Origin of the sequence: Bradyrhizobium sp. CCBAU 53351 (assembly GCF_015291745.1) — a bacterium.
Classification (GTDB): Bacteria; Pseudomonadota; Alphaproteobacteria; order Rhizobiales; family Xanthobacteraceae; genus Bradyrhizobium.
The window spans coordinates 5319748-5377075 of the sequence record NZ_CP030059.1 but is presented as its reverse complement, the minus strand read 5'-3'; the positions used below and the strand labels follow the sequence as shown (position 1 = coordinate 5377075).

Sequence of the window (57328 nt, the reverse complement as noted above, 5' to 3'; positions counted from 1 at the left end):
ATCCAGCGGGCCGGCCGTCGCCAGATGATCCAGCGTCCGGTTCTCGTCGAAGCGCGACATCTCCACCGCATACTCGATCGGCCGGCCGGGGCCGCCGACCTGCACCGATCCGCCCGGCTCCTCCGTGATCGCCACGACGCGATGATAGATCTGCGGCGCCAGTGGCCGGTTTATCCTGATCTCCTCCTCGCATGCCGCCTTGCGCTTCTCGAGCGTCGAGTAATCGAGGAAGGAAAACCGGACGGCGCGCTTGATCTTCAACGCGCGCGTCCCGTCGAGGAACACCGAGGCTGCGTGCGTGTCGATCCGCGTCACGCCGGGATGGCCGGTCAGCGTCCGGAAGATCCGCTCCTGGGCCGCCATTTCGTCTGTCATGGAGTCAGGCATCCGAAAGCACCGTCAGGGCGTCAGCACGGCCGCGCCGAGAATCTGACCGGCTCTCAGCATGGTCAGAACCTCATTGGCCTGATGAAGCGGAAATTCCGTCGTCTCGGTGCGCACGCCGGCTTGCGGAGCGATCTTGAGAAAATCGAGGCCGTCCTGCCGGGTGAGATTGGCGACCGAGACCAGTTGCCGCTCCTGCCAGAGCAGATGGTACGGAAAGCTTGGAATGTCGGTCATGTGGATACCGGCGCATACGACGCGACCGCCTTTGCGCACGGCGCGCAGCGCAGCCGGAACGAGCTCGCCTGATGGTGCGAAGATGATGGCGGCGTCCAGCGGCTCGTCAGGCACTTCGTCTGATGCTCCTGCCCAAACGGCGCCGAGACGGCGCGCAAGATCTTGCGGAGCGACGTCACCGCGTCGCGTGAACGCATGGACGGATCGTCCCTGCCAGCGCGCGACTTGCGCAATGATGTGGCCGGCCGCGCCGAAACCATAGAGGCCGAGCCGTTCGGCTGAGCCGGCCAGCACCAGTGAGCGCCAGCCGATCAGCCCCGCGCATAGCAGAGGCGCAATCTCCACGTCGTTGCCGTCTTCACCGAGCGGGAAGGCGTAGCGTGCCTCGGCAATGGCGTGGGTCGCGTAGCCGCCGTCGCGCGTGTAGCCGGTGAACTCTGGTGCGTCACACAAGTTTTCCTTGCCCTCCCTGCAGAAGCGACAATGTCCGCAGGTGAAGCCGAGCCAGGGGATGCCGACGCGGTCACCGGGCGTATGCGTTGTGACATTCGGGCCCACGAGATCGACCCGACCGACAATCTCGTGACCGGGCACGATCGGATAGCGAATGTCGGGCAGCTCGGCGTCGATGAGGTGAAGATCGGTGCGGCATACCCCGCAGGCGCTGATCTTCACGCGGAGCTGCCCTTCGCCGGGGATCGGGTCAGGCCGCTCCTCCATCTGGAGGCGCGTTTGTGGGGCCGGCAACACCATCGCACGCATCGGTCTCTCCAGGGTGAACCGCGCTCCCATCGAACTATCCATAGAATAGCCGAGTGGCCAGTCCTTGACGTCGGTCAACGCCTGTTCCCGACCGACCGAACCGGGTTCCTTTGGCTTGACCAGGATCAAGCGTCTCGACCAAAGCCGGCCTATTGTGGCGGCCAAGGAGAATCCCGATGCCCATCAAGGACGTCTTTCTGCCGCTTATCGGTCAGCCGCGTGGGCCGGCCCTGGTTGCGATCGAGAAATGCGTGACTGTTGCCGCCGATCTCGGCGCCAGGATCACCGCGCTCGCGCTCGAGGAAGAGGTGTACGAGCGGCCGAAGGTGATGCTGCTCAGCGATCACGAGGCCGCGGAGGCCGCCAGCTCGCGCGAGCCGAGCGACATGCAGCAGCTCCTCAACGCATTCACCAATGCGACATCCAGCGCCAACATTCGCGCCCAGAGCCGAGCGGGCAAGGTGCCGGCGGACCAGATCGCGGCGGTCCTCGCCGAGTATGCCCGTTTCAACGATCTTACGCTGCTTCCCGTGAAGCCGCACGATAGTCGAACGGAGAGCATTGTCGAAGCCTTCCTGTTCGGATCCGGCCGGCCGCTTCTGCTCTGTCCGGAACATCTCGCAGGCAACCTTCGGTCCAAATTCGAGAACGTCATGATCGCCTGGGATCACTCCGCGCGTGCAGCGCGAGCGGTCGGCGACGCGCTGCCGGTTCTGCAGGCGGCGGCCTCTGTCCGCGTGGTGACCGTGGCGGATGACAAGACCGACGCGATCGTGCAATCCGGAACCGCCTTGGTCGATCATCTGAGGGAACACGGCGTTCACGCCTCGTTCGAAACGGCGAAAGGCCGCGGCAGCTCGATCGGCAAGGTCCTGGGGAACTGGGTGAATTCCCACGGGATGGATGCGATCGTGATGGGCGCCTATCATCATTCGCGCCTGAACGAGGTCGTCTGGGGCGGTGTGACAAAGACCGTCATTGGCGAGCCACCGTGCTGGGTTATGATCTCGCACTAGGCTCACTATTTTTCCGGCCTGATCGTCAACCATCGAAACCGTCGCTGACCGGGCGCATTTGCTTTCATGTCAACCTATCGTCTGAGCAATCTGCTGGCGCCGCGTTCAGTCGCACTCGTCGGCGCGAGCGCCCGTCCGGTCTCCGTGGGACGCGCCGTTCTGGAGAATATCCACAAGGCCCAATTCAAGGGGCGGTTCGGCCTCGTCAATCCGCGTCATGCCGAAATCGGCGGCATCGCGGCCGTGAAAAGTCTGGACGGGTTGGACTTCGTGCCCGAGCTCGTGGTCGTCACCGCGCCTGCGCGTGAGATTCCCGGCATCATCGACCAGGCCGGGCGTCGCGGCTCGGCGGGCGCCTTGATCGTTTCGGCCGGGCTCGGCCACGGACCGGGATCTCTGCACGAGGCTGCCGTCACGGCGGCCCACAAATGCGGCATGCGGCTGATTGGACCGAATTGTCTTGGCATCATGATGCCCGGCGTCAGCCTGAATGCCAGCTTTGCAGCGCATATGCCGGGGGCGGGTAGCCTCGCGCTGATCTCGCAGTCGGGCGCGATCGCTGCCGGCATGGTCGACTGGGCGGCGCAGCGTGGCGTCGGCTTCTCCGGCATCGTCTCGATCGGCGATCAGATGGACGTCGATATTGCCGATCTGCTCGACTATTTCGCGATGGATCACAAGACACGCGCGATCCTGCTCTACATCGAGTCCATCAAGGACGCGCGCAAGTTCATGTCGGCGGCACGCGCCGCCGCGCGCGTAAAGCCCGTCGTCGTGGTGAAGTCCGGCCGCATGGCGCAGGGTGCGAAGGCGGCTGCCACGCATACCGGCGCGCTTGCCGGCGCCGACGCCGTCTATGACGCGGCGTTCCGCCGCGCCGGCGTGCTGCGGGTCTCCGATCTGCGGGAGCTGTTCGATTGCGCCGAGACACTCGGCCGCGTCGAATCGCCGACCGGAAAGCGCCTCGCCATCCTGACCAATGGTGGCGGCATCGGCGTGCTCGCCGTCGACCGACTGGTCGAGCTCGGCGGGATTCCGGCGACCATCTCGGCGGAGGCGCGCAAGAAGCTCGATGCGGCTCTGCCGCCGACCTGGTCCCGTGCGAATCCCGTCGACATCGTCGGCGACGCCGACGCCTCGCGCTACGCGGCGGCGCTGGAGGTGCTGCTGGCTGATCGCGACAATGACGCGGTCCTGGTCCTCAACGTGCAAACGGCGATCGCCTCGGCAGCCGAGATCGCCACCACCGTGACGGAGCTCGTCGCCAAGTATCGCGAACAGCACCGCCGATGGGCGAAGCCGGTGCTGGCGTCCTGGGTCGGGGCCGATCAGGGCATCATTCAGGCGCTGTCCGGTGCCGGAATGCCGAATTATCCGACCGAGGACGACGCGGTGCGCGGCTTCATGCATCTGGTCCGGCACCGCGAGGTGGTCGAGGAGCTGAGTCAGGTCCCCCCCGCGATGCCCGACACATTCGTTCCGGACGCGCGAGGGGCGAGGCAGATCGTCACTGCCGCGATCGCGGATGGCCGCCAATGGCTCGAGCCGGTCGAGATCAAGCATCTGCTCGAAGCCTATGACATCGCGATGGTGCCGACCTATGCGGCAGCCGATGTCGAGCAGGCGGTGACCTATGCGAAGGACATCTTCGGACAGGGCGGGACCGTCGTCTTGAAGATCATGTCGCGCGACATCGTCCACAAATCCGATGTCGGCGGCGTCGTGCTCAATCTGACGACGCCGGAGGCCGTGCGTGCGGCCACCTCCGATATTCTCGCCCGGGCAAGAAAGCTGCGGCCTGAGGCCCGCATCGGCGGCGTCATCGTCCAGGCCATGGTCGTCAAGGCGAAGGCGCGCGAGCTGATCCTGGGTCTCGCCGACGATCCCACTTTCGGCACCGTCGTGGTGTTCGGCCGTGGCGGCACGGCGGTAGAGATCATCAACGACAAGGCGCTTGCGCTGCCGCCGCTGGATTTGCAGCTCGCCCGCGATTTGATCGACCGTACGCGCGTGTCGCGGTTGCTGAAGGCCTATCGTGACGTGCCGGCGGTCAAGGAGGACGCTGTGGGCCTGGTGCTGGTCAAGCTGGCGCAGATGGCCGCCGACATTCCCGAAATCCACGAGTTCGACATCAACCCGCTGCTGGCGGACGAGACCGGCGTGACCGCGGTCGATGCCCGCGTCGCGGTCGGCCCGCCGCAACGGAAGTTTGTCGGCTCCGGCCCGGCCAATTTCGCGGTTCGTGCCTATCCCTCGCAATGGGAGCGCCGCCTCAAGCTCAAGGACGACTGGCGCATCTTCGTGCGGCCCATGCGTCCCGAGGACGAGCCGACCATCCATGAATTCCTGCGTCACGTCACGCCACACGACCTTCGCCTGCGGTTCTTCGCGCCGATGAAGGAGTTCACCCACGAGTTCATCGCGCGCCTGACCCAGCTCGACTATGCGCGCGCGATGGCCTTCATTGCATTCGACGAGGCCACCGGCGAGATGGTCGGCGTGGTCCGGCTGCACTCGGATTCGATCTACGAGAGCGGGGAGTACGCGATCCTGCTGCGGTCCGATCTCAAGGGCAGGGGGCTCGGTTGGGCGCTGATGCAGCTCATCATCACCTACGCCAAGTCGGAAGGGTTGAAGGTTATTTCGGGCGACGTGCTCCAGGAGAACACCGTGATGCTCGAAATGTGCCGAAATCTCGGCTTCGAGGTCAAGCCGGATCCGGCTGAGCCTGACATCTGCGACGTCAAGCTGAAGCTCTGAGCGCGCCCCTTCAGGAGCGGGCTTCGCCCGGACTCGCCGCGGCGGAGGACTTGGCCGAAGACTTGGCCGTTGACCGCAAATTCTTCACGATGATCGCGATCAGTGGCACCAGCACCGGCACGATCGTGCTGAGCGGATGATGCACCGCGCCGGACACCTGGGCCTGGAGCGCGCGCGCCTCAAGCTGAAGGGCTTCGATGGAGGCGTCGTGGATCTCGCTGGCGAGCTCGATGTCACGGCCTGACGGAGCGCGGCCGGCGATCAGGAAGAGAGCGGCCGCGATGGCAAAATTGACGGCGCCGAGGATGGCCGCCGCGGCAATCGCACTCCAGATCTGGACCAGCGCGAAATAGGCCGACAGCTCCAGCATCAGGAGCCCGAATGCCGCGATCAGGGCCGCAAAGGCGCGCAGGCCGAGGCCGACCAGCAGATGGCAAAGCCTGATGTCCGCGATGATCCTGTCCGTGCGCCACAGCGCGCGCAAATGTTTGACCACATTCTCGGTATTCACCTAGTGTCTCCTCAGCATGAAGCCGACGACCACGCCGAGCGCGAAGGCCGAGGCGAGCGACGTGATCGGACGGTCCGCAATGAGGCTCTGAAGCTGCTCCTGCTCTTCGTCGACGGTCTCTCCAAGCTCGGTCAGCGCGGCCCTGATCTGATCGGCGAGTGCCTCGGCGCGATCTTTCGAGCTCTCGAACATCTCTTCGCCGGCGGTGCTCAGCAAGCGCGTGACGTCGACCTTCAATGCGTGCAGTTCTTCACTCATCCTGTCACTGTCGAACATGGACCTGATATCCCCATTGAACGAAAGCGAGCCTAGGGCCCGCCCGCGCCTTCGCGCTTGATTTGCGTCAATCGGCTGTGCTGCTCTGCTCTTGAGACAGGTCAAGCCGGCCGCCATATGCTGGCCTAGAAATGCGGTCTGAATTGCGGACCAATTGTCCCGATGAGGTGGAAGTGTGAACCACGAACCGCTGTTGCTCGCGACGCCGTCCGGCGACGTTCTGAACTTGCGCCCCGAAGGGCCCTGGACCGCCGCGAATGTGGTGACGCTCGAGACCTTGTCCCACTCGGTCGGAGTGGACGTCGATCGATCGCGCGTCGTCACCCTGGACATGTCGGGCGTCAGTGCGCTCGATACGCTCGGCGCCTGGGTCTTGGAGAAATTGTCGCGCAGGGCCGCATCGTCAGGGCGATCGGCCGAATTCGTGGGCGTCGCCGATCAGTTCAGCGGGCTGATGGACGAGGTGCGGCAGGTCAACCGCCAGACGCCGGCCCCGACGGCTGCGCCCAATCCGGTCGTGGCGAGGCTCGGGGATCTCGGCAAGTCCACGCTCAGTGCGCGTGAAGACGTCACGATCTTCCTCCAGATGCTCGGCGCGTTGTTCATGGCCGTCATCGGCGTGCTGCGTCGGCCGGGTTCGTTGCGGCTGACGTCGCTGGTCTATCAGCTCTACCGCATCGGATGGCAGGCGATCCCCATCGTGGCGTTGATCACCTTCCTGATCGGCGCCATCATCGCGCAGCAGGGCTTCTTCCATTTCCGCAGATTCGGCGCCGAGTCCTACACCGTCGACATGGTCGGCATCCTGGTGCTCCGTGAGCTCGGCGTGCTGATCGTCGCCATCATGGTCGCCGGCCGGTCGGGAAGCGCGTACACCGCCGAGCTCGGCTCGATGAAGATGCGCGAGGAGATCGATGCGCTCTCGACCATGGGGCTCGATCCCGTCGAGGTCCTGATCCTGCCGCGCGTTGCGGCCCTGGTCATCGCGCTGCCCATCCTCACCTTCATCGGATCGATCGCCGCGCTCTATGGCGGCGGCCTCGTCGCGCAGTTCTATGGCGACATGGGCCCGGCGATCTACATCGCGCGGCTGCACGAGGCCATCTCCGTCACTCATTTCGAGGTGGGCATCCTGAAGGCGCCGTTCATGGCGCTGGTGATCGGGATCGTGGCCTGCAGCGAGGGATTGCGCGTCAAGGGCAGCGCGGAGTCGCTCGGGCGGCAGACCACGACGTCGGTGGTGAAGTCGATCTTCCTGGTGATCGTGCTCGACGGACTGTTCGCGATCTTCTTCGCTTCGATCGGAATGTGATGATGGACGCATCGCAAGACCAGTTCGCGATCCGCGTCCGCGACCTCGTGGTCGGCTTCGGCCGCCAGACCGTGCTCGACCATCTGTCGCTCGACGTCCGCCGCGGCGAGATCCTCGGGCTGGTGGGGGCGTCCGGTGGCGGCAAGTCGGTCCTGATGCGGACCATCATCGGCCTGATTCCGCGCCGGGGCGGGACCATCGAAGTCATGGGACAACCCACCGGCGGTCACGGTCGAGGCGCAGCCACGATTTGGGGCATCCTGTTCCAGCAGGGTGCGCTGTTCTCCTCGCTGACGGTTCGCCAGAACGTCCAGTTTCCCTTGCGCGAAAACCTCGTCCTGTCGCAGGAGCTGATGGACGAGATCGCGATCGCCAAGCTCGAAATGGTCGGCTTGCGCGCCCAGGACGCGGACAAATATCCGGCGGAACTGTCCGGCGGCATGACCAAGCGCGTGGCGCTGGCGCGTGCGCTCGCGCTCGATCCGCCGATCCTGTTCCTGGACGAGCCGACCTCCGGCCTCGATCCGATCGCCGCAGGCGATTTCGATGCTCTGATCAAGACGCTGCAAAAGACCCTGGGGCTGACCGTGTTCATGGTGACGCACGATCTGGCGAGCCTGACCACGGTCTGCGACCGCGTCGCCGCGCTGGCCGACGGCAAGATCGTGGCGATCGGCCCGATGCGCGAATTGCTGCAATCCGAGCATCCCTGGGTGCGCGCTTATTTCCACGGCAAGCGCTCGCAGATGCTGCAACACGAGATGAGATGAGACATGGAAACCCGCGCTCCCTACGTGCTGATCGGCGGCTTCGTGCTGGCCGCGATCCTTGCGGTGTTTGGCTTCGTCTACTGGCTGAACAACACCGGCGGCATCGGCCCGCGCACGAACTACCATGTGCAATTCCAGGGGCCGGTCCCAGGCCTCCTGGTCGGCGCCGGCGTGCTGTTCAACGGCATCCGCGTCGGTGAGGTGACCCAGCTCGGGCTCGCGGCCGATAACCCGCGCTTCGTCAATGCGACGATCTCGGTTGCGACCACCACGCCGGTCCGTTCCGACACCAAGGTCGGCCTCGAATTCCAGGGCCTCACCGGCGTGCCGGTGGTGACGTTGGAGGGCGGCGTGATCGTCGCCAAATCCGGCGAGCCGCTGACCCTGATCGCGGAGGCCGGCGCCGGCCAGAGCATGACTCAGGCGGCGCGGGATGCGCTGCGGCGGGTCGATACGGTGCTCGAGGATAATTCCGGCCCGCTGAAGGACACCATCGCCAATCTCAAGACGTTCTCCGACGGGCTCGCGCGCAACACCGGCAAGATCGACGGCATTCTGGCGGGCCTCGAGAAGATGACCGGGGGCGGCGCTCCCGCGCAGAAAGTCACCTACGACCTCCACACGCCGCCAAGCCTTGGGCCGGCCGGCAAGACGCTCTCCGCGTCGCTGGCCATCCCCGAGCCGAGCGCGGTCGCAATGCTGCAGACCCAGCGCATGCTGTTCGCGCCCGTCGGGGACAGGCCGGGCTTTGCGGACTTCCTCTGGGCCGACAGCATTCCGAAATTGGTGCAGGCGCGGCTGATCGACAGTTTTGAGAATTACGACATCGCCCACGCCCCGCTACGCACGACCGACTTCGGTCAGGCGGATTATCAGCTTCTGATCGACATCCGGCGCTTTCGCATCGTCACGGAGGGCGAGGCGAAGGTCGAGATCGGACTGTCGGCGCGGATCGTCGACAAGAACGGCAAGGTGGTTGCCTCGCGCCTGGTCGAGACCAGCGAGAAGCTCGACAAGGTCGAGCCGGCCGCTGCGGTCGCCGCCTTCGATGCGGCCTTTGCCCGCATCGCCAAGGAGCTGATCGGCTGGACCGTGCAGGCGGTGTGACGCCGTCTATTCCAGCGTCTTCAGGTAGGACAGAAGGTCGTGGATCTGGTCCGGGCTGAGCTCGAAGGCCGGCATGTCGGCGTGACCGGTGTAGATCCCTTCGGCCAGCGCCTCACCGAGGCTCTCGATCGGGTAACGCCGATGCAGGGTGCGCAACGGGGGCGCGCCCTCGAGCGGGCTGCGCGAGGCGCGGTCGATGGCGTGGCAGCGCGCGCAATTGGCCCTTGCAAAGGCCTTGCCGCGCTGTTCGGCGGTCGGGGCCGCCAGCGCAGGTGTCATCAGAAGCAGCCCAATCAGGCCGTGACGCAAAGCGCCTTGCAGCATGGAAGAAATCCCGTCGAACTCTGGAAGCAGAATAAGACGGGGATGCCACCCAAATTTGATCTGAGTCAATTGGCTTTGGCGCAGTGCAGTAAAATGCCGCCGCGTGGTGGACTCTGCCGGGGGGGCGGAGCTGGACCGACGCTGGGAGCGGTGGATGAAGCCTTCCGTGGTCACGATTGAGCCGAACGGGCATTTCTGCGCCGATTGCGCCGTGCGCGGAGCGGCGGTTTGTTCGTCGCTGGATGCAGCCGAGCTCAGGGAGTTCGAGCATCTCGGACGCCGCGTTCATTTTGACGCGGGCGAGACCGTGTTTTCCGAGGAGGACATCACGACCTCGTTCTACAACGTCCTCGAGGGCGTCATGCGGCTGTACAAGCTGCTGCCCGACGGCCGGCGGCAGATCGTCGGCTTCGCCTTGCCCGGCGATTTCCTGGGGATGAACATATCCGGCCGGCACAATTTTTCCGCCGATGCGATCGGCGTGGTGACCGTGTGCCAGTTCGCCAAAGCGCCTTTCGGCCGTTTCATCGAAGACCGGCCGCTCCTGCTGAGGCGAATCAACGAGCTGGCCATTCGCGAGCTGAGCCAGGCACGCGATCATATGGTGTTGCTCGGCCGCCGCTCGGCCGACGAGAAGGTCGCAACCTTCCTGCTCGGCTGGCGCGACCGGCTGGTCGCGCGCAGGGGCCTGTCCGACACGGTTCCGCTTCCGATGAGCCGTCAGGACATCGCCGACTATCTCGGCCTGACCATCGAAACCGTCAGTCGCACCTTCACGAAGCTGGAGCGCCACGGCGTGATCGAGATCATTCATGGCGGCATCAGCCTGCTCGATCCCGCGCGCGCCGAGGCGCTGGCCGCAGCTTGACGGTCCGTCCGGGATGTCCCGCCATTTTTGATCTCGATCAATGACGTCGGCCGGCTGCAGCAAATAATGCCCCGAACACTCTGGGAGGAGCAAGATGCCCGCTGATGCGTTGCTGGTGACCATTGTCGTCGTCGCGATCTTCGTCGCATTCGCCGCAGCTCTGGCTTGGGCAGACCAACAAACCAGCTCCGGCCGGCTCGACCCGGATTCCAAGCACTGAAGCTCCCGAACTCGTAGTCCGCTCAGACCTGCCAACAGGCCGAGGCGCGTCCGGCCGGCCCGGCTGCTCGCCAGCGTGTTAACGCAAGCGCGGCTGCGCTGCCTGCAACTCTGCAGCGATCAAAACGCATCGGCGCATCCTTCGGATGCGGGCCCCAGCTCGACCGCGGCTTTTTCGCGGCATTTGCCTTAAATCGCGCGCGTGCTTTCCGGTTGAAAAGCCTGATAACGTTGACTACGCAGGAACCTCAGTGCCTCGCAGTCTTAGGAGCCCAGTGGCGTGCCTCAGGACAAGACCGGCGACCCCCGACAGTCGGCGGGCAACAAACTATCGGTCCTGCGCAAGCACCCGATCTTCGCGGATCTGGAGCCGGAGGCGCTCGATCAGCTCTGCCGCTACGCCAAGCACGCCAGCGTGAGGCGCGGTGCGACGATCGCCGCCAAGGGCGATCCCGGCAACAATCTGTTCGCAGTGATCTCGGGGACCGTGAAGATCTCCTCCTCGTCGCCGGATGGCCGGAACGCCATTCTCAATCTGATCGGTCCCGGAGAGATCTTTGGCGAGATCGCGGTACTCGACGGCGCTCCCAGGTCGGCCGACGCCACCGCCAACACCAATTGCGAGCTCTACATCATCGATCGCCGGGACTTCCTGCCGTTCGTGAAGAGCCAGCCGGCGCTGGCGATGAAGTTCATCGAACTGCTCTGCGCGCGTCTGCGCTGGACCAGCCAGCAGGTCGAGCAGGTGATCCTCCAGAATCTGCCGGGCCGGCTGGCGAGCGCGCTGCTCGGTCTCACCGAGGAGCGCAAGTTCGATTCCGGCAGCGGCACGCTCGCCATCACGCAGCAGGAGATCAGCGAGATGGTGGGGATGACGCGGGAGAGCATCAACAAGCAATTGCGCGCCTGGGCCGGCCGCAACTGGGTTCGTCTCGAGCACGGCGCCATCGTCGTGCTGGACACCGATGCGCTGCGTGAACTCGCCGAGAGCGGCCTCGTCGGCGAGTGATGCCTCAGAGCTGATCGTCGACGATGGCGACCGCGCGGGTCCAGCCCGCCGAGGCGCGTTCGATCTTCACCGGAAAGCATGAGACCGTGAATCCGGTCGAGGGCAGTTGGTCGAGATTGTGCAGCTTCTCGAGATGGCAATAGCCGATGTGCCGTCCCGCCTTGTGGCCTTCCCAGATCAGGCCGGCATCCTTCGTCTCGGCATATCTCTTCGCGGTGTACACGAACGGCGCGTCCCAGCTCCAGCCGTCGGTGCCGGTCAGCCGCACGCCGCGTTCGAGCAGGTACATGGTGGCTTCATAGCCCATGCCGCAGCCGGAATTGACGTATTCTGCCTTGCCGAATTTCGCGCCGGCGCTGGTGTTGACGACGACGATCTCGAGCGGCGACAGCTTGTGCCCGATCCGCTTCAGCTCCTTCTCGACGTCGTCGGCGCTCGCCACATAGCCGTCGGGCAGATGCCGGAAGTCGAGCTTCACGCCCGGCTGAAAGCACCATTCCAGCGGGACCTCGTCGATCGTCCATGACCGTTCGCCGCGGTTCATGGTCGGGTGGAAGTGCCAGGGCGCATCGAGATGCGTGCCGTTGTGGGTCGACAGCGAGACCTGCTCGACGGCCCAGCCCTGGCCGTCCGGCAGATCCTGGGCTTTCAGTCCGTCGAAGAACTGCAGCATGCGGGGCAGGCCCTGCTGGTGATCGATATACTGGATGGTCGGATGGTTGCCTGGCGGATCGGCCGTCACGTCGTTTCTGAGCGGCACCGAGATATCGATCAGCTTCCGCGGCATGGGCATTCCTTCGCGATGATCCGCTGTTTCGGCCATCTTGCGGGGCCTCGATTGCACCCGTCAAGTCACGTGCCGGCGACGCCGGCCGGCCAGCCATCCCGCCATAATGCGAATTGCGTCGGAAATTGATCGATGCAAGTGTTGCATCGATCGATGCCGGATTTGGCTTGGACAGAGAATGCCGCCCGCCCTAGGGACGACATTGGCGCTTGACTTCACGTCTGAGGTGGAGCGACCCAAGGCGGCTCGCAGCACTTGCCGACAACGACATAATCAACCCCGGAGGAAGCCCAGATGAAGACACTCACCGGTATCATCACAGCCGTCGCACTGGCGGTCTCAGCGCCCCTGGCGACCGCGCGCGATTTCCGCTCCGCCGACATCCACCCCGCCGATTATCCGACGGTCGAAGCCGTCAAGTTCATGGGCAAGCAGCTCGCGACGGCGAGCGGCGGCAAGCTCGGCGTGAAGGTGTTTCCCAACGGCGCCCTCGGCTCCGAGAAGGACACGATCGAGCAGCTCAAGATCGGTGCGCTCGACATGATGCGGATCAACGCATCGCCGCTCAACAATTTCGTGCCCGAGACCATCGCCCTGTGCCTGCCCTTCGTGTTCCGCGACACCCAGCACATGCGCACCGTGCTCGATGGGCCGATCGGCGATGAGATCCTGGCCGCCATGGAGCCCGCGGGCCTGGTCGGGCTCGCCTATTACGACAGCGGCGCCCGGTCCATCTACACCGTCAAGGCACCCGTCAAATCGCTCGCCGACCTCAAGGGCCTGAAGATTCGCGTCCAGCAATCCGATTTGTGGGTCGGCATGATCCAGAGCCTGGGGGCCAACCCGACGCCGATGCCGTATGGCGAGGTCTATACCGCGCTGAAGACCGGCCTCGTCGATGCGGCCGAGAACAACTGGCCGTCCTACGAGTCCTCCCGCCATTTCGAGGCGGCCAAGTTCTACAACATCACGGAGCACTCCCTCGCGCCCGAGGTTCTCGTGATGTCGAAGAAGGTCTGGGACACTCTGAGCAAGGAGGACCAGGCCATGGTCCGCAAGGCGGCCAAGGAATCCGTGCCCGTCATGCGCAAGCTCTGGGACGAGCGTGAGCAGGCCTCCCGCAAGACCGTCGAAGCGGCCGGCGTTCAGGTCGTGACGATCGCCAACAAGCAGGAGTTCGTCGATGCGATGAAGCCGGTGTACCAGAAGTTCGCCGGCGACGAGAAGCTGCAGGGCCTCGTCAAGCGTATCCAGGACACCAAGTAAGAACATCGGGGCGGGTCCGGCGTCGCCGTGAGGGTGACGCCGGACCCTCGCAAGGGGAGACGCGGGATGACGGACCCACACGTCGCAGATCACGAGCATGACGCGGTCACCGCACGCCCGTCGACCGGCTTGCTGTCACGGATCAATGCACCTGTCGCGCGCCTCGGCATGTATCTGTCCGTGACGGGACTGCTCGTCATCGTCACCATCGTTTTCTATCAGGTGTTCGGGCGTTATGTGCTCAATTCCAGCCCGACCTGGACCGAGAACCTTGCGCTGGTGCTGATCCTCTATGTCACGTTGATCGGCGCCGCCGTCGGCGTGCGCGATGCCGGACACATCGGCATGGACAGTCTGCTGGTGATGCTCCCGGATCATGCGCGCGAGAAGATCGAGATCGTGATCCACGTGCTGGTCGCCATGTTCGGCATTGCGATGGCCTATAATGGCTGGATCCTCGGCGCGTCGGTCGGCACCGTAAAAATCCCCAATCTTGGACTGCCTGAGGTGATCCGCTACGTGCCGCTGATCGCCTCCGGCGTCCTGATCGTCTCCTTCTCCATCGAACACATCATTGCTCTCCTGCGCGGCGAAGAGGTCGTCCCCTCATGGAACTGATCATCCTCGGCGCCACCTTCTTCGGCTTCCTGATCCTCGGCGTCCCCGTCGCCTTCGCGATCGGCCTCTCGGCGATCTGCACCATCCTCTACGAGGGCCTGCCGGTCGCCGTCATCTTCCAGCAGATGATGTCGGGGATGAACATCTTCTCGTTCCTGGCCATCCCGTTCTTCGTCTTCAGCGGTGAGCTGATGCTGCATGGCGGCGTCGCCGACAAGATCGTGCAGCTCGCCAAGAATCTCGTCGGGCACATCCGCGGCGGGCTCGGCATGTCGAACGTCGTCGCCTGCACGCTGTTCGGCGGCGTCTCCGGCTCGCCCGTGGCGGACGTGTCGGCGATGGGCGCGGTGATGATCCCCATGATGAAAAAGGAAGGGTTCGACACCGACTACGCCGTCAACGTCACCACCCATGCCTCGCTGGTCGGGGCCTTGATGCCGACCAGTCACAACATGATCATTTATGCCCTGGCCGCCGGCGGCAAGGTCTCGATCGGCGCGCTGATCGCCGCAGGCCTCTTGCCGGCGCTCGTGCTGATGGTTTGCATGCTGGCCGCCGCCTATGCGGTCGCGGTGAAGCGCGGTTATCCCGCCGGCAAATTCCCCGGCTGGGCCGAAGTGTTCCGCTCCTTCGCGGCCGCGCTGCCGGGCCTGCTGATCGTCGGCATCATCCTGGCGGGCATCCTGTCGGGCGTCTTCACGGCGACGGAATCCGCAGCCGTGGCGGTGACCTACACCATCCTGCTGACGTTCTTCATCTATCGCACCATGACGCTGCCGAACTTCCTGCGCGCCGCCGCCAAAGCTGTGAAGACGACGGGCGTGGTGCTGTTGCTGATCGGCGTCTCCACCATGTTCCAGTATCTGATGGGGCTCTATGAAGTTGCCGACTTTGCCGGCGACCTGATGAGCAAGGTGTCCTCGCAGCCCTGGATCATCTTCCTGCTGATCAACGTCATCCTGTTCGTGCTCGGCACCTTCATGGACATGGCCGCGACCATCCTGATCTGCACGCCGATCTTCCTGCCGATCGCGATGAAGGCGGGCATGGATCCGGTGCAGTTCGGCATGCTGATGCTGATCAACTGCGCCCTCGGGCTGAACACGCCCCCGGTCGGAACCACGCAGTTCGTGGGCTGCGCCATCGGCGGCATCTCGGTGGGCGCGGTGATGCGCACCATCCTGCCGTTCTACGCTGCGCTGATCGCAGCTCTGATGTTTGTGACCTATGTCCCCGCATTCTCGCTGTGGCTGCCGCGCCTGCTGATGGGCTACAAGGGCTAGCAGCTACAGGGAGAAGCTATCAGTGACGGACTATCGCAAGCTCTTCGATCTCACCGGCAAGACGGCCGTGGTGCTCGGCGCCGCATCAGGCATCGGCAAATCGTCGGCTGAGGCGCTGGCCGGGCTCGGGGCCCGTGTCGTCTGCGCCGATCGCGCGCTTGACGCCGCAGAGGCAACCGCCGCCGGCATTCGCGACAAGGGCGGCTGGGCCGAAGCCGCGAGCTGCGACGCCGCGAGCGTCGCGGACGTCAACGCGCTCGCCAAGACGGTGATGCAGAAGTTTTCACGGCTCGACATCGCCGTGACGACGCCCGGCCTCAACATCCGCAAGACCATCCTCGACTACACCGAGGAGGATCTCGATCGCGTCCTGAGCCTCAACGTCAAGGGCACCGTCTTCTTCTTCCAGGCCTTCGGCCGCATCATGGTGGCGCAGAAGGGCGGCAGCATCATTGCCTGCTCCTCGGTGCGCGCCGTGACCATCGAGCCGGGCCTCGGCGTCTACGGCTCGACCAAGGCGGCGATCGGCCTCCTGGTGAAGGGCTTCGCCTCCGAGGTCGGCCATGCCGGCGTCCGCGTCAACGCCATCGCGCCGAGCATCGCCGAGACCGCGCTGACCGGTCCGTTCAAGCAGCGGCCCGACATCTACAATCTCTATGCCGGCCACACCGTGTTCAACCGCTGGAGCAGCGCCGACGAGGTCGCGACCGCGGTCGCCTATCTCGCTTCGGACGCCGCGAGCTATGTCAGCGGCAGCACGCTGTTCGTGGACGGCGGCTGGACCGCCGTCGACGGTCCGCCGACCGGTCTCACCCAGTTGCACAAATAGGCGGCCGTCTAGCCGACGAAGCCCGCACTCTGGCGCAGCTCTCTGTGATCTGCGCCAGTCAGCAGCGCGATCAGCGCGGCGGCCTCCGTCGGATGTGCGGCCCGCGTGGCCACGCCGGCGGTGTACATCGTCACGAGCTCGGATCCCGGCGGCAGCGATCCCGAGAGCACGAGGCCGTCGGTCGCGATGATCTCGGTCGCCTGTGTGCAGCCAATCGGCCGCGACGCAGTCGAATTCGCTAGTTCCCGCATCGCCGTCGCGCCGTTCGGAAAGATCTTGAGGCGCGAGGCGACCTCATAGGCGATGCCCAAACGGTCCAGCACTTTTGCAACGTGCTGCCCTGCGGTCGAGGCCTTGGTGTCTGGGACGTAGATCGCGTCGGCACTGCGCAACACGTCTCGCAAATCGGCTTCGGTCCTTACCGTCACCTTGGGATCGCGGCTGCGGACTGCCAGGGCGGTCTCGACCCGGCCGACATCCGTGATCGAGGAGGGGACAACGAGCTTCTCCTCGGCAAGTTTCGCAAGGAGAGCCTGTGTCAGGATTACGAGATCGGCAGCCGTTCCCGCGCGCAGCTTGTCGGCCATGATGCCGACCGCACCGAACTCGCCGTCGATGCCGAACCCGGTCTGCGCCTTGAAGGCCTCGGCGAGGCCGCGCACCAGGCCTTGCGCCGCGCCGCCGCTCAGGATGGTCAGTGTCGTCAAGATGCACGCTCCATGGCTGCAATGATCCTGTCGCGCGTGATCGGCAGGTCGCGCACGCGCACGCCGAGACAATCGTAAACTGCATTGGCGATTGCCGCCGTCACCGGGCCGTGCGCGGCTTCGCCGGCGCCGACCGGCTCGATCTCCGGCCGCTGAATCACCTCGACGTCCACCGCCGGGACTTCGCTGAAGGTCAGGATCGGATAGTCCGTCCAGGAGGTCGAGGTGATGCGGGTCCGGTCGAACCGGACGCGCTCCTTCAAAACCCAGCTGGTGGCCTGGATTGCGCCCCCCTCGATCTGGTTGATGACGCCGTCTGGATTGACGGCCTCGCCGACATCGACGGCAAGCGTCAGCCGCTTCACGCGGATGTTGTCGGCGCCCTCGATCTCGGCAATCGCCGCGCAATAGGCACCTATGTTCTTGTAGCGGGCAAAGCCGACGCCGTGACCAATGCCGGGTCGTTTTTGCGGCTTCCAACCGGCACGGCGCGCCGCGGCGCTGATGACATCGCGCGCCCGTTCGTCGCGCAGATGCCGCAAGCGAAAAGCGATCGGATCTTCGCTGCGCAAGGCGGCGATCTCGTCGAGCAGGGACTCGATGGCGAAGACGTTGCCTTGTCCGCCCAGCGTCCGCAGCGCCGAGGTCCGCACCGGCATGGTCAGCAGCCGGTGGCTGGTGATCGTCCAGCCGGGAAAATCATAGAGCGGAACGGAGTTGCGGTCGGCGCCGCCGCCATTGGCCGCCGGCGGGTTGGTCGAGATCATGCGCGGGTAGGGATTTGTGATCTCGCTCGCCGCAAGCAGTGCCGGCTGCGCCGCGCGTCCTGGCCGCGCCGCATGGCCGTTGCTCCAGATCGTATGGCGCCAGCCAGAGATCTCGCTGTCGGCGTCGAGATCGGCCTCGACCTCGATGGCCATCGCCGCACCAAACGGCGCGTGGGACATCTCGTCGTGGCGCGACCACTGCACCCGCACCGGGCGGCCATCGGCCGCTTTCGCCAGCAACACGGCATCGAGCGCGACGTCATCGGCGGCGTTGTGTCCGTAACAGCCGGCGCCCTCCATGTGTTCGACGATGATGCTCTCGGCCGGCAGCTTGAGCACGATCGCGAGGTCGGCGCGGAGCAGATAGACACCCTGGCTGTGCGTCCAGACATGGACGCGGTCACCGTCCCATTGCGCCACGGCACAGGAGGGCGCGATCGAAGCATGTGCGATGTAAGGGCGGGTATATTGCCGGCGGAGCATCTGGGCGGGCTTGCGGGCCGATTCCACCCCCCTGCTGTCGATGACGGTGGTCTCGACCGGCTGGCTCCTCAGGAAGCCCGCGAGATCGTCTTCATCGGGCAGCGGCTCGCCCGCGGACCATTTCGCGCCCTTGCGCAAGGCCTTGAGCGCCGTTTCCGCCGCCGCCTCGGTGTCGGCGACCACGCCGGCAAAGCCGCCGTCACGGACGATCGCAACGCGGCCGGGGATCGCGCGCACAGCGGTCTCGTCGAGTGCGGCCAATTTGACGCCCGACATCTCCGGCCGCAGCACGCGACCGTGCGCCAGTCCCGGCAGTGCGAGGTCGTGGATGAAGCGCGGCCGCGCGAACACCTTGTCGGGAATGTCGATGCGCTGGACCGAATGCCCGGCGACAACGCGCTTGGCAATGCTCTTCGCTGTCGAGTCGGCGGTGGCGTTGTGGTCGAGCGAGACATCGCCAGCCAGTTCCCAATAGCTTGTTCTGACGTTGCCCGGTCCCGAGATGGTGCCGTCATCGACATCGAGCTGCGACGCCTCCACGCCGAGACGTTCGGATGCCGCGCGAAGGAAGCGCTGGCGCACCTCGGCGCAGATATGGCGGAGCGCGCGGCCGGATTGCTGGATTGATAGACTGCCCGAGGTGACGCCTTCATTCGGGCTGCTTGTCGTCGAGGCGCGGATCATCTCGATCCTGCCGATATCGACGTCGAGCTCGTCCGCCGCGATCTGCGCCAGCGCCGTGACGATGCCTTGACCGATCTCGACCTTGCCGGGCGAGATCGCCACACGGCCGTCATCGGTGAATCGCACCCATGACGATAATTTTGGATTGGCCGCGAGGCTGACCGGCAGTTTCGGGGCAGGAGATGGCATGCTCATGACGCCGCCATCTCCGCCGCCGCACGCAGCACGGCGCGGACCATGCGGTTGTGCGATCCGCACCGGCACAGATTGCGATCTAGTGCGGCTCTGACCTCGGCCTCCGTCGGGGACGGATTGCGTTTCAGGAGCGCAGCCGCGCTGATCAGAATTCCGGATACGCAATAGCCGCACTGCATTGCCTGTTCGGAGATGAAGGCGCGCTGCAGCGGCTGTGGTTGCTCTGCCGTGCCGAGGCCCTCTACCGTGACGACATCCTTGTCCGCGACCGACCACAACGGCATGTCGCAGGAGGCCATCGCGCGATCGCCGACCATCACGTAACAGGCGCCACACTCGCCAGCGCCGCAGCCGAAATGCGCACTGGTGAGGCCGAGCCGGCTGCGCAGCACATCGAGCAGAGTCTGGTCGGGGTCGGCATCGACGGCCGTCGCCGCACCGTTGAGGCGGAATTGAATGGTCGGCATGATCGCTCTGAGGCCTCAGGACTTGTCGAATTTCTTGACCACGTCGGCCCATTTCTCGATGTCGCCGCGCAGGAATTTGTCGAACTGCTCGGGTGTCATCGACATGGGCACGGCGCCTTGTTCCGTCCAGAGCTTTACGATGTCCGGCCGCTTCACCATCGCGGCAACGGCTGCATTGACCTTGTCGATGATGGGCTTCGGCGTGCCCGCCGGTGCCATCAGGCCGAGCCAGATCGTCGCCTCATAGCCGGGAACGCCCGCTTCGATCGCGGTCGGCACATTCGGCAGCACGGCCGAGCGTTGCTTGCCCGTGGTGGCGAGCGCGCGCACCTGGTTCTCGGCGACGTTCGGCGCCATCGCCGGCACCGCGTCGATCATCATCTGAACCTGTCCGCCGATCACGCCGCTGCGGGCCTCACCGCTGTTGCGATAGGGCACATGGACGACGTCGATGCCGGCCATGGCTTTGAACAGCTCGCCGGCCATATGGTAGGGCGTGCCCTGCCCGGAGGAGGCGTAGTTCAGCTTGCCCGGTTGCGCCTTGGCGAGTGCGATGAACTCGGCCAGCGTCTTTGCCGGAACTTGCGGGTTCACCACGATGACGAGATCGGAATAGTTCACCGGCGCGATCGGCGCGAGGTCGCGCATCAATTCGTATTTGCGCTTGTCCGGCGTCAGCAGCGATTCATTGGCGGTCTGGGTGTTGGACATCATCAGCAGCGTGTAGCCGTCGGCCGGCGACTTCGCCGCCTCGATCGTGCCGATGACGCCGCCGGCGCCCGTGCGGTTCTCGACCACGAAGGGCTGGCCGAAGCTCTCCTGCAGCACATTGCCGATCAGCCGAGCCGCGACGTCAGCCGGCCCGCCGGCACCGAATGGCACGACGATCCGGACCGCGCGGGTGGGATAATCCTGGGCGAATGAGGGGGCAGTCGGGACGACGGCGAGCAGGCCGGCAGCCAACGCCAGCATGAAGCTTCGGGCAACCATGCCCACCTCCCTGATGTCGTTCTTGTTGCCCGGCACTCTAGCGGCGGGGAATGCGAACTGTCGACGCCTTACAGGGCCAATCGGGAGGGGAATATCCGGCGGCTTTCGGTGTGGCTGCGCCGCTTTTCGCGGTCGCAGCAGGAACTGCCGGCCCGTGCGGCTTGAGCAAATCGCATGGGCGCTGCCGGATAAATGCCCTCGGCTGGCCGGTATTTTGGTGTTACGAATTGGGTCATGAACCAGCACGCCAAAATCGAAATCCGCCATTCGACCTGTCCGCACGATTGCCCGTCGGCCTGTGCCCTCGATGTCGAGGTGGTCGAGAGCCGCAGCATCGGCCGTGTCCGCGGTTCGAAAAAGCAGACCTACACGGCCGGCGTCGTTTGCGCCAAGGTCGCGCGCTATGCCGAGCGCATCCATCACCCCGAGCGGGTGACGTACCCGATGCGCCGCACGGGTCCGAAGGGCTCCGGGCAGTTCGCGCGGATTTCCTGGGACGAGGCGCTGGACGAGATCGGGCATCGCTTCAACGCGGCCGAGCGCGAGTTCGGCGCGGAATCGATCTGGCCCTATTACTACGCCGGCACGATGGGTCTTGTGATGCGCGACGGGCTCAACCGCCTCACGCACGTAAAGAGATATTCGCGCTTCTATCAGACCATCTGTGCCAACGTTGCGCGCATCGGCTTCGCCATTGGCACCGGCAAGATCGCCGGCGCCGATCCGCGCGAGATGGCGCAGTCCGATCTCGTCGTGATCTGGGGCACCAATCCCGTCAACACCCAGGTCAACGTGATGACGCACGCCTCCCGTGCGCGCAAGGAGCGCGGCGCCAGAATCGCGGCGGTCGACATCTACGACAACGACACCATGAAGCAGGCTGACATCAAGATCATCCTGCGGCCCGGCACCGACGGCGCGTTTGCCTGCGGCGTCATGCATGTCCTGTTCCGCGACGGCCATGCCGACCGCGCCTATATGGACAAATACACCGACTGCCCTGCCGAGCTCGAGGCGCATCTGAAGACGCGCACACCGGAATGGGCGTCCGCGATTTGCGGCGTGCCGGTGGCGGAGATCGAAGCCTTCGCGAAAGCGGTGGGCGAGACCAAGCGCACCTTCTTCCGCTTTGGCTACGGTTTTACGCGCAGCCGCAATGGTGCCACCCAGATGCACGCGGCCAATTGCATTCCCGCGGTGACGGGCGCCTGGCAATATGAAGGCGGCGGCGCCTTCTTCAACAATTACGCGCTGTGGCATTTCAACGAATCCATCATCGAGGGCCACGACGCCATCGACCCGGGCATTCGCGCGCTCGACCAGTCGAAGATCGGCCGTATCCTCACCGGCGATGCCGAGGCCTTGCACGGCAAGGGGCCGGTCAAGGCGATGCTGATCCAGAACACTAATCCGATGACGGTGGCGCCGGAGCAGGCGCTGGTGCGGCAGGGCTTTGCGCGCGAGGATCTGTTCGTCGCCGTGCACGAGCAGTTCATGACCGAGACGGCCGAGATGGCCGACATCGTGCTGCCCGCGACCATGTTCATGGAACATGACGACCTCTATTACGGCGGTGGCCACCAGCACATCTCGGTCGGGCCGAAGCTGATCGATGCGCCCGGCGAATGCCGTTCCAACCACGAGGTCCTGCAGGGGCTCGCGCCGCGGCTTGGCGCAAAGCACCCGGGTTTCGAGATGACGCCGCGCGAATTGATCGATGCGACGTTGAAGCTGAGCAATCACGGCGACATCGGCGGCCTCGAAGCCGACATCTGGCGCGACCTGCAACCGGACTTCCGCACATCCCACTATCTCGACGGCTTCGCCCATGTCGACGGGAAATTCCATTTCAGGGCCGATTGGGCGCATCCGCCGTTCGGCGTGACGATGGGCGATGTCGACAAGATGCCGTCCTTGCCGGATCATTGGGCGGTGATCGAGCAAATTGATCAGGCTCACCCGTTCCGGCTCGCGACCAGCCCCTCGCGCAGCTTCCTCAACACCACCTTCAACGAGACGCCGTCCTCGCAGGAACGCGAAGGCAAGGCGAGCGTGATGATCCATCCCCTGGATGCCGCCGCGCTCGACATTGCCGATGGCGATGCGGTGACGCTGGGCAACACCCGCGGCGAAACCACGCTGATCGCGACGCTGTTCGACGGCGTGCGGCGCGGCGTGCTGATCGCGGAGTCCGTTCACCCCAACAAGAACCATATCGGCGGCCGCGGCATCAACATGCTGACGGGAGCCGAAACCGTCGCGCCGATCGGCGGGGCCGCATTCCATGACAACAAGGTCTGGATCAGGAAGGCCAGGACGGTTTAGGGCACGCACTCCGTGACGCCGTAGCCTGCGAACTCCTTCGCAATGTTCGGGTTCATGGACTTCGCTTGGGCGAGATCGGTGGCGCCGTCACCGCCGCTCTTGCGGGCGGCGATGCCCCGGCCGAACAGCGACGATGACGAGCGCGGGTTGCGCTGGATCGCGTCGGTGTAGTCCTTGATCGCCTCGTTGGTCCGGCCGAGCTTGAGGTTGACGAGCCCGCGGCTGTCGAGCGCATCGCTCAATCCGGGATTGATCTGCAGCGCCAGATTGCAGTCGCCGAGCGCGCCCTGCAGGTCGCCGGTTGCAGCGCGCGTCCAGCAGCGATTGTTGAGCGCCTCGGCATCTCCGGGATTCCTGCGGATCACAAGGTCGAAATCCTGCGTGGCGAGCGCATAGGCGCGCTTGATCGCATAGACCTGGCCGCGCTTGTAGCGCGAGACGATGTCATTTGCGTTCGCCGCGATCTTGCGACTGAGATCGGCGATGACCGGATCCCTGGCGAGATCGTCGGCGCTCGAGGGACGCTCTGCCTGGGGCGCTTCGCAGACCGGCTTCTGCGGCTCAGGTTTCTGAGGCTCGGGCTTCGTCGCGGCCGGATCGGCCTTGTTGTCGGACGGCCGGGGCACCGAGCCTGCGAACGAGAATTCCGTGGTCAGCGAGGACGACAGCCAGGGCACCTGTTCCCGCTTGGTCGCGGCGACCACGCCGTTCTTGGTGTTGGTCAGGGCCTGCTCGGCGCTGATGTTCGGCGCGCGCATCTCGCGAAGCAGCTCGGCGACGAACAGGCCGTGATCGGTCTTGCCGCCGGCCGCGACCGCGCCGAGCGCGGCGGAGTAGAGCACGAGCGAATTGCTCGGAGCGATGGCCGGCGCAAGGCCCGCCGAATAACGGCGGAAGCGCCGCTCGAACGGGTTGCGGCGCGAGGCGTCGATCAGCGCGATCTTGATCGCGGCGCCGCGCGTGTTCATCTCGGCGAGCATGGCATCGAGGCTGAAGCCGTCGCGCGCCACGTCAGGCTCGGTCCAGATCTGCGCGTCGACGGGAAGCAAATAGGTCTGCCGGTTGGATTGGATAGCAAAGCCGTCGAAGAAGACCAGCGCCACCGCGCCGCGTTCGATGCGCGCGTAGAAGCGATCCAGCACCTGCCGCATGGTGTCGCCGGTGAGATTGCTCTGCCGGTCGACGACGAAGCCCTCGCGCTTCAATTCTTCAGCGACGTCCTGGGCGTCGTTGGCGACGTCGTTCAGCACGAACTCGTTGTCGGGATATTTCGCATTGCCGATCACCAGCGCGAGTTTCGCGGCATCAGCGGCGCGGCTTGCGGAGCCTGCGCCCGATGCGAGCAGTCCTGCCAGCAACAACATCATCGCGGCGCGCATGAAATGGCTCATTGGTGATCAAAATCTCCAGTCAGGATAGCGGCCGTCACCCGTAATTCAATCGCCAAGCGAATTTGCGCCCACACGCTATGGTGACACAGCGTTGCAGATTGCCCTTGCGCGCGCCGCCCGTCCTGCCGCAAATGGCTGCAAAACGGAAGGCAAGGAAGCGAGCGGACCATGACCGACACCACGGCAATCGTCACCGAGAAGCGCGGGCCGGCGTTCTGGATCACCATCAACCGGCCGGAAAAACGCAACGCATTGAACGGCGAGGTCATCGCCGGCATCACCAAGGGCTATCGCGACGCGCATGACGACAAGGACGTCCGCGTCATCGTGCTGACGGGCGCGGGCGACAAGGCGTTCTGCGCGGGCGCCGATCTGCAGAATTCCGGCGCCGCTTTCGCGATGGACCATTCCAAACCAAATGTCGACTATGCCGATCTGTTACGTTTGTCACAGAACGCCACCAAGCCCGCGATCGCGCGGGTCGGCGGGGTCTGCATGGCCGGCGGCATGGGCCTGCTCTGCATGACCGACATGGCGGTTGCGGCCGATCACGTCGTGTTCGGCCTGCCGGAGGTCAAGGTCGGTGTGTTCCCGATGCAGGTGCTGAGCCTGCTGCAGTCGATCGCACCGCCGCGCCTCGTCAACGAATGGGCGCTCACCGGCGAGCCGTTCGACGCCAAGGCGGCGCAGGCTGCCGGTCTCCTCAATTACGTCGTGCCCACGGCCGAGCTCAATGCCAAGGTCGACTGGCTGATCGGCCGTATCGTCGACAAATCGCCGACCGCGATCCGCCGCGGCAAATACGCCATGCGCGCCATCGCCTCGATGTCGTTCGACGAGAGCATCGCCTACACCGAAAGCCAGATCGCGCTGCTCGCGATGACCGAGGACGCCAAGGAAGGCCTGAAGGCGTTCAGCGAGAAGCGGAAGCCGGTCTGGACGGGACGGTGAGGGCCGGGGACCGCTCTCGTGTCCCGGACGAAGCGCAGCGCCTCTTCGGCGATGCGCTGCAGAGCCGGGACAGCAGCTCAGCCCGCGTTCGCCTTCAGCCCCGCCGCCTGGATACCCGCCACCGCGCAGGCCTCGTCATTGTCGGAGGTGTCGCCGGAGACGCCGACGGCGCCAAGGAGCGTCGCGCCGTCCATGATCAGCACGCCGCCGGGCACCGGCACCAAAGCGCCTTTGGCAATCGTGTTCACGGCGTCGATGAAATAGGCCTGCTCCTGCGCGCGTTGGAACAGCGCGCGTGAGCCCATGCCCATGGCGAGCGCGCCGTAGGCCTTGCCGTGCGCGATCTCGGCCCGCATCAGGCTGGTGCCGTCCTGCGCCGCGGCGATCTTGAGCACGCCGCGCGCGTCCAGGATGGTGACGACCAGCGGCTTCAGCTTCAGCTCGGTGGACTTTGCGAAGGCGGCGTCGAGGATCTTGCGGGCGGTGTCGAGGGTAAGGTCAGCCATGGCTGGGCTCCTTTGCAGCGGTTGAGGTGGAATTGGGTTCGGCGCGATCGAGGCTCATCGCCAGCACGCGCGCGACGTGAAGCGCCTCGCGCCCCGTGCCGTCGTGGATCTGGTGGCGGCAGGAGGTGCCGTCGGCGACGACCAGCGTATTCTCGCCTGCGCGCCGCACGGCGGGCAGCAGCGACAGTTCGGCCATCTCGATCGAGGCATCATAGGTGTCGGCGCCATAACCGAAGGCGCCGGCCATGCCGCAGCAGCTCGACTCGATGGTCTCGACCTCGAGGCCGGGGACGAGGCGCAGCACCTGTTCGACCGGCTTGAAGGCGCCGAAGGATTTTTGATGGCAATGGCCGTGCACCACGGCCTTGTCGGCGACGCTGCCGAGCGGCAGTTGCAGCCGGCCGGCTTCGGCCTCGCGCACCAGAAATTCCTCGAAGGTCAGCGCATGGGCGCCGACCGCCTTGGCGTCATCATCCCTACGCAGCGAGGCGAGCTCGTCACGCAGCGTCAAGAGGCAGCTCGGCTCGAGACCGACGATCGCGACGCCGCGGGCGGCAAAGGGCGCGAAAGAGGCGACGAGCCGGTCGAGCTCGGACCTGGCTTCATCGACGAGCCCTGCGGACAGGAAGGTGCGGCCGCAGCACAGCGGGCGGCTGCCCTTGGCCGACTTCGGCATGTGAACGCGATAGCCGCCGGCCGCGAGCACGCGCAGCGCCGCGTCGAGGTTCTCGCGCTCGTAGATGCGATTGAACGTGTCGGCGAACAGCACGACCTCGCGTCCGTTCTCCGGCCCGACCGCGTCCGCCGGCGGCACGAACACGTCGCTGCGGAAGGCGGGGAGTGCCCGGCGCGCGCTGATGCCGGCAAAGCGTTCGAACAGCTTTCGCAGCAGCGGGCTGCGGTTGCGCAAATTCGCCAGCGGCGCGAAGCGCGCGGCGAGGCCGGCATAGCGCGGGATATAGCCCACCAGGCGGTCGCGCAGCGTCAGTCCGTGAGAGGCCGCGCGCGCGGCGAGCACTTCGATCTTCATCTTTGCCATGTCGACGCCGGTCGGGCATTCATGGCGGCAGGCCTTGCAGGAGACGCAGAGCTTCAGCGTCTCCATCATCTCGTCGGAAGACAGCGCATCGGGCCCGAGCTGGCCGGAGATCGCAAGGCGCAGCGTGTTGGCGCGCCCGCGGGTGACGTCCTTCTCGTTGCGCGTGGCGCGATAGGACGGGCACATCACGCCGCCCTCGAGCTTGCGGCAGGCGCCGTTGTTGTTGCACATCTCGACCGCGCCCTGGAAACCGCCGCCGGCGCCGGGATAGGCAGACCAGTCGAGTTTTGTCTTCAACTCACCGACGCGATAGTCCGGCTTGAAGCGAAACAGCGAGCGGTCGTCCATCCTGGGCGCATCGACGATCTTGCCGGGATTGAGCACGCCCTCGGGATCGAAGCGCTGCTTCACTTCCTTGAAGTCCGCGACGAGGCGCTCGCCGAACATCGTCTCATGGAATTCGGAGCGCACCAGGCCGTCGCCATGCTCGCCGGAATGCGAGCCCTTGTATTCGCGCACCAGCGCGAAAGCCTCCTCGGCGATGGCGCGCATCGCCTTGACGTCCTTCTCCAGCTTCAAATTCAGCACGGGCCGTACATGCAGGCAACCCTCGGAGGCGTGCGCATACATGGTGCCGCTGGTGCCGTGTTTGGCAAACACCTCGTTCAGGCGCTGCGTGTAGTCGGCCAAATGCGGCAGCGGCACCGCGCAGTCCTCGACGAAGGAGACCGGCTTGCCCTCCTGCTTCATCGACATCATGACGTTGAGGCCGGCAGCGCGGAAATCGGCGATGCCGCTCTGCAGCGCGGGCTCGGTGATCTCGACCACGCCGCCCCATTTGCGCGTGTCGTTGGTCCAGCCGAAGCCGAGATCGCCCATCAATTCGCCGAGCTGCTTCAGGCGCGCCAGATTGTCGGCCTGGTTCTCCTCGGCGAATTCCACGACGAGCACGGCGTCCGGATCGCCCTTGATCGCGGCGTTGATGATCGGCTTGAACATCGCGATGTCGCGGCCGAGCGCGATCATGGTGCGGTCGACCAGCTCGACCGCGATCGGCTTCAGCTTGACCAGATGCTGGGCCGCGTCCATCGCCTCGTAGAAACTGCCGAAATGGCAGACGCCGAGCGCCTTGTTGCGGATCACAGGCCACAGCTTCAGCTCGACCTTGGTGGTGAAGGCGAGGGTGCCCTCGGAGCCGACCAGAAGATGCGCCATGTTGTTGCGCGCGTTGCGCGGCGTGAGCGCATCGAGATTGTAGCCGCCGACCCGGCGCTGCACCTTCGGAAAGCGCGTCGCGATCTCTTCGGCCTCGCGGGACCCGAGATCGAGCATGTCGCGGAACAGGGCGCGTGCGCTGTCGCTCGCATCGAGATCGGAGAGGTCGCGCGAGACCTCGCCAAAACGGCTCAGCGTGCCGTCGGCGAGCGAAGCTTCCATCGACAGCGTGTTGTCGCGCATGGTGCCGTGGCGAAGCGAGCGGCCGCCGCAGGAATTGTTGCCGGCCATGCCGCCGATGGTGGCGCGGGAAGCCGTGGAGACGTCGACCGGAAACCACAGGCCGTGCTTTTTCAGTTGCCGGTTGAGATCGTCGAGCACGATGCCGGGCTCCACCACGCAGGTGCGGCCCTCGACGTCGAGCGACAGGATGCGGTTGAGGTGTTTTGAGAGATCGACCACGAGCCCGTCATTGACGGTCTGGCCGCATTGCGAGGTGCCGCCGCCGCGCGGGGTGACCTTCAGCCCCGCGTCGCGGGCAATCGCCAGCGCCCGCAGGGCCTCCTCCATGGTCCTGGGCACGACCACGCCCGACGGCACGATCTGGTAGAACGAGGCGTCGGTGGCGTAGCGGCCGCGGCTGAAGGGGTCGAACAGGACGTCGCCGGTCAATTCCGACCGCAGGCGCCGTTCGAGTGAGGAGGCGTTTGTCATCCCTGATCCCGGACTAATCCAGTAAGGCTCAGCTTTGCTGAGTTATTCATTATCGTCCCTGATCGAACATATTATGAATTCAAAATGAGCAAGCCGGCCGCCCTTAAGACGCCGCCGGCGCATCCTCTTGAGGCTCGGTCAGATGCTCGATCGCGGCCGTCCGCTTGTTGCGCAGGTGCTGGAACAGGATGTCGCTGAGCTCGCTGGCGGCGCGGCGACGCAGCGCATCGAGGATGGCCTCGTGCTCGCGCATCGCCTCCGCCCAGCGTTGCCGCTTGCGGGCAAAATTGGCGGAGTAGCGGACGCGGCGAATTCTCCCCGCGAAATTGGCGTAGGCGGTCTTCAGCGTCTCGTTGCGCGCGGCCGCGACGATGCTCTCGTGGATGCGCTGGTTGGTCTGGAAATAGCCGTGCATGTCGCGGTGCAGGTAGTGGCCGTACATCTCGTAATGCAATTGCTCGATCGCGACGATTTCCGCATCCGTAATGGCCTCGCAGGCGAGCCGTCCGGCAAGGCTCTCCAGTCCCGCCATGACGTCGAACAGCTCCTCGATGTCGCGCTGGCTGAGCTGGCGCACCCGTGCGCCGCGGTTCGGCAGAAGCTCGATCAGCCCCTCGGCCGCAAGCACTTTCAGCGCCTCGCGCAGCGGCGTGCGGGAGATGCCGAGCATCTCGCAGAGTTGCCGCTCGGGAACGCGGGCTCCTTCCGGGATGTTGCCCTCGACCACGTAGTCGCGCAGCCGCAGCAGGATCTCGCCATGGAGCGAGGCCTCGGGACGGTTTTCCTGGCGGTCGCCGCCATCTGCGCCGGGCGGCGCGATCGGAACCCCGGTGTCGGGAATCGTGGATTTCATTTGCAGCACAATAGTTTGCCCGTTTGGTCGCGTCGACGTCCGAAATCGAATACCAAATTTCGATTGAAAGGACAAAAAATGAATGCAAAATAGTCTCCAGAGCCGGCCAAGACCCGCCGCCAGGGAGGTTTTCATGCATCAGGGACGCCATTTCCTTCAGATTCCGGGCCCGAGCCCGGTCCCCGAGCGCGTCCTGCGCGCCATGGACATGCCTGTCATCGACCACCGCAGCGCGGAGTTCGGCGAGCTCGGCCGCATCGTGCTCGAAGGCAGCCCGAAGATCTTCCAGACCAAAGGGCCGGTCGTGATCTTCCCCTCCTCGGGCACCGGCGCCTGGGAGGCCGCGATCGTCAACACGCTGTCGCCGGGCGACAAGGTGCTGATGGTCGAGACCGGCCATTTCGCGACGCTGTGGCGCCAGATGGCGGGTCGCTTCGGCATCGAGGTCGACTTCGTCCCCGGCGACTGGCGCCGCGGCGCCGATCCCGCATTGATCGAGGCAAGGCTCACCGAGGACACTGCGCAGGCGATCAAGGCCGTCATGGTCGTGCACAACGAGACCTCGACCGGCGCGACCAGCCGCATCGCCGACATCCGTGCCGCGATCGACCGCACAGGCCATCCGGCGCTCTTGATGGTCGACACCATTTCCTCGCTCGGCTCGGTCGACTACCGCCACGACGAGTGGAAGGTCGATGTCAGCGTCAGCTGCTCGCAGAAGGGTTTCATGCTGCCGCCCGGCCTCGGCTTCAATGCGATCTCGCAGAAGGCGCTTGCTGCGGCGAAGAGCAACAAGATGCCGCGCTCCTATTTCGACTGGGAGGAGATGCTCAAGCCCAACGCAAAAGGCTTCTTCCCCTACACGCCCGCAACCAATCTGCTCTACGGCCTGCGCGAGGCGATCGCGATGCTGCTCGAGGAGGGTCTCGAAAACGTGTTTGCGCGGCATCAGCGGCTTGCCGCCGCGACCCGCGCCGCCGTCAATCATTGGGGCCTCGAGGTGCTCTGCCAGGAGCCGTCGGAATTCTCGCCGGTGCTCACCGCCGTGCTGATGCCGCCCGGCCACGACGCCGACCAGTTCCGGAAGGTGGTGCTCGACAATTACAACATGTCGCTCGGCTCCGGCCTGTCGAAGGTGGCCGGAAAAGTCTTCCGTATCGGCCATCTCGGCGAATGCAACGCGCTGACGCTGCTCGGCGCGCTCACCGGCGTCGAGATGGGCCTGTCGGTCGCGGGCGTGCCGCATCGCTCCGGCGGTGTCGATGTCGCGATGAAGCTTCTGGAGCAGCGCCCGCAGGGCAATGCATCGCCTCATCTGAAAGTGGTGGGCACTTAGGCCGCGCCGGACGCGCGGCTGGAAATCACAAAAAAAGCGATCAGGGAGGGCGAGATGGGAGTTCGGTTCAAGGCCACGCATGTCGTGCTGGCGATGCTCTGCGCGATGTACTTCATCACCTATGTCGACCGGGTCAACATCGGCACCGCCGCGAGCGAGATCCAGAAGGAGCTCGGCCTCTCGAACACGCAGCTGGGCCTCGTCTTCTCCGCCTTTGCCTATCCCTATCTGCTGTTCCAGGTGATCGGCGGCTGGGTCGGCGATCGTTTCGGGCCGCGCAAGACGCTGTTCTGGTGCGGCATGATCTGGGCGGTCGCCACTATCATGACCGGCTTCGTGCACGGCCTCGTCGCGCTGTTCATTGCCCGCTTCGCGCTCGGCTTCGGCGAGGGCGCGACGTTCCCGACCGCGACGCGCGCGATGCAATACTGGACGCCAGCGAGCCGCCGCGGATTTGCGCAAGGGCTCACGCATTCCTTCGCCCGGCTCGGCAATGCGGTGACGCCGCCGGTGGTGGCGCTGCTGATCGTGTGGCTGACCTGGCGCGGCGCCTTCGTGGTGCTCGGCCTCGTCAGCCTCGTCTGGGGCGTCATCTGGGTCTGGTACTTCCGCAACGAGCCGAAGGACCATGCCTCCATCACCGAGGCGGAGCTCGCGGCGCTGCCGCCGCGCCCGACCGGCGAACGGCCGCGCGTGCCCTGGGGACCGCTCTTTGGCCGCATGTGGCCGGTGACGCTGACCTATTTCTGCTACGGCTGGTGCCTGTGGCTGTACCTGAACTGGCTGCCGCTGTTCTTCAAGAACAACTACAATCTCGACATCAAGAACTCGGCGCTGTTCGCCTCGGGCGTGTTCTTCGCCGGCGTGGTCGGCGACAGCGTCGGCGGCGTGCTCTCGGACAAGATCCTCGAGCGCACCGGTAATGTCCGCCTGGCACGATTGAGCGTCACGGTCGCGGGATTTACGGGCGCGCTCTTGTCGCTGCTGCCGATCCTGTTCGTCCACGACATCACCGTGGTGGCGCTGTGCCTGTCAGCCGGCTTCTTCTGCGCCGAGCTGGTGATCGGCCCGATGTGGTCGATCCCGATGGACATCGCCCCGAAATATTCCGGGACCGCCTCGGGAATCATGAACACCGGCTCGGCCTTCGCCGCCATCGTGTCCCCGTTGGTCGCCGGTTTCGTGATCGACGTGACCGGCAACTGGTATCTGCCGTTCCTGATGTCGATGGGCTTGCTGCTGCTCGGGGGCTTCTCCGCCTTCCTGATGCATCCGGAGCGGCCGTTCACGGAGGCCGCGGGGAGGGGGGCATCCGAAAAGATGGTGGCCGCGGAGTAGGGCGCTTTACGACTTTCAGTCATGTCCGGGCTTGTCCCGGGCAAATGGCCGGGACGAGCCCGGCCACGACGGGAGTAGCAGGCTTCGGTGTCCAAAATCCGTGATGTCATACGCCCTGGCGGCGGGGGCGGCGGAGGTCCATCGCTTATGCATGGAAGGTGTCTTTAGGAGAGGGGACAAGCCGGTCAAATGGTGCTATTCGGCGGCCATCAAGATCAAGGCACAACCGGGAAGGACGCCGATGACCGTGCATACTGGAAGGCATTTCCTACAGATTCCAGGACCGACCAATGTGCCCGACCGGGTGCTGCGGGCGATGGACATGCCGACGCTGGACCATCGCGGTCCGGAGTTTGCCGAGCTCGGTTTCGCCGTCCTTGCCGCGATGCAGCGCGTGTTCCGGACCAAGCAGCCCGTGATCATCTTCCCCTCGTCCGGCACCGGCGCCTGGGAAGCGGCGATGGTCAATGTGTTCTCGCCCGGCGACAAGCTCTTGATGTGCGAGACCGGCCAGTTCGCCGTGCTGTGGCGCGGCATTGCCGACAAGTTCAAGCTGGACGTCGATTTCATCCCGAGTGACTGGCGCCATGGCGCCGACCTCGCCGAGATCGAAAAGCGCCTGACCGCCGACAAGCAGCACGCGATCAAGGCGGTCTGCGTCGTCCACAACGAGACCTCGACCGGCTGCGTGACGCCGCCGCTGGAGGTGCGCAAGCTGCTCGACCGCGTCAAGCATCCGGCGCTGCTGATGGTCGACACCATCTCCGGCCTCGGTTCGATGGAATACGAACATGATGCCTGGGGTATCGACGTCTCGGTCGCCGGCTCGCAGAAGGGCCTGATGTTGCCGCCGGGCCTCGGTTTCAACGCCGTCTCGGAAAAGGCGCTCGCCGTCGCCAAGGCCAATCCCGGCATGCGCTCCTATTGGGACTGGCAGGAAGTCATCACCTTCAACAAGCTCGGCACCTTCCCCTACACGCCCGCCACCAACCTGCTCTACGGCCTGCGCGAAGCGGTCAAGATGCTGGAAGAGGAGGGGCTGGAGAATGTCTGGTCCCGCCACAAGCGCCACAGCGCCGCCACGCGCGCCGCGGTCAAAGTCTGGGGCCTGGAGACGCAGTGCTCCGACCCCGCTGCGCACTCGCCGGCGCTGACCGGCGTGCGCGTGCCAGATGGACACGACGCCGACGCGTTCCGCAAGGTCGTGCTGGAAGCCTTCGACATGTCGCTCGGCACCGGCCTGAACAAGGTCAAGGGCAAGGTGTTCCGCATCGGCCATATCGGCCATTTCAACGATCTGATGCTGATGGGGACGCTCGCCGGCGTCGAGATGGGCCTCGATCTTGCAAAGATTCCGCACCGGAGCGGCGGCGTGCTGGCGGCCATGGACGTCCTGAAGGGGCGCGACGTGGTCCCGATGACCAAGGCTCAGGTGGCCTGAACTAACCTTGAAAGTGAGCGCGCGATGAACGCACCGACGACCACGAACGAAGACCTGCTCTACTCCGTCACGGACGGCATCGCGCGGATCACCTTCAACCGCCCCCAGGCGCGCAACGCCATGACCTTCGCCATGTATGACCGCATGGCGGAGATCTGCCTTGAGATCAACGCCGACCGTTCGATCAAGGCGCTGATCCTGACCGGGGCCGGCGACAAGGCGTTCGCCTCCGGCACCGACATTTCCCAGTTCCGTGCGTTCAAGACCGCACAGGACGCACTCGACTACGAGGCACGCATCGACCGCGTGCTCGGCACGCTCGAGCAGTGCCGCGTGCCCGTGATCGCGGCCATCGCCGGGGCCTGCACCGGCGGTGGCGCCGGGATCGCAGCCTGCTGCGACTTGCGCATCGGCACCGAGACGACGCGGATGGGCTTTCCGATCGCGCGCACGCTCGGCAACTGCCTGTCGATGTCGAACATCAGCCGTGTCGTCGCGCTGGTCGGGCCTGCCCGCACCAAGGATCTGATTTTCAAGGCGCGCCTGGTCGAGGCGCAGGAGGCCCTGTCGCTCGGCCTGCTCAACGAGATCGTCCCTGATGTCGAGACCCTGCAGCGCCGCGCCGACGAGACCGCAAAGCTCGTGGCGAGCCACGCCCCGCTCACGCTGGAAGCGACCAAGGAAGCCGTGCGCCGCATCCGCCGCACGCTGTCGCGCGAAGAGGGCGAGGACCTGATCCTCAAGGCCTATATGAGCGACGATTTCCGCGAGGGCATGGACGCCTTCCTCAACAAGCGCGCACCCGTCTGGAAGGGCAAGTAGCCCGACCGGACGGGTGGCTATCTTGCCGTCCCAACGAAGTATCCGTCTGCCTTGCCGTCCTTCGTGAATCTGGGGCAGGCGCAAAAGCTTCCCGGCGAGCTGCGAGTTGGGCACATGACCTTTGGCGTTCCCGGGGGCAATTCAGAGGCATTCACAAGGCATTGCGATTGAGGTTTTGGATCCTCCGGCACGCCCTTGGCGAACACGGTTGGACCAGCGCCGATCAGCATTAAGACAAGCAGGGCACCCTGAAGGAAGCTCATGCGTAGTCCCTAAACCGCAGCGAATACCTCGCCTTTCCAGCTCGCCCAATCATCCTCTGGCTCGGCGCTGATAAGCCGGCTCCTAGCTTGATATCGCTAAACGAACACGTGGAGGAGCCTAATATTCATTCCTCACACCGATAAGGATTGCGCCGCGTCTGTGTCTCGCGACATTCTTGGTAACTTGTCGCTTCATCTATCAGACGCAAGTGGATGAGTGTTCCAGCTGCTCGGCGATAGTTTGGGCGCGGTTGGCAATCTTGTGCTGATCGGCCTTCAGGACTCCAGCATGTTGGGCGCGCGCAAAGATACTACAGACCTCTGAGAGGAATTGTGGCGTGTACCCGAACGCCTTGACGCCCGATTTTGTGCGGAACTCGATCTGATGGGCTGCCGTAACAAGATCTTCGCCAATAAAGGGGACTAGATTCTGCACTGTCAAAAAAGCAGGAAGACTGGCGCCGCTCTTGTAATATCGACGTCCTTTAGGCGGACGAATGCGACCAAGACCCACCATGAAGCCGCTTTGAGTAATCACACGCTGTCCGTCTTCAAGGATAGCAACTTCGATTTCGATGTCCCCAGATCGAAGGACGCCTTGATGAGTTGCCTGTGGCAAATGTCTCGCCCAACGGGCCTCGGCGGCCTTCCGCGCAATCTCCCGTCGCTCGTCACCTGATAGCGCGGCTGCCCTTGCAGTTCCCCCAGCAGCTCGGGCAGGAACTCCCCATTGCACCTTCCAACGCGTTCTCCGCCGCTCGTGGACGTGGTCCAAAATGACTTTTTTACGCGTATTCATATTTCAGGAATATGGTTGACTCAGAAAATAGCAAGGCGAAATGGAAGCAAAATGAGTCCGGCAAGCGCAGCAAGTTACGCCGCAAGCAACGCCGGATCATTCAATACAGCTTTAACCAACTCGGGTGAAGAGCACTGCCAGGCCGCCGTGCAGAATGCTCTCAGCATCATGTCCTTGCACTTAATTTGTGGAACCGGCCGAAACTTCGCCGCGAGAGCTTGGGCAACATTCAGGGCCTGGTAGATATTCCGTTCCTGATAAAGCTTCGGGCCGAACAGGCTTCCCAATAGGCCGCCCCAAAAGCTGTGCCCGTGCGAACGCACCAAGACGCCCCTCTTGCCGACGGAGACCCAACAGGCGTCGCCGCTCTCGAGGATGATCGTCGCGTCATGGCCAAATTTTTCGTTGATGTAGAGCAGGCGCGGCATCAATTCGCAACTCTCAACTTCTCCGACTCATCATGAAGCCGACTTACCGAAGCGCCTGGGACTGGGGCATTTCTGAATCCGATCAAGGCCCCTGGTCTTGCTCTCCGGGCTCACCAGGCCCGTGGCTTCTAACCTGACTATGCAACTTTGTCTCGTTCCGCGGCCTGGTCTCATTCCAAAGTCATAAAGGGGATGACGTCGGACGGCTTGAACTCAATCGTATTCGCCCGCACAATGGCTCTGAATTCATCTTCAGAATTTCCAATCCGAACAAGAACATAGGCAAGAACTTGGGGAGCACGCTCGTGGGACATGGAATGAAGGCCGCGCTGGCACTGACGGCCGCGCTGTGCGGCACGCCGGCCTTTGCCGGCTGGGAGCCGGCAAAGCCGGTCGAGATCGTGGTGGCGGCCGGCGCGGGCGGCGCCTCGGACCAGATGGCGCGGATGATGCAAGCCGCGATCCAGAAGAACAATCTGATGAAGCAGCCGGTCGTCGTCTCGCTCAAGGGCGGCGCCTCGGGTGCGGAAGCGCTAATGTACATGAAGTCCAGCGAGGGCGATCCGAACAAGGTGCTGATCGCCTATTCGTTGATCTACATGCTGCCGCTGTCGGCGAAGATCCCGTTCAACTGGCGTGAGCTGACCCCGGTTTCGGTGGTCGCGCTCGACCAGTTCGTGCTGTGGGACAACAGCGCGGGGCCCAAGACGGTGAAGGAGTTCGTCGCGGCGGCGAAGGCCGCGAGCGCGCCGTTCAAGATGGGCGGCACCGGCTCGAAGCGCGAGGACCACGTGCTGACCGTGTTCCTCGAGCAGAAGACCGGCGCGAAGTTCTCCTATCTGCCCTACAAGTCCGGCGGCGAGGCCGCAACCCAGCTGGTCGGCAACCACACCGAGGCCAACGTCAACAACCCATCCGAAAATCTCGAAGTCTGGCGCGCGGGCCAGGTGCGTCCGCTCTGCGTGTTCGACAAGGAGCGCATCTCCTACACCACCAAGGTGACCGAGACCCAGTCCTGGGCCGACATCCCGACCTGCAAGGAGGAGGGCGTCGACGTGCAATATCTGATGCTGCGCGCGATGTTCCTGCCCGGCAAGGTCACGGCCGAGCAGCAGGCGTTCTACGTCGATCTCTTCCACAAGGTGACGCAGACCGCGGAGTACAAGGAATACATGGAGAAGCAGGCGCTGAAGCCGATCTTCCTCACCGGCAAGGACATGGTGCAGTTCCTCGAGGAGGATGACGCGCAGAACAAGTCGCTGATGACCGAAGCCGGGTTCGTCGCGAAGTAGCTGGCTCTCTCTTCTCCCTCTTCCCGTTCTTACGGGGAGAGGGCACGGGGTGAGGGGTTCTCTCCACGAGTCTAGCCGTGGAGAGAGCCCCTCACCCGGCGCTTCGCGCCGACCTCTCCCCGTAAGAACGGGGAGAGGTTAACAATTCCCAGACGTGCACCAGAGCTCATGTCCCAAACCGATCTAGAAATCGTCGTCGACGATCCGACCGCGCCTGAAGACGACTCGCCCTCGGTCGTGTCCTCCGGCACGGTCGAGATCGTCGTCTGTCTCCTGCTGCTCGCGCTGGCCGTCACGCTCGGCACCGACAATTGGCGCACCGGCGCGTCCTGGGATGCGACCGGGCCCGAGCCCGGCTATTTCCCGTTCTATCTCTCGGTCATCCTCGGGGGCGGCAGCCTCTATGGCCTCGTCGTCGCGCTGCTGGCGCGGCGTGCCTCGTCCGGAAGTTTCGTCACGCGCGCGCAAGGCCGCCGCGTGCTGGCGGTGTTCTTGCCGACGCTGCTGTTCTGCCTGCTGACGCAGTTCCTCGGCCTCTATGTCGCGAGCTTCCTCCTGATCGCGGGCTTCATGCGCTTCGTCGGCAAGATCGCGCTGTGGAAGTCGCTGCTCACAGCCTTCTTCTTCACGGCGATCATGTTCGTCACCTTCGACATCGCCTTCGACGTCATCATGCCGAAAGGGCCGCTCGAAGCGGCCCTCGGCCGCTAGGCGGAATTCGCGATGGAAGCTTTTGGTCTCCTGCTTCACGGTTTTGCCGTCCTGCTGACGTGGAAGACGGTCCTGCTGATGATGGTCGGGCTGGTGCTCGGCATCTTCGTCGGCGTCCTGCCGGGCCTCGGCGGCCCCAACGGCGTTGCGATCCTGCTGCCGCTCACCTTCACGATGGATCCGACCTCGGCGATCGTGATGCTGTCCTGCATCTATTGGGGCGCGCTGTTCGGCGGTGCGATCACCTCGATCCTGTTCAACATTCCCGGCGAAGCCTGGTCCGTCGCGACCACGTTCGACGGCTATCCGATGGCGCAGCAGGGCAGGGCGGCGGAGGCGCTGACCGCGGCGTTCACCTCCTCCTTCATCGGCTCGCTGGTTGCGGTGCTGCTGATCACCTTCCTTGCGCCGATGATCTCGTCCTTTGCGCTGAAATTCGGCCCGCCCGAGTTCTTCGCGGTGTATCTGCTCACCTTCTGCTCCTTTGTCGGATTGGGACGCGAGGCCAAGCACAAGACGGTCATCTCGATGTCGCTGGGGCTGCTGCTCGCCGGCATCGGCATGGATACCGTGTCGGGCAATCTGCGCATGACCTTCGGCTCGCCGGAGCTGCTTCGCGGCATCAACTTCCTGGTCGCCGTCATCGGCCTGTTCGGCATCAGCGAGATCCTGCTGACGATGGAGGAGCGGCTGGCGCTGCGCGGGCATGCGGCGAGCATTTCGCTGCGCGTCGTGCTCAGCGTCTGGAAGGACCTGCCGAAATACTGGGTGACGCTGCTGCGCTCCTCCTTCATCGGCTGCTGGCTCGGCATCACCCCGGGCGGCGCGATCGCGGCCTCCTTCATGGGCTACAATTTGGCAAAACGTTTCGCCAAGGATCCCGAGAGCTTCGGCAAGGGCCGCATCGAGGGCGTGTTCGCGCCGGAGACGGCGGCGCATGCCTCCGGGACCTCCGCGCTGTTGCCGATGCTGGCGCTCGGCATTCCAGGCTCGGGCACCGCGGCGATCCTGCTCGGCGGGCTGATGGTGTGGGGGCTCAACCCGGGGCCGCTGCTGTTCGTCGAGCACAAGGACTTCGTCTGGGGCCTGATCGCCTCGATGTATCTCGGCAACGTCGTCGGCCTCGTGCTGGTGCTGACGACGGTGCCGATCTTCGCCTCGATCCTGCGCGTGCCGTTCGCCGCCGTTGCGCCGATGATCGTGGTGTCCTGCGCGATCGGCGCCTACGCGATCCAGAACGCGATGTTCGACATCTGGCTGATGCTCGGCTTCGGTATCGTCGGCTACGTCTTCAAGAAGATCGGCATTCCCCTGGCGCCGTTCACCCTCGCGCTCGTGCTCGGCAACCGCGCCGAGGATGCCTTCCGCCTGTCGATGATCGGCTCCGGCGGGACGCTGAAGGTGTTCTGGTCGAATGGCCTGGTCGGCTCGATCACGACCCTGGCGATCGTGCTGCTGTTCTGGCCCGTGATCGACGGTTTGCTCGGCCGTCTCGGTTGGACTGGGGCGGGGCACAACCGCGGCACAATAAAAAATTGAATGGAATCAGCGTCTTAGATTTTCTGTGTCGCCGTAGTCCAGGCGCTGACGCCTTGTGATTGTTTCTGGATGTTGCCGCCCTGCGACAGCCGAGGTCTAGGTTCGGGGTTACGCTGCGGCCAGATTTTTATTTTTGTCGCAGGGGGAATTCATGAAGCTGATTGTGGTGACAGCTGCGCTCTCGCTGCTCGCGACGAACGCGATGGCTGCCGATCTGGCGGCCAAGCCGTATGTGAAAGCGCCGCCGGTCGTCGATCCGGTCTGGAGCTGGACAGGCTTCTATGCCGGATTGAACGCCGGATACAGCTGGGGCCGCGCGGACACAACTATCGCGCCGATCGCACTGCCATTCCCGGCCACGCAATTCGGTGCGTTTGGCCGGAACGTCGATGGTTGGCTGGCCGGCGGTCAACTGGGGTACAATTGGCAGGTCGATCCGAAATGGGTCGTCGGCCTCGAGGGCGACATTCAGGCAACGGGCGAGCGGTGGTCACGGACGGTAACTACGACGAGCGCGCGTTACGGTTCGAACATCGTCGGCATCCCCGGCGGTACGGATTTCAATTCAATTGCAACATTGACCGGGAATCTCTCTTACGACTTGCAGTGGTTCGCAACGTTCCGCGGGCGCGTCGGCGGCTTATCGGATCCGCAGACGCTTTGGTATGCGACGGGCGGTCTCGCTATCGGCGAGTTCAAATATTCTTCCGCGACCACCCTTGGTATCCAGGTCTTCGGACCGGGTCTCGGTGGCACAACTCCACTCGGTGCGTTCAACTTTCCGATCGGGGCGGGGGTGAGTACCACTGATACGCGACTGGGCTGGACCATTGGCGCAGGTGCCGAACGCAAGTTCACCCGGAATTGGTCGGCCAAACTCGAATACCTCTACATGGATTTTGGGACCAAGACATACTTCGCGGGAACCGCCAATCAGGCGGACGTCAGCTTCCACGATCACGTGCTGCGGGCCGGCTTCAACTATGCGTTCACTTCGACGCCCGTTGTTGCAAAATACTGAACTGGCCAGCGCGAACTGCCTTGAATGCTCGGCAATTCTATCGGGCATCGTCGCTACCGAGCGGGGCGCATGCCAATTTCGCGTCCCTAAGCTTGTGATTCGTTAGCACCTCGTCAGTCTGCTTGCCGGATTCCATTGTTCTGGCAACGATTCGAAGCCTTAAGAGGACTTCGCTGTGGTGCCCCCAGGGTTGGCGATCGTTTCGACCGCCGCTGACGCGCCGCTTCGGCCGCGCTGTTAGTGCATGGTCTGGATTTTGTCGTGGAGACATTCAATTTTCATGAGCGGACAAATGCCTAACCGGGCTTTGGCATACAACTCGTTTCTTGGTTCGCATATCTCGCCAGCTATGATCTCGGCAAACTTGAGCTTTGTGTTGCGAGCAGGCTGGAGGGACTTCGCCGAAGGTGCAGCCGCCTGGTCACATTTGGTGTAGACCGGTACGGCGTATGCTACTGCGCGATGATCTCGCTGCACTTGTTGCATCGAAAGTGCCCTGTCTCTGCCGTTCCACAGGCTCGATGCAACGTTGGTAGACGGACCGACACACCGGGCAGGCCGTATACGAAAATTCTGGCTATCCATGCTGTCGATTGTTTTGACTGAAAGGTAGCATTTGGGCGAGGCTATTGGGATGCTAGCAGGCGGTCAATTTCCCCCGTGTTATTCCGACGCCTCGACATCAATTTCTCGGTCTCGCAACTAAACGGATAATAAGCTGGTCAGAGGAATGAGGTGGTCTTACTTCGCCCTTCCTCAATGACATGCCGAGGACTCCCACCGCGCATCGCTGTCGAGACAGCCAGCGCGCTTCTGCCTGATGAGTTCGCAGTCTCACTAAGGATCGAGCAGACCGGTCTACTTTGACCGGGATCTGAAAGGTAAACAAAGCGTCGTCCGCTAAAATCTGAGGGAACCTGAACTCTTCGTTGGGTACCGCGACTGCCAGTTCTCGCTGGATTCAATGGAAGCTTCTCGCAAGTGCAGCAATCATTCCAGCAAAGGCAAGTTGCGAACCCACGCCAAACAATCCCTTCAACGCGCGCTTAGAGTGTATCCACCAATGAAAGCGTTGGAGAGCATGAAGTAAGCCGCGCGGGTAGAGCGTGTGCAGAAACTGCAATGCGTCTGGCAACATCGCCGCGAATGCACCGATCACAACCGTCCAAAATGATTCTTCCGCTGCAAAAATCCAAAGGGCAAGGCCGAGTCCAGCACATGCATCAAAGCCGATGATTGCGAAATCCGTCAGCGTCGCGGTGCTAAAGGACAGGCGACGATTGGTAGCACCTTTGCCCAGACTTATCGAGCGAAGGGGATAGTCCCAGTGCGGGATTGCATCAATTACAAAATGGCTAGCGAAACCAGCGAATGCCGCGGCCGCTGGGTGAAACGGAAATAGGCTGGCGATCGCGCCACCGACGATTGCATGCGTGCTCAAAATCATTTGCTTTGCCGTCGGGACTGCTCGCTACCAGAAAAACAAAAAGACGCAATCAATTAGCAGCTCAAAAGCCAACTGGTCGGCCCGTGTTGAATATCGCTACACCGGTTTCGGCACCTTCCGGAACAACTCGACCGTCGCGTTCCCCGGCTTCTCGTACGAGCATGAACCGGTATTCCATGGGGTGAAGCCGTATTCCAAGCCTGCGCCGCCCGTCCAGCCGGTACGGGTGGTGGAGACCGTCTCAACAGAGCGTTCGCGAGCACGTAGGTGTGATTCATATCAGCCCAGGCCGCGCCACCGGTTACGTATATCAGCGAATTACTGAAAGCTACACCGAGGCGACCCCGAATAGAGGCCTGAGCATCGATCCGGAAGGCCGGCCAAGTACTGAGAAGCCTGTTTTGCCGTTCCCGCGCTGATTTCCTGAAAACGATTGCGGGCCAACTGAAGGTGCGGCCCCGTTGCGGCCGTGCTGCACCGCTCCAGATTTGTTCTGGTCGCATGTTCAGATCTCTGCTCATTTAGTTCGTTATTATCGCTAGGTTCCAGCGCTGCGGTGGACAATGATCCCTCCATCGCTCCGCGGCTTCTCAAGCGCGGCGACGCTTGCATATCGATTGCCACGATGATCTAGTCGGATCGAGGCTTGTCTGTACGCGAGTCGGAGCCCTTTTGGGCTGGATCATTGCCTATCACGCAGCTCTCTGGGTCTCGCATTGAAGACGATAAGCATTGTAACGCCTTGTTATAATGAGGAACTCAACGTCAAAGATTGCTACGAGGCAATCCGCGACGTATTCAAGAACAATCTACACGGATATAGGCGCGAGCACATTTTCTGCGACAACGATTCCGACGACCGCACGGTCGAGATCCTGCGTGGGATCGCGGCGCAGGATTCCGCGGTGAAAATCATCGTCAACGCGCGCAATTTCGGGCCGCTGCGCAACACCTATAACGGGGTGATGGCTAGCAGCGGGGACGCCGTTCTGCTGTTCATGCCGGCCGACCTGCAAGATCCGCCCGAATTGCTGCCCCAGTTCGTCAAGCTGTGGGAGGCCGGCAACGAGATCGTCTACGGCATCCGCGCGGTTCGGGAGGAAGGTCGGCTGATGCGCGGGCTGCGCAAGGCCTATTACCGCGTGCTGACCAGGTTCTCCGAGCTCAAGGTGCCTCCGGGCGTCGGCGACTTCCAATTCGTCGACAGGCGCGTCGTCGAGGCGATGCGTCATGTCCGCGACGCCTATCCCTTCATGCGAATGATGACATTCGAGTGCGGTGGCCGCATGGTCGGCGTGCCCTACACCTGGCGCGAGCGTAAGAAGGGCTTTTCGAAGAACCGCGCCAGCGCGCTGATCGACCAGGGCCTCAACGGGCTGGTGTCCTTCACCACGGCGCCGGTCCGCTTCGGCCTGTTCGCGGGCTTTCTGATCTCGGCCCTGAGCATCGGCTACGCTCTCGTCAATTTCGTGATTGGCCTCGTCCTGTACCGGCAACTCGCCGAACCCGGCATCATCACGTTGATCGTCGCCATGTTCTTTTTCGGCGGCGTGCAGCTGTTCTTCATGGGCATGATCGGAGAGTACGTCCTCGCGATCTACGGACAGGTGCGCGAGAAGCCCGTCGTGTTCGAGCGCGAGCGCGTCAATTTCGATTCCACGCCGCCATCGGGCGCCTGACGCGCAGGCGACCTCAGCGTCTCGCAAACGATTGCTCGATCCGGGCGACGATCGCCTGAGCCGAGAGACCCGCGGCATCGAGCAGCGCCTCCCGCGATCCCGCCTGCGAGATCTTTCCGGATTGCTCGGGAATGCCGATGCCGATCATCGGCGGCCGGACCGCGTCGCCGGCGAACGCGCTCGCCGCCAAGCTGAACAGGCCGCCGCGCAGGATGTGCTCTTCCAGCGTCACGATCAGCGAGGCGTCGCGCACGGCCTCGCGGATCGCCGCCTCGTCGAGCGGCTTCAGGCAGGAGACGCTGACGACACCTGTGTCCTTGCCGCGCCTGACCAGCTCGTCGGCAGCCTCCAGCGCGCGGGAGGCGATCGGCCCGGACGCGAGGATGACGATGTCCCGTCCGTCACGCAAAACCCTGGGCTTACGCAGGTCGGTTACGGCGACGCCGAGATATGGCTCCCCCTGACGGCTGAGCCGCAGGTAAGACGGCTTGCCACTTCCTGCAATCAGTTTCGTTGCCGCGCGCACCTCCATGGGATCGCAGGGCACGAACACCTCGATGCCCGGCAGCATCGACATGATCCCCGCATCTTCCAGCGCGTGGTGGGTATAACCCTGGCTGCCATAGGCATAGCCGGCTCCCACCGCCACGATCTTGACGTCGGCACCGTGGTAGCAGACGTCGTTGCGGAGTTGCTCGAGGCAGCGCAACGTCGGGAAATTGCCGATCGAGTAGATGAAGACCGTCTTGCCCGACAGCGCGATGCCGGCGGCGATCCCCGCCATGTTCTGCTCGGCAACGCCGACATTGAGATAGCGATCGGGAAACTTCGCCGCGAATGGCTCGAGCACGGAATAGCCGAGATCGCCGCAGAGCAGCCAGATGTCGGGGTTTTCGCTGGCCACCTGCGACAGGCTCTCGATGAACGTCGTCCTCATGCGCCGACCTCGGCCAGCGCCTGCGCAAGCAGCTCATCCGAAGGTGAGCGGTAATGCCATTCGAGCTTGTTCTCCATGAAGCTCACGCCCTTGCCCTTCACGGTGTGGGCGATCACGACGGTGGGCCTGCCCGACGCTGCCGGTACGCCGCCCAGCACAGTTTCGAGCGCAGCGAGATCGTGGCCGTCGATCTCCTCGACCTGCCAGCCGAACGCCTTCCATTTCTCGGCAAACGGATCGAGGTTCAACACCTCGGCAACCGAGCCAAAGCTCTGGATCTTGTTGAAGTCGACGATGACGCAGAGATTGTCGAGCTTGTGATGGGGCGCGAACAGGATGCCCTCCCAGTTCGAGCCTTCGTCGCATTCACCGTCGCTGAGCAGGCAGAACACCCGGCTGCCCACCCCTGCCGTCCGTGCGGCCAGCGCCATGCCGATGGCAATTGGCAGGCCATGGCCGAGCGAGCCCGTCGAAACCTCGATGCCGGGTACGGCATGGCTGACATGTCCGGTGAAGATCGATCCGTCGCGACAATAGGTGTCGAGCTCGGCCACGGAAAAGAAACCGCATTCGGCAAGCGTGGCGTACATGATCGCCGTGGCGTGGCCCTTGCTGAGCACGAAGCGATCACGGCTTGCTGCTTGTGGATCGGCGGGATCGACGCGCAGGATCCGCGTGTAGAGCACGGCCAGGATGTCCGCCATGGAGAGGCATCCGCCAATATGGGAGGCCTTCGCGGCATGCACCATACGCAACGCGTGTGCGCGAATGCGTCGTGCGAATTCCTTCGGCTCAGGGAGATTTGGTCGCGTCATGCCAGTCTACCGTCTCGCGTAATCCCTCATCCAACGGCACTTCGGGCTTCCAACCCAAGGCGAGCATGCGCGAAACGTCCGCAGCCAGGACCATAACCTGATCGGGCCGATACGCCAACTCGCCGAAGCCGAGAGCGGCACCGGGGCGAACGAGATCGCGCAGCCGCGTCACCGTCTCGCGCAGCGGCGGCGCGTCCTGGCTGCCGACATTGAAGATGCCGCACGCCGCTTCATGCGTGATCGCCAGGCGGAAAGCGCTGGCAGCGTCGCGCGCGTGCAGAAATCCCCAGCGCTGCCCGCAGGCCGTCAGCGCCATATGATGGCCGGAGCGCAAGTTCCGAATCATGCTTGGAATCAGCCAGTGGTCGGCATCCTTCGGGCCGTAGGTCGAGAAGATCCTGAGCCACGCCGCACGCACCCCGCGCTCCTCGCACAGGCGCATCGCCATCGATCCGGCCGCGAGCTTGGCCATGCCGTAGAGTGTCGTCGGCCGCGGCACGTCATCTTCCCGGATCGCGCGATCATAGGGTCCGTACTCGGCCTGCGACCCGGCTCCGACGAAGATCCTGGCGCCGGCGTCGGCTGCCAGTTCGGCGAGGCCCACCGTATCGGCGACGTTGACGGCCTGAACCGGGCTGTTGCGATCGCTGCCCGCGACGCCGCGCCAGGCCATGTGTACGACCGCGTCCGGCGCGAATGCCTCCAGCGCGCCGCGCAGCTCGTCCGGCTGCTCCAGACTGCCCGGGATCACCTGCAGCCGGTCACGAAGCTGCCCGAGGCGCCAAGAGGAACCTGCCGGGCGCAACAGAACGGCCACCTCGTGCCCCCGCGCCATGAGGTCCGCAACGAGATAGGAGCCGAGGAAACCGCTCGCACCGGTGGCAAAGACACGCATAAGCCTCGGGTAGATCAGCTACCCCCGGGGCCGTCAATGTCTCGCTTCGGCAGTCCCCTGCCCGGGACGGCCGAAAGGCGATCCGAACTTGATTATCCGGCCCATGCGGATAAACGGGAGGGCCAGATCGAAGCTCGACGCAGGGGTAGAGGCATGAATGACTTCAGGCTGGCCATGGTTTCCGCGGGCTTCGAGCACGGCGGAAACGTCACTCATCGTCACTTCGACGGCCATCCTGACCTGCTCGTCTATCCCTTCGAATCGCAGCTCGGAAACCGCAGTTTCAACGACTTCCTGGCCTCGGTCGAGCGCGTTCAGTACCGCTATCCCGAATTCCCGGAGGGGCTGACGGCCATCGAGCTCTACGAGCAGATGATCGACGAGGAGTTGAAGACCTTCCTGCGCAAGCGCAACGGCTCCAAGTTCCGCGACGCGGACTGCGTGATGGACGAGAAGAAGCGGGTCGCCGAGTTCGCCCGGATCGCCGGCCAGCCGCCGATCTTCCGCCGCCAGGTCATCGAGGCCTTCTTCCGCGCGACATTCGCCGCCTGGGAGAATTATTACACCAAGCCGCGCCCGGGCATGGTGCACGTCGGCTACTCCCCCGCCATCGGGATCGATGCCGATCGCATGGTGCGCGACTTTCCTGACATCCGCATCCTGCACGTCGTGCGCAATCCGTTCTCGGCATACCGCGACACCAAGCGCCGCCCGTTCCCGCAGCCGCTGACCAAATACCTGATCACCTGGAACATCTATCACTCCACGGTCGAGATGTTTGCCAGGATGTACCCGGAGAACGTGCGGATCTTCCGTTACGAAGACCTCGTGGACGACAAGCGCAAGTTCATGACCGAGGCGGCCGACTTCATCGGCGTACCCTTCGCCGAGACCATGCTCTATCCGAGCTGGAACGGCGTCGAAATCAAGGACTCCATCGCGCCCTGGGGGACCGTGCTCAAGAGCACGAAGGACTACAACCAGGCCGTGATCCAGGAACTTTCGGACGAGGAGCGCAAGCAGATCGCACAAGGGACGGCGGCCCTCGCTCGTCATTTCGGCTACGACCGGATCGACTATCTGAGCCCGCTCTATCGTGCTGAGTAAGATCGCGTTCTTCGAAGCCGACGACCGCCCCGACATCGCTGCCGATCGGGCGCGCCTCCTCCCGGCGCTGCAGCATCATTTGCAATCCTTTGGCCGCAACGCCACCGTCATGCCGGCGCCCGGCGGCACGCTCGGTGCCTGCTACAATGCGGACGTCTCCGGCGAAAAGCGCTTTCTGAAGACACATCTGCCGGGCGCACGTGCGCGCGCCAGCCTTGCCAAGGAAGCCGAGATCCTCGCGCAGCTCTACGGCAACACGACCCTGCTCGAACGTTTCGAGATCCCCCTCTCAGACGGAACGGTGCGGCTCTGCCTCATGATGCCCGCGCTCACGCCGCTGACCGCCCCGATACAGCCCGCTGAAGCTGTTGCAATGGCAGCCGAATGCAGTGAGCGGCTCGCGGACCGACGGCCGGACGGGCTTGCCTCGTTCGAGCACTATCTGGCGTCCGCCGCAAAGGCGCTGGCGATGCTTTCGAGCCGCGGCCTGCTCGCGCAGAGCACTGCCATCGGGGTGCGCAGACTGATCGCGCTGCTCGCCGAACGTCTTCCGCATTTGCCCGAGGCGCTCTGTCACGGCGATTTCGGGCCGAAGAACATCATGCTCCAGGAAGGCGCGCCGCGCGTCATCGACTGGGAAGACGCATTCCGCGGCTTCGCCGGCTACGACTACCTCTATTGGCTGACCTTCATGGAGAACCGGCCGTTCCTGCAAAAGGACGCCTTCGGCCGAACCGGCCTTTCGCCCGATATCGAGCGCGCCATCCTCGCGCTCGTCGTCCTGCTCAAATCCTATCTGGCGGTCTTGTCGGGCGAGCACCTGAAGCACGCGGTGTCGGCAGAGGACCGCATCGCCGGGATCCTCGATCTGCCGGGCTGATCAAGCCGGCGCGGTGCCGGCGACCTGGTCGAGCTGATCGAGCGAGAAGCTCCGCAGATCCCGGCCCTCGCGCAGCGCCTTGTACCATTCGACGGTCAGGCGGAGGCCTTGCGCCAGATCGAGCCGCGGCGCCCAGCCGAGCTCGCTCCGCGCCTTCGTGCAATCGAGCCTGAGATAGGCGGCCTCGTGCGGATGCGGGCCGGCGTCGGCCGTCCACCGCGCGCCGTCACCCCAGAGGGCGATCAGGCGATCGACCACGGTCCCGACCGGCACCTCGCTTGCGGCATCTGGTCCAAAATTCCAGCCGCCGACGAATCGTTCATCGCCCGCCAATCGCTCGACCAGCGCGAGATAACCGAGCACCGGGTCGAGCGCATGCTGCCAGGGCCGCACCGAATTGGGATTGCGGATGCGGAGCGCCTCGCCTGCCAGGAAGGCCTGCATCGCATCGGGCACCAGGCGGTCGCGCGCCCAGTCGCCGCCGCCGAACACGTTGCCGGCGCGCGCAGTCGCGACGCGCGCCGCACCGCTCGCGTTGAAGAAGCTGTGGCGGTAGGAATGCGTCACGAGCTCCGCGCAGGCCTTGCTGTTGCTGTAGGGATCGTCGCCACCGAGCCGGTCGCCCTCGCCGAAGGGGGCGCCCTTGCCGCTATTCTCGTAGCACTTGTCGCTGGTGACGTTCAGGATCACCTGCACCGAGCGTAGATGCCGTGCCGCCTCCAGCACATGCACGGTGCCCATCACGTTGGTCGCGAATGTCTCGACCGGCTCGTCATAGGACGGGCGCACCAGCGCTTGCGCCGCCATGTGGATGACGATGTCGGGCTCGGCCTCTGCCATGGCGGCGCGCAGGACGGACAGATCGCGGATATCGGCGAGGTGGTGCTTGATGTCGTCGGCGATGCGCGCGGTGACGAACAGCGCAGATTGGTGTGTCGGCGGCAGCGCATAGCCGTAGACCTCGGCTCCGAGGCGGCGCAGCAGCAGCGACGCCCACGCGCCTTTGAAACCGGTGTGGCCGGTGAGAAAGACCTTCTTGCCGCGCCAGAATGCCGGATCCGTCACCAGATCCTCCATCTGGCGCGGTTGCCGGCCCATTCGCCTTCGAGAAAGTTGCGATCGCGCAGCGAGTCCATCGGGTGCCAGAACCCGGGATGTACATAGGCGCGCAGATCGTCGCTGCGCACCAGTTGCTCCATCGGCTCGCGCTCCCAGATCGTGGTGTCGCCGGCGATCAGCTCGCCGACCGACGGGGACAACAGAAAGAAACCACCGTTGATCCAGCCGCCGTCGTCATTTGGCTTTTCCTCGAAATTGATGACGCGGTCGCCCTCGATCGCGATCGCGCCGAACCGCTTGGCCGGCCGCACCACGGAAACGGTGGCACGGCGCCCATGCGCCTTGTGGAAAGCGATTTCGGCGGCAAGGTCGATGTCGGCGACACCGTCGCCATAGGTCAATGCGAAGAAGGGCTCGTCCACGACGTAAGCCAGCACCCGCTTCAACCGGCCGCCGGTCTGGGTCTCTTCGCCGGTATCGACCAGCGTGACCCGCCACGGCTCGGCGGTCTCGCGATGCACTTCCATCCGATTCTCGGCGATGTGGAAGGTCACGTCGGACATGTGCAGGAAGTAGTTCGCGAAGTACTCCTTGATCATGAAGCCCTTGTAGCCAAGGCAGATCACGAAATCATGGAAGCCATAATGGCTGTAGATCTTCATGATGTGCCACAGGATGGGCCGCCCGCCGATCTCCACCATCGGCTTCGGTCGCGTGCTGGTCTCCTCCGTGATTCGCGTGCCGAGGCCTCCCGCAAGAATGACGACTTTCATGGACCTGCTCCGAACGGGAGGCACGTTCCATTAGATAGACGCTCCTCTCCAATTTACTACCGAGCCCATAGACTCGACCTGTCGTTCACTCGCATGCTAGTATGATTCGTTAGAAATAGTCTGGCGCTTGGAATGCAGGAAGCCCCATTTCAATCGCTGTAGGCCACCAACCCATAGGGTAAGAATAGTGGGGAGTTGTGCCTCGGTTGAGATAAGCTTTCCACTTCGTCCTGCGTGAGTTCAGACGAAATTTCTCCGAAACCGAAGATTGCAACCGGTGCTCCCCCCGCTCGACCGCCGGTGCGGAGACCGGGCTAGGCTCCCGCAAGGCGACAGCCAGAGCATCACGCACTAGCTCGCCGATGCGGTGAGGTTGGGTTGCTCTGGCGACAGACGGAGGCGCGCAGCGCGCGGCTTCGCAGCATGCAAAAAGGGCGCCGGAAGTATTAGATCGTTTGGCATTAGGCTGTTGAATGGCTATCCATCCTACAGATCTACAATCTAAGCCGCGCGCAACCGAGCAAACAACATGAGAATAGATCGTTTTCGCTCTTTAGCTTTTGGAGGTCTATTCAGCCTTATAGACCATTGGAGAGCTAGGCGTCTGCCGCTGGTGTGTCCGAGCTGTCTTGAGCCGGCCTCGGAAGCCATTTTGGTGCGGGGACAAAGGCTAATGGCGAGAAGCAGCTGCGTTGCGAGGCCTGCGGCGCAGCCAATGACGTTGCGGGATGGCGACTTGCCGCGACTATCAGAAGACAGCGATAGCTTCCCGTTTCCTGCCAGAAATTGAGCTGGATCACTTCGGTTCAATCGAACGGGTTTTCGCCGGGGCCAACTGAGTTAATTTCGATGCCCTTAGCCGGAAGCGGAGCGTTCGCGGGGCGTACAGCGCCTGCCATCCTCGTTTCCAAGTGGACAGCGTCTTGCGGGGACATGCGTTTGGACGTGTGACGCAACAAAGCGCACTCTTAGATTACTCGGGCTTCTCTCAGGCTCGCGATCTCGTCGGTGCCGAAGCCGAACTCCCTCAGCACCTCGTCGGTCTGCTCGCCGAATTCCGGCGGCCGCGCCACCATCCTGCTCGGCGTGCGTGACAGCGTCACGGGTTGGCCAACCAGCCGGATAGGACGGTTTTCCTCGTTCGGCACGTCCTGGGCGATGCCGAGATGCTTGACCTGAGCGTCCTCGAACATCTGGTCGATGGCATAGATCGGCCCGCAGGGCACGCCGGCCTCGTTGAGCTCGCGGACCCAGGTGTCGGTCGACTTCGTCACGGTGCGCTTCTCGATCTCGGCGTTGAGCGCGTCGCGGTTCTTGGAACGGGCAGGGGCCGTCGCATAGTCGGGATGGGTATAGAGCTCCGGCGCCCCGATCGCCTGCGCGCAGCGCTCCCAGATCCGCCCACCGGTGGTGGCGATGTTGATATAGCCGTCCGAAGTCTTGAACACGCCGGTCGGGATGCTGGTCGGATGGTTGTTGCCGGCCTGCTTGGCGACCTCCTTCTCCATCAGCCAGCGCGCGGCCTGGAAGTCGAGCATGAAGATCTGTGCCTGAAGCAGTGACGTCTGCACCCACTGGCCCTTGCCCGACACCTCTCGCTCGAGCAGCGCGGTGAGGATGCCCATGGCGCAGAACAGGCCGGCCGTCAGGTCGGCGACGGGAATGCCGACCCGCATCGGGCCTTCGCCCGGCGCCCCCGTGATCGACATCAGGCCCCCCATGCCTTGCGCGATCTGATCGAAGCCGGGCCGCTTGTGATAGGGGCCATCCTGGCCGAAGCCGGAGATGCTGCCATAGACGATGCGCGGGTTGATTGCGGCGAGACTCTCGTAATCGATGCCGAGCTTCTTCTTCACGTCGGGCCGGAAATTCTCGACCACGACATCGGCCTTGGCGGCGAGGCGCTTGAACACGGCGAGCCCGCGCTCGTCCTTCAGGTTCAGCGTCATGGCCCGCTTGTTGCGATGCAAATTCTGAAAGTCGGAACCTCGCCGGGGGCCGCCCGGCTGCTCGCCACCGGCGTCCTCGGTCAGCGCGTCGATCTTGACGACATTCGCCCCCCAGTCCGCCAGTTGCCGCACGCAGGTCGGCCCGGAGCGGACGCGGGTCAGATCGAGCACGGTGAAGCGCGACAGGGCTTCCGAGGCATGCGGAAAGGGCATCGTGAAAGGCTCCGGGACAGATTGCGGGGCCTACCATAGTGCCGAAAGGTCACGCGGCAAGCCGGCCCGACGCCGATCCCGCCTGCCGAAATGCCATGCCTGATGCGGTGCCTGCCCGATCAGCGCGACAGGCGCTTTAATTCGGCTCGCGCCTGCTCGGCCAGGGGATCATCACTGTGGCGTGCAATGAAGAGCTCGAGGGCCTCCCGCGTTCCCTTCCGGCGGGCGGCTTCGTATTCCTCTGCTACCGCAACGGCAGGATCGCGGGCCATCGGCATGGAGGGCGCGCGCGCCGCCTTGCCGCTGTCGTCCGCCTTGGCCTTCTCCACCATGACAGGCAGTTCTCCGAAGGGTTGATGGGGCAGTCCGGAAAGCGCGATCAGGGCGCCAGACAGGCCGGCCAGCAGTGAGCGTCGTTTCATGAAACCCTGTATATTCCTGGTGTTCCGGGAACCAGGCTCTTGCCCGCGCGTCCCGTATGACTACGGGATTTGATGGCTAACACAGCCTTATGGAAGGGGCGTGGGCGCCGGTGCCCAATTTAAACCAAACGTTTAACTCTCAAGCTAGAATCATATGCCTTCGCCCCGAATCGCACGCGATGCGTTGCTCTGGAGAGACCATTGGCTACCGCCGTTAATGTCAGTGCCACCAACAACGCCGAGATCGACGGCCTGCTGTCGGGCGCCAAATGGTCTGGCACGATCACCTACAGCTTTCCCGATGCGACGAGCGACTACTCCAATCCCTACAGCGGCGGCAGCAGCGAGCCGACCACGTCGGGCTTTGCCCCGGTGCCCAGCCAGATTCAGGCGGCGATCAATTACGCGGTCGGATTGATCCTCAGCTACACCAACGCCGACATCCAATACGCGGGCACGAACGGCGCCGACATCATGGTCGCGCAGTCGCCGGCGGCCAATCCGACCGCCTACGCCTACTATCCCGGCAACTACGCGTCCGGCGGGGACGTCTGGTTCGGCACTCAGTACAATTTCTCGCTGGCCAAGCTCGGCAATTACTACTTCACCACGGCGCTGCACGAGCTCGGCCATGCCTTCGGCCTCAAGCACAGCCAGGAGGCCGGCGGCCCCGCCAACGTCGCAGTGCCGAGCGCGCATGACGACAGCGAATACACCGTCATGAGCTATCGCAGCTATGTCGGTGGTTCGACCACGTCCGGCTACACCAACGAGGCGTACGGATATTCGCAGACCTACATGGCCAACGATATCCTCGCGCTGCAGACGATGTACGGCGCGGACTACACGACCCAGAGCGGCAGCACCGTCTACACCTGGAATCCGACCACCGGGCAGGAGTTCATCAACGGCGTCGGGCAGCTCGCGCCGGGCGGCGGCGTCGGCGGTTCGGCTGACCGCATCTACGAGACGGTATGGGATGGCGGCGGCGTCGATACCTACGACCTGTCGAACTACACGACGAACCTGAGCATCAATCTCAATCCCGGTGCGTCGTCGGTGTTCTCCGCGACGCAATTGGCGTATCTCGGCGACGGCCATTACGCCTCGGGCAACGTCTACAACGCCTATCTCTACAACGGAGACGCGCGCTCCTACATCGACAACGCGATCGGCGGATCCGGCAACGACACCATCGTCGGTAACGCGATCGCCAATACGCTGAACGGCGGCGGCGGCAACGACACGATCACGGGCGGAGCGGGCAACGACACCATCGTCGGCGGCTCGGGCATCGACACCGCGGTGTATTCGGGCAACCGGACCAATTACACGATTACGTATAACGCGACGACACAGACCTTCACGCTGGTCGACCAGCGCGGCGGCACGCCGGACGGCACCGATACGGTGGCGGGGGTGGAGAACTTCAAGTTTGCCGATTTCGTAGTTACGGCCACGACGCTGGCGAGCCCACCTATCTCTCTTGAGGCTCTGGGCGTGACCAGTCTAATTGAGATCGGTGGCAACTTTTACATGAACCCGGTTGGGGGCGGGACGGGGCCCGAGCTCAAATTTTATGGTTCTCCAGTGACGCAGGGCCAGTTCAACGCCTGGACACCGATCGGAGCAGAGCAAATTCCCGCCGGTTTTGAGATCGTGTGGCAAACCCCAGGCACGAACTTATTCACAATTTGGACCACCGACAGTGGCGGCAATTTCGTAAGCAACACCGGCACAATTGACGGAAACAGCACTGCTCTTGAGCAAGCCGAGACCATTCTTCACCAGGATCTGAACGGAGACGGTACGTTCGGCGTTACGTTCACTACGATCGAAACGTTCGGTGCCACCAGCTTAATTAAAAGCGGCAGCAACTTTTACATGAACCCGGTTGGAGGCGGGACGGGGCCGGAGCTCAAATTTTACGGTTTTCCAGTGGAGCAGGGTCAATTCAACGCTTGGACACCGATCGGAGCAGAGCAGATTCCGGGTGGCTTTGAGATAGTGTGGCAGACCCCGGGCACCAACCAATTCACCATTTGGACGACCGATAATAGCGGCAGCTTCCTTAGCAACACCGGTACAATCTACGGAAACGGCACTGCTCTGAAGCAGGCCGAGACCATTTTTCATCAGGATCTGAACGGAGACGGTATGACTGGCCTTCCGGTCACCACGATCGAAACGTTCGGTGCGACCAGTCTGATTGAAAGCGGCAGCAACTTTTGCATGAACCCGGTTGGGGGCGGGACGGCGGTCGAGCTCAAATTTTACGGTTCTCCGGTGACGCAGGGTCAGTTCACCGCCTGGACACCGATCGGAGCAGAGCAAATTCCCGCCGGTTTTAAGATCGTGTGGCAAACCCCAGGCACGAACCTATTCACGATTTGGACAACGGACAGTAGCGGCAACTTCGTAAGCAACACCGGTACAATTGACGGAAACAGCACTACTCTTGAGCAAGCCGAGACCATTCTTCATCAGGATCTCAATGGAGACGGTACGACTGGCGTTACGGTCACTACGATCGAAACGTTCGGTGCTACTAGCCTGATTAAAAGCGGCAGCAACTTTTACTTGAACACAGTTGGGGGCGGAACGGGGCCGGAGCTCAAATTTTATGGCTCTCCGGTGGAGCAGGGGCAGTTCAACGCCTGGACACCGATCGGAGCAGAGCAAATTCCCGGTGGCTTTGAGATAGTGTGGCAGACCCCCGGCACCAACCAATTCACCATTTGGACTACCGATAATAGGGGCGGCTTCTTGAACAACACTGGTACAATCGACGGAAATAGCACTGCTCTGAAGCAAGCCGAGACCATTTTCCACCAAGATCTAAACGGAGACGGGACGACCGGCCTCATAGAGATGGCGACGCATAATCTAATAGACTTCCTCATCTTAAGCTAAATTGGAAGGGCGGCCGGTGGGTTCTGAATATCGCGGAGCAGAGGGGTGGCGCCCGTCTCGGCTATCGACATTCCGCCGGCTGGCTGTTAGCCCAGTTTCGCGCCTATCTGGGGGACCTGATCGGCGAGGGGTGTGGAGACGGGGTGGCGGGTATGGCGTCGAAGAACAAGTCACCCGATCTGCTAGGGAACTCGGCCTGGAATGGGACGGCCTTTCTCGTGGCTGTGGTCCTTAACCTTGTCATACTACCGTTTGTGATCGCCCATCTCGGGCTCGCGGCATTCGGCGTCGCGGGTCTTGTCACCGCATGTATTGCGCCTGCGCTGGTGTTCAGTAACACGCTCGGTCTGTCGACGGCCCGCGAGCTTGCCCAGCGATTGCAGCCATCCGATCGTGAGGATGCACGACGCCTATTTGCGACCGCGTTCCTGCTCGCCGTCGGCGCCGGTGGCCCGGTCACCATGTTCTTTCTGATCGCCGGGGCGCCGCTTGCACGTCTCGGATTCCATCTGGCTGGCCCGGCTGCCGACGACCTTGGCCTCGCCTTCGCGCTGGCCGGTATCGGCTGGTTCTGCCAATGCGTAGCGGCCGTCATCCTCTCGCTGTTCACCGCACGGCAGGACTATCGCCGGATTGCCTCGATCGGCATGGTCAGCACCGTGGTCACGACGCTTTCGATGCTCCTTCTGATTCCCGCCGCGCCCCATGCATCGACATTCCTTGGTTGCCAGGCGCTGGGGTTCGCCATCAGCCTGCTGCTGGCCCTGGCCTGGTCCCGCGGCGCGATGGGGCCTTGGCTGGCGCCGCCGTCGTTGCACCGCGAGGCGCTTGGCAGGCTGGTTCGCTTCGGCAGCTGGCAGGTTGCCGCGCAAGGGGGTGGACTGCTTGCGGCGCAGGCCGATCGATATCTGCTCGGCGCGCTGCTTCAACCGCAGTTCGTCGGTTTCTATGGCGTGGCACAGCGCCTCCAGGAGGCGACCTATGTCGGTATCCTCAAGATCGGCGAGATCCTGTTTCCCTTCTTCAGCACGCTGCAAACGGAGAGTGTTGATCGAAAGGCCGATCTCTTGTTCCGATCGTCGTGGATTCTCAACGTCCTGGCCGCGAGTGCCCTGGGCGGATTGATTTCCGTGGCCGGCCCGCTGCTCCATGTCTGGACCGGGCCCGAGGTCGCGGCCGAGGCTGCGCGAGTCCTCGTCGTCATGTCGATTGCCGGGATACTCGGATCGAGCGCGAACGTCTTCGCCTTTTATCTGCTGGCAGAGGGGCGGTCACGTTCCAACGCGCTCATCGCCTTGATTACGGGTGTCGTCACCCTCGTCACCAGCGCGATCGCGTTGCCGCGTTTCGGATGGCAGGCCGCGGGCTGGAGCGCGTGCGCCGGCATGATTGCGCAGATGGTGACCGTCGTCCTCCTGTTGCGCCGTAACTTCGAGCTCGTGGACATGTGGTCGCGCGTAGTGCATTGCGTGCTGATGCCGCTTGGCGTCGGGATCGCGACGGCACTGGCAGTGCGATACGGTCTGGACCGCGCGCCCTTCCAGCCAGCACCCTCCTGGTGGTGGGTGGGAGCCGTCTCGTCGCTGACTGCGGCGACCATCTTCGTGATCGCGGTTGCCGCGTC

Annotated in this window: 51 protein-coding genes (2 of these 51 running past the window's edge); 27 read left to right on the top strand and 24 right to left on the bottom strand. The window is 63.8% G+C overall.

The annotated features are described in order from the left end of the window. Positions 1-375: the beginning of a bifunctional aminoglycoside phosphotransferase/ATP-binding protein gene (locus XH83_RS25495; RefSeq protein ID WP_194403451.1), read on the bottom strand. The gene continues 1188 nt to the left of window position 1, outside the view; 375 of the gene's 1563 nt are visible here — the first part of the coding sequence; it begins with the start codon at positions 373-375; its stop codon lies beyond the left edge, outside the window. A gap of 24 nt (positions 376-399) precedes the next feature. Next, the gene (locus XH83_RS25490; RefSeq protein ID WP_194403450.1) at positions 400-1383 is read right to left on the bottom strand and encodes a zinc-dependent alcohol dehydrogenase family protein; all 984 of its coding nucleotides are present in this window, start codon (positions 1381-1383) and stop codon (positions 400-402) included. 176 nt (positions 1384-1559) lie between these two features. On the opposite strand from XH83_RS25490, the gene XH83_RS25485 reads away from it, so the two are divergent. Both XH83_RS25485 and XH83_RS25480 read left to right on the top strand, forming a co-directional pair. Next, positions 1560-2399: a universal stress protein gene (locus XH83_RS25485; protein WP_194403449.1), complete on the top strand. Its 840-nt coding sequence runs from the start codon at positions 1560-1562 to the stop codon at positions 2397-2399. 66 nt (positions 2400-2465) lie between these two features. Beyond that, a complete protein-coding gene (locus XH83_RS25480; protein WP_194403448.1) occupies positions 2466-5159 on the top strand; it encodes a bifunctional acetate--CoA ligase family protein/GNAT family N-acetyltransferase in 2694 nt (897 codons plus the stop codon). A gap of 10 nt (positions 5160-5169) precedes the next feature. On the opposite strand, the gene XH83_RS25475 is transcribed toward XH83_RS25480, so the two are convergent. Together XH83_RS25475 and XH83_RS25470 are read right to left on the bottom strand one after the other, a co-directional pair. Further along, a complete protein-coding gene (locus tag XH83_RS25475) occupies positions 5170-5670 on the bottom strand; it encodes a phage holin family protein (protein ID WP_194403447.1) in 501 nt (166 codons plus the stop codon). Further along, complete coding sequence (locus tag XH83_RS25470; protein WP_194403446.1) at positions 5671-5946, bottom strand: hypothetical protein; 276 nt, start codon at positions 5944-5946, stop codon at positions 5671-5673. Positions 5947-6121: 175 nt separating this feature from the next. On the opposite strand from XH83_RS25470, the gene XH83_RS25465 reads away from it, so the two are divergent. The 3 genes from XH83_RS25465 to XH83_RS25455 are packed head-to-tail and all read left to right on the top strand — an operon-like array spanning position 6122 to position 9135. Then, positions 6122-7258, top strand: coding sequence for an ABC transporter permease (locus XH83_RS25465; RefSeq protein ID WP_194403445.1), 1137 nt, complete (start codon positions 6122-6124; stop codon positions 7256-7258). Between the two features lie 2 nt (positions 7259-7260). Beyond that, entirely contained in the window at positions 7261-8028 is a 768-nt protein-coding gene (locus XH83_RS25460) for an ABC transporter ATP-binding protein (protein ID WP_194403444.1), read from the top strand. 3 nt (positions 8029-8031) lie between these two features. Further along, on the top strand, positions 8032-9135 hold the full coding sequence (locus XH83_RS25455; RefSeq protein WP_194403443.1) for an ABC-type transport auxiliary lipoprotein family protein: 1104 nt from the start codon (positions 8032-8034) through the stop codon (positions 9133-9135). Positions 9136-9141: 6 nt separating this feature from the next. Here the strand turns inward: XH83_RS25455 and XH83_RS25450 are convergent, their stop codons facing one another. Further along, positions 9142-9459: a cytochrome c gene (locus tag XH83_RS25450; RefSeq protein WP_194403442.1), complete on the bottom strand. Its 318-nt coding sequence runs from the start codon at positions 9457-9459 to the stop codon at positions 9142-9144. A 154-nt stretch (positions 9460-9613) separates the two neighbouring features. Between XH83_RS25450 and XH83_RS25445 the strand changes: the two genes are divergently transcribed. The 3 genes from XH83_RS25445 (at position 9614) to XH83_RS25440 (ending at position 11555) form a co-directional block, all read left to right on the top strand. Then, entirely contained in the window at positions 9614-10327 is a 714-nt protein-coding gene (locus XH83_RS25445) for a helix-turn-helix domain-containing protein (protein WP_194403441.1), read from the top strand. 94 nt (positions 10328-10421) lie between these two features. Further along, positions 10422-10547, top strand: a complete 126-nt coding sequence (locus XH83_RS40245; RefSeq protein WP_256438852.1) for a hypothetical protein — start codon at positions 10422-10424, stop codon at positions 10545-10547. A gap of 279 nt (positions 10548-10826) precedes the next feature. Then, positions 10827-11555, top strand: a complete 729-nt coding sequence (locus tag XH83_RS25440; RefSeq protein WP_194403440.1) for a Crp/Fnr family transcriptional regulator — start codon at positions 10827-10829, stop codon at positions 11553-11555. A gap of 4 nt (positions 11556-11559) precedes the next feature. Here XH83_RS25440 and XH83_RS25435 read toward each other — a convergent pair whose 3' ends face one another. Next, a complete protein-coding gene (locus XH83_RS25435; RefSeq protein WP_194403439.1) occupies positions 11560-12342 on the bottom strand; it encodes a cyclase family protein in 783 nt (260 codons plus the stop codon). A gap of 294 nt (positions 12343-12636) precedes the next feature. Here XH83_RS25435 and XH83_RS25430 point away from each other — a divergent pair, with 294 nt between their 5' ends. The 4 genes from XH83_RS25430 to XH83_RS25415 all read left to right on the top strand — a co-directional run bounded on the left by XH83_RS25430 (position 12637) and on the right by XH83_RS25415 (position 16338). Continuing rightward, positions 12637-13608: a TRAP transporter substrate-binding protein gene (locus XH83_RS25430; RefSeq protein ID WP_194403438.1), complete on the top strand. Its 972-nt coding sequence runs from the start codon at positions 12637-12639 to the stop codon at positions 13606-13608. A gap of 66 nt (positions 13609-13674) precedes the next feature. Beyond that, positions 13675-14226: a TRAP transporter small permease gene (locus XH83_RS25425; protein WP_194403437.1), complete on the top strand. Its 552-nt coding sequence runs from the start codon at positions 13675-13677 to the stop codon at positions 14224-14226. Further along, complete coding sequence (locus tag XH83_RS25420; protein ID WP_194403436.1) at positions 14217-15509, top strand: TRAP transporter large permease; 1293 nt, start codon at positions 14217-14219, stop codon at positions 15507-15509. The genes XH83_RS25425 and XH83_RS25420 overlap by 10 nt, the downstream gene beginning before the upstream one ends. A 22-nt stretch (positions 15510-15531) precedes the next feature. Beyond that, positions 15532-16338, top strand: a complete 807-nt coding sequence (locus XH83_RS25415) for an SDR family NAD(P)-dependent oxidoreductase (protein WP_194403435.1) — start codon at positions 15532-15534, stop codon at positions 16336-16338. A gap of 8 nt (positions 16339-16346) precedes the next feature. Here the strand turns inward: XH83_RS25415 and XH83_RS25410 are convergent, their stop codons facing one another. The 4 genes from XH83_RS25410 to XH83_RS25395 are packed head-to-tail and all read right to left on the bottom strand — an operon-like array spanning position 16347 to position 20631. Further along, complete coding sequence (locus XH83_RS25410) at positions 16347-17045, bottom strand: substrate-binding domain-containing protein (protein ID WP_194403434.1); 699 nt, start codon at positions 17043-17045, stop codon at positions 16347-16349. Continuing rightward, positions 17042-19168: a molybdopterin cofactor-binding domain-containing protein gene (locus tag XH83_RS25405; RefSeq protein ID WP_194408397.1), complete on the bottom strand. Its 2127-nt coding sequence runs from the start codon at positions 19166-19168 to the stop codon at positions 17042-17044. The genes XH83_RS25410 and XH83_RS25405 overlap by 4 nt, the downstream gene beginning before the upstream one ends. 2 nt (positions 19169-19170) lie before the next feature. Beyond that, positions 19171-19641, bottom strand: a complete 471-nt coding sequence (locus XH83_RS25400; RefSeq protein ID WP_194403433.1) for a (2Fe-2S)-binding protein — start codon at positions 19639-19641, stop codon at positions 19171-19173. Positions 19642-19656: 15 nt separating this feature from the next. Next, positions 19657-20631 (bottom strand): tripartite tricarboxylate transporter substrate binding protein, encoded by a 975-nt coding sequence (locus tag XH83_RS25395; RefSeq protein ID WP_194403432.1) that lies wholly within the window; start codon positions 20629-20631, stop codon positions 19657-19659. 234 nt (positions 20632-20865) lie between these two features. Here XH83_RS25395 and XH83_RS25390 point away from each other — a divergent pair, with 234 nt between their 5' ends. After that, positions 20866-22956, top strand: a complete 2091-nt coding sequence (locus XH83_RS25390) for a molybdopterin oxidoreductase family protein (RefSeq protein WP_194403431.1) — start codon at positions 20866-20868, stop codon at positions 22954-22956. On the opposite strand, the gene XH83_RS25385 is transcribed toward XH83_RS25390, so the two are convergent. Next, positions 22953-24347: a caspase family protein gene (locus tag XH83_RS25385; protein WP_194403430.1), complete on the bottom strand. Its 1395-nt coding sequence runs from the start codon at positions 24345-24347 to the stop codon at positions 22953-22955. The genes XH83_RS25390 and XH83_RS25385 overlap by 4 nt on opposite strands. Positions 24348-24515: 168 nt before the next feature. Between XH83_RS25385 and XH83_RS25380 the strand changes: the two genes are divergently transcribed. After that, positions 24516-25298 carry an enoyl-CoA hydratase/isomerase family protein gene (locus tag XH83_RS25380; protein WP_194403429.1) on the top strand — a complete coding sequence of 261 codons (783 nt, stop codon included), beginning with the start codon at positions 24516-24518 and terminating at the stop codon, positions 25296-25298. A gap of 77 nt (positions 25299-25375) precedes the next feature. Here the strand turns inward: XH83_RS25380 and XH83_RS25375 are convergent, their stop codons facing one another. The 3 genes from XH83_RS25375 to XH83_RS25365 all read right to left on the bottom strand — a co-directional run bounded on the left by XH83_RS25375 (position 25376) and on the right by XH83_RS25365 (position 29625). Then, complete coding sequence (locus XH83_RS25375) at positions 25376-25804, bottom strand: heme-binding protein (RefSeq protein WP_063688197.1); 429 nt, start codon at positions 25802-25804, stop codon at positions 25376-25378. Further along, the gene (locus XH83_RS25370; RefSeq protein ID WP_194403428.1) at positions 25797-28772 is read right to left on the bottom strand and encodes an FAD-binding and (Fe-S)-binding domain-containing protein; all 2976 of its coding nucleotides are present in this window, start codon (positions 28770-28772) and stop codon (positions 25797-25799) included. The genes XH83_RS25375 and XH83_RS25370 overlap by 8 nt, the downstream gene beginning before the upstream one ends. 103 nt (positions 28773-28875) lie before the next feature. Then, entirely contained in the window at positions 28876-29625 is a 750-nt protein-coding gene (locus XH83_RS25365; RefSeq protein WP_194403427.1) for a GntR family transcriptional regulator, read from the bottom strand. Between the two features lie 133 nt (positions 29626-29758). Between XH83_RS25365 and XH83_RS25360 the strand changes: the two genes are divergently transcribed. From XH83_RS25360 to XH83_RS25345, 4 genes are all read left to right on the top strand, one after another. Next, a complete protein-coding gene (locus XH83_RS25360) occupies positions 29759-30961 on the top strand; it encodes an alanine--glyoxylate aminotransferase family protein (protein ID WP_371746140.1) in 1203 nt (400 codons plus the stop codon). Between the two features lie 54 nt (positions 30962-31015). After that, a complete protein-coding gene (locus XH83_RS25355) occupies positions 31016-32299 on the top strand; it encodes an MFS transporter (protein WP_194403425.1) in 1284 nt (427 codons plus the stop codon). Positions 32300-32540: 241 nt separating this feature from the next. After that, complete coding sequence (locus XH83_RS25350; protein WP_194403424.1) at positions 32541-33740, top strand: alanine--glyoxylate aminotransferase family protein; 1200 nt, start codon at positions 32541-32543, stop codon at positions 33738-33740. Positions 33741-33764: 24 nt separating this feature from the next. After that, entirely contained in the window at positions 33765-34562 is a 798-nt protein-coding gene (locus XH83_RS25345) for an enoyl-CoA hydratase/isomerase family protein (RefSeq protein ID WP_194403423.1), read from the top strand. 462 nt (positions 34563-35024) lie between these two features. Here the strand turns inward: XH83_RS25345 and XH83_RS25340 are convergent, their stop codons facing one another. Together XH83_RS25340 and XH83_RS25335 are read right to left on the bottom strand one after the other, a co-directional pair. Continuing rightward, positions 35025-35444, bottom strand: a complete 420-nt coding sequence (locus tag XH83_RS25340) for a hypothetical protein (protein WP_194403422.1) — start codon at positions 35442-35444, stop codon at positions 35025-35027. 254 nt (positions 35445-35698) lie between these two features. Beyond that, positions 35699-36052, bottom strand: a complete 354-nt coding sequence (locus XH83_RS25335; RefSeq protein ID WP_194403421.1) for a hypothetical protein — start codon at positions 36050-36052, stop codon at positions 35699-35701. A gap of 317 nt (positions 36053-36369) precedes the next feature. On the opposite strand from XH83_RS25335, the gene XH83_RS25330 reads away from it, so the two are divergent. The 4 genes from XH83_RS25330 to XH83_RS25315 all read left to right on the top strand — a co-directional run bounded on the left by XH83_RS25330 (position 36370) and on the right by XH83_RS25315 (position 40615). Beyond that, positions 36370-37344, top strand: coding sequence for a tripartite tricarboxylate transporter substrate binding protein (locus XH83_RS25330; protein WP_194403420.1), 975 nt, complete (start codon positions 36370-36372; stop codon positions 37342-37344). Between the two features lie 168 nt (positions 37345-37512). Beyond that, positions 37513-38055: a tripartite tricarboxylate transporter TctB family protein gene (locus XH83_RS25325; RefSeq protein WP_194403419.1), complete on the top strand. Its 543-nt coding sequence runs from the start codon at positions 37513-37515 to the stop codon at positions 38053-38055. A gap of 12 nt (positions 38056-38067) precedes the next feature. Continuing rightward, positions 38068-39594 carry a tripartite tricarboxylate transporter permease gene (locus XH83_RS25320; RefSeq protein WP_194403418.1) on the top strand — a complete coding sequence of 509 codons (1527 nt, stop codon included), beginning with the start codon at positions 38068-38070 and terminating at the stop codon, positions 39592-39594. A gap of 151 nt (positions 39595-39745) precedes the next feature. Next, on the top strand, positions 39746-40615 hold the full coding sequence (locus XH83_RS25315) for an outer membrane protein (protein ID WP_194403417.1): 870 nt from the start codon (positions 39746-39748) through the stop codon (positions 40613-40615). A gap of 961 nt (positions 40616-41576) precedes the next feature. Here XH83_RS25315 and XH83_RS25310 read toward each other — a convergent pair. Then, positions 41577-42062 (bottom strand): hypothetical protein, encoded by a 486-nt coding sequence (locus XH83_RS25310; RefSeq protein ID WP_194403416.1) that lies wholly within the window; start codon positions 42060-42062, stop codon positions 41577-41579. 716 nt (positions 42063-42778) lie between these two features. Here XH83_RS25310 and XH83_RS25305 point away from each other — a divergent pair. Continuing rightward, positions 42779-43741 (top strand): glycosyltransferase family 2 protein, encoded by a 963-nt coding sequence (locus tag XH83_RS25305; protein ID WP_194403415.1) that lies wholly within the window; start codon positions 42779-42781, stop codon positions 43739-43741. 13 nt (positions 43742-43754) lie between these two features. Here the strand turns inward: XH83_RS25305 and XH83_RS25300 are convergent, their stop codons facing one another. Genes XH83_RS25300 through XH83_RS25290 form a run of 3 tightly spaced genes read right to left on the bottom strand, consistent with a single transcriptional unit; the run spans position 43755 to position 46388 of the window. Further along, positions 43755-44678, bottom strand: coding sequence for a transketolase family protein (locus tag XH83_RS25300; protein ID WP_194403414.1), 924 nt, complete (start codon positions 44676-44678; stop codon positions 43755-43757). Further along, the gene (locus XH83_RS25295) at positions 44675-45493 is read right to left on the bottom strand and encodes a transketolase (RefSeq protein WP_194403413.1); all 819 of its coding nucleotides are present in this window, start codon (positions 45491-45493) and stop codon (positions 44675-44677) included. Before XH83_RS25295 ends, XH83_RS25300 begins: the two co-directional genes overlap by 4 nt. Then, positions 45471-46388, bottom strand: coding sequence for an NAD(P)-dependent oxidoreductase (locus tag XH83_RS25290; protein WP_194403412.1), 918 nt, complete (start codon positions 46386-46388; stop codon positions 45471-45473). The genes XH83_RS25295 and XH83_RS25290 overlap by 23 nt, the downstream gene beginning before the upstream one ends. A gap of 153 nt (positions 46389-46541) precedes the next feature. Here XH83_RS25290 and XH83_RS25285 point away from each other — a divergent pair, with 153 nt between their 5' ends. Both XH83_RS25285 and XH83_RS25280 read left to right on the top strand, forming a co-directional pair. Further along, positions 46542-47495 carry a sulfotransferase gene (locus tag XH83_RS25285; protein ID WP_194403411.1) on the top strand — a complete coding sequence of 318 codons (954 nt, stop codon included), beginning with the start codon at positions 46542-46544 and terminating at the stop codon, positions 47493-47495. Further along, positions 47485-48375, top strand: coding sequence for a phosphotransferase family protein (locus XH83_RS25280; protein ID WP_210346984.1), 891 nt, complete (start codon positions 47485-47487; stop codon positions 48373-48375). Before XH83_RS25285 ends, XH83_RS25280 begins: the two co-directional genes overlap by 11 nt. Here the strand turns inward: XH83_RS25280 and rfbG are convergent, their stop codons facing one another. The 4 genes from rfbG to XH83_RS25260 all read right to left on the bottom strand — a co-directional run bounded on the left by rfbG (position 48376) and on the right by XH83_RS25260 (position 52791). Continuing rightward, positions 48376-49440 (bottom strand): CDP-glucose 4,6-dehydratase, encoded by a 1065-nt coding sequence (rfbG, locus tag XH83_RS25275; RefSeq protein WP_194403410.1) that lies wholly within the window; start codon positions 49438-49440, stop codon positions 48376-48378. It abuts the gene before it with no gap. Then, complete coding sequence (gene rfbF, locus XH83_RS25270) at positions 49437-50207, bottom strand: glucose-1-phosphate cytidylyltransferase (protein ID WP_194403409.1); 771 nt, start codon at positions 50205-50207, stop codon at positions 49437-49439. Before rfbF ends, rfbG begins: the two co-directional genes overlap by 4 nt. A 968-nt stretch (positions 50208-51175) precedes the next feature. Further along, a complete protein-coding gene (locus XH83_RS25265) occupies positions 51176-52369 on the bottom strand; it encodes a CaiB/BaiF CoA-transferase family protein (protein ID WP_194403408.1) in 1194 nt (397 codons plus the stop codon). Positions 52370-52488: 119 nt separating this feature from the next. After that, positions 52489-52791: a hypothetical protein gene (locus XH83_RS25260; RefSeq protein ID WP_194403407.1), complete on the bottom strand. Its 303-nt coding sequence runs from the start codon at positions 52789-52791 to the stop codon at positions 52489-52491. Between the two features lie 201 nt (positions 52792-52992). Between XH83_RS25260 and XH83_RS25255 the strand changes: the two genes are divergently transcribed. Beyond that, positions 52993-55704: a M10 family metallopeptidase C-terminal domain-containing protein gene (locus XH83_RS25255; RefSeq protein WP_194403406.1), complete on the top strand. Its 2712-nt coding sequence runs from the start codon at positions 52993-52995 to the stop codon at positions 55702-55704. A 152-nt stretch (positions 55705-55856) separates the two neighbouring features. Beyond that, positions 55857-57328 carry the 5' portion of a lipopolysaccharide biosynthesis protein gene (locus tag XH83_RS25250; protein WP_246776321.1) on the top strand. It continues 70 nt past the right edge of the window, so the window shows 1472 of its 1542 coding nt (coding positions 1-1472); the start codon lies at positions 55857-55859; its stop codon lies off the right edge, out of view.

What these genes read in the sequence shown, in the direction of transcription:
- XH83_RS25490 (WP_194403450.1), bottom strand. Translation starts at nt 1,383, where the DNA reads ATGCGTGCGATGGTGTTGCCGGCCCCACAAACGCGCCTCCAGATGGAG.
- XH83_RS25485 (WP_194403449.1), top strand. Translation starts at nt 1,560, where the DNA reads ATGCCCATCAAGGACGTCTTTCTGCCGCTTATCGGTCAGCCGCGTGGG.
- XH83_RS25480 (WP_194403448.1), top strand. Translation starts at nt 2,466, where the DNA reads ATGTCAACCTATCGTCTGAGCAATCTGCTGGCGCCGCGTTCAGTCGCA.
- XH83_RS25470 (WP_194403446.1), bottom strand. Translation starts at nt 5,946, where the DNA reads ATGTTCGACAGTGACAGGATGAGTGAAGAACTGCACGCATTGAAGGTC.
- XH83_RS25460 (WP_194403444.1), top strand. Translation starts at nt 7,261, where the DNA reads ATGGACGCATCGCAAGACCAGTTCGCGATCCGCGTCCGCGACCTCGTG.
- XH83_RS25455 (WP_194403443.1), top strand. Translation starts at nt 8,032, where the DNA reads ATGGAAACCCGCGCTCCCTACGTGCTGATCGGCGGCTTCGTGCTGGCC.
- XH83_RS25450 (WP_194403442.1), bottom strand. Translation starts at nt 9,459, where the DNA reads ATGCTGCAAGGCGCTTTGCGTCACGGCCTGATTGGGCTGCTTCTGATG.
- XH83_RS25445 (WP_194403441.1), top strand. Translation starts at nt 9,614, where the DNA reads ATGAAGCCTTCCGTGGTCACGATTGAGCCGAACGGGCATTTCTGCGCC.
- XH83_RS40245 (WP_256438852.1), top strand. Translation starts at nt 10,422, where the DNA reads ATGCCCGCTGATGCGTTGCTGGTGACCATTGTCGTCGTCGCGATCTTC.
- XH83_RS25435 (WP_194403439.1), bottom strand. Translation starts at nt 12,342, where the DNA reads ATGCCGCGGAAGCTGATCGATATCTCGGTGCCGCTCAGAAACGACGTG.
- XH83_RS25430 (WP_194403438.1), top strand. Translation starts at nt 12,637, where the DNA reads ATGAAGACACTCACCGGTATCATCACAGCCGTCGCACTGGCGGTCTCA.
- XH83_RS25425 (WP_194403437.1), top strand. Translation starts at nt 13,675, where the DNA reads ATGACGGACCCACACGTCGCAGATCACGAGCATGACGCGGTCACCGCA.
- XH83_RS25420 (WP_194403436.1), top strand. Translation starts at nt 14,217, where the DNA reads ATGGAACTGATCATCCTCGGCGCCACCTTCTTCGGCTTCCTGATCCTC.
- XH83_RS25405 (WP_194408397.1), bottom strand. Translation starts at nt 19,168, where the DNA reads ATGCCATCTCCTGCCCCGAAACTGCCGGTCAGCCTCGCGGCCAATCCA.
- XH83_RS25400 (WP_194403433.1), bottom strand. Translation starts at nt 19,641, where the DNA reads ATGCCGACCATTCAATTCCGCCTCAACGGTGCGGCGACGGCCGTCGAT.
- XH83_RS25395 (WP_194403432.1), bottom strand. Translation starts at nt 20,631, where the DNA reads ATGGTTGCCCGAAGCTTCATGCTGGCGTTGGCTGCCGGCCTGCTCGCC.
- XH83_RS25390 (WP_194403431.1), top strand. Translation starts at nt 20,866, where the DNA reads ATGAACCAGCACGCCAAAATCGAAATCCGCCATTCGACCTGTCCGCAC.
- XH83_RS25385 (WP_194403430.1), bottom strand. Translation starts at nt 24,347, where the DNA reads ATGAGCCATTTCATGCGCGCCGCGATGATGTTGTTGCTGGCAGGACTG.
- XH83_RS25380 (WP_194403429.1), top strand. Translation starts at nt 24,516, where the DNA reads ATGACCGACACCACGGCAATCGTCACCGAGAAGCGCGGGCCGGCGTTC.
- XH83_RS25375 (WP_063688197.1), bottom strand. Translation starts at nt 25,804, where the DNA reads ATGGCTGACCTTACCCTCGACACCGCCCGCAAGATCCTCGACGCCGCC.
- XH83_RS25370 (WP_194403428.1), bottom strand. Translation starts at nt 28,772, where the DNA reads ATGACAAACGCCTCCTCACTCGAACGGCGCCTGCGGTCGGAATTGACC.
- XH83_RS25365 (WP_194403427.1), bottom strand. Translation starts at nt 29,625, where the DNA reads ATGAAATCCACGATTCCCGACACCGGGGTTCCGATCGCGCCGCCCGGC.
- XH83_RS25360 (WP_371746140.1), top strand. Translation starts at nt 29,759, where the DNA reads ATGCATCAGGGACGCCATTTCCTTCAGATTCCGGGCCCGAGCCCGGTC.
- XH83_RS25355 (WP_194403425.1), top strand. Translation starts at nt 31,016, where the DNA reads ATGGGAGTTCGGTTCAAGGCCACGCATGTCGTGCTGGCGATGCTCTGC.
- XH83_RS25350 (WP_194403424.1), top strand. Translation starts at nt 32,541, where the DNA reads ATGACCGTGCATACTGGAAGGCATTTCCTACAGATTCCAGGACCGACC.
- XH83_RS25345 (WP_194403423.1), top strand. Translation starts at nt 33,765, where the DNA reads ATGAACGCACCGACGACCACGAACGAAGACCTGCTCTACTCCGTCACG.
- XH83_RS25335 (WP_194403421.1), bottom strand. Translation starts at nt 36,052, where the DNA reads ATGCCGCGCCTGCTCTACATCAACGAAAAATTTGGCCATGACGCGACG.
- XH83_RS25330 (WP_194403420.1), top strand. Translation starts at nt 36,370, where the DNA reads ATGAAGGCCGCGCTGGCACTGACGGCCGCGCTGTGCGGCACGCCGGCC.
- XH83_RS25325 (WP_194403419.1), top strand. Translation starts at nt 37,513, where the DNA reads ATGTCCCAAACCGATCTAGAAATCGTCGTCGACGATCCGACCGCGCCT.
- XH83_RS25320 (WP_194403418.1), top strand. Translation starts at nt 38,068, where the DNA reads ATGGAAGCTTTTGGTCTCCTGCTTCACGGTTTTGCCGTCCTGCTGACG.
- XH83_RS25315 (WP_194403417.1), top strand. Translation starts at nt 39,746, where the DNA reads ATGAAGCTGATTGTGGTGACAGCTGCGCTCTCGCTGCTCGCGACGAAC.
- XH83_RS25310 (WP_194403416.1), bottom strand. Translation starts at nt 42,062, where the DNA reads ATGATTTTGAGCACGCATGCAATCGTCGGTGGCGCGATCGCCAGCCTA.
- XH83_RS25300 (WP_194403414.1), bottom strand. Translation starts at nt 44,678, where the DNA reads ATGAGGACGACGTTCATCGAGAGCCTGTCGCAGGTGGCCAGCGAAAAC.
- XH83_RS25295 (WP_194403413.1), bottom strand. Translation starts at nt 45,493, where the DNA reads ATGACGCGACCAAATCTCCCTGAGCCGAAGGAATTCGCACGACGCATT.
- XH83_RS25290 (WP_194403412.1), bottom strand. Translation starts at nt 46,388, where the DNA reads ATGCGTGTCTTTGCCACCGGTGCGAGCGGTTTCCTCGGCTCCTATCTC.
- XH83_RS25285 (WP_194403411.1), top strand. Translation starts at nt 46,542, where the DNA reads ATGAATGACTTCAGGCTGGCCATGGTTTCCGCGGGCTTCGAGCACGGC.
- rfbF (WP_194403409.1), bottom strand. Translation starts at nt 50,207, where the DNA reads ATGAAAGTCGTCATTCTTGCGGGAGGCCTCGGCACGCGAATCACGGAG.
- XH83_RS25265 (WP_194403408.1), bottom strand. Translation starts at nt 52,369, where the DNA reads ATGCCCTTTCCGCATGCCTCGGAAGCCCTGTCGCGCTTCACCGTGCTC.
- XH83_RS25260 (WP_194403407.1), bottom strand. Translation starts at nt 52,791, where the DNA reads ATGAAACGACGCTCACTGCTGGCCGGCCTGTCTGGCGCCCTGATCGCG.